Here is a 56,438-nt window from a genome sequence, read left to right as displayed (position 1 = left end):
ATTCCTGGCGGAACACCCCGATGCCAGCATTTATCAATTCGAGAACGCGGGACAGGGCAGCACGGGCTTGCTAGATTCATAACCATAAGACCACGGGCCACTCGGAATCCTCTTTGTGAGCGGCGCTTTCAACGGAACTAAACATTTTTGAATATTTCTCGTTTTTCATGGATCTGGCCATTGGCTGTGCTGCTGGCAACGCTGCTGGCAACTAATGTGCAGGCTCAGGCGCCCAAGTCGACTGAGCTGTTGGTCAACGCCCCAATCAAACCTCCACACATTATCTTCGATACGCAGACACTTGCCTGGCTCAATACGCACCCGGAAGTCTCTGTGGCCATCTGGAGCGGTGCCCTTCCGCCGCTGCACATGGGTTTCGAGCAGAGCAAGTTCGAAGGTGTCGCCGCCGACTACTTGGGTGCACTGCGAGAAACGACCGGGTTAAAGCTGAAAATTTTGCGTTTCGCAACCCGTGCCGAAGCCCGCGATGCACTCGAAAAAGGTCAAGTCGACATGCTGGCGCTGCACGATGTCAGCGAAGGCCAGGACGGCGCGATCACCCAGTCCCGACCTTATCTGCACAACCAAAAGGTTATTGTGCGGCGCATTGGTGAGAGCCTGCCCGCCTCAGCAAACCTGAAAGATCAGCGTTTGGCCTACGTCGGTGACGATGCAGTCGGAGCCCAGTTGCACAAACAGTACCCAGACGCAAAACTAATCCAGCATTCCAACCACTTGATTGCCCTGGCGTCGCTGATGTACGACCAGGCTGATGCCTTTTGGACTGACTCCATCACGGCCGAATTTCTGATCCGCCTGTTGTACAGCAATGACGTCTACATTTCCGGTACTGCTCTCTCAACCTCTGCGGACATCAACTTCGCCGTCAGCGATCGCAAACCACAGTTGCTGGCAGCGATCAACAGCACGCTGGATGCGATTCCGCCCGGTGACATGACACGGATCACCATGCGCTGGGGGCTGAGTGATGATTTTGTGATAGATAAACCACCTTTGGATCTCAACCCGACCGAGACTGCATGGTTGGCGGCTCACCCCAAGATCAGGGTACTGGTGGCCGGGTCTTACGCGCCATTGACTTTTTTTGATGACCGCGACCAGCTGCAGGGGTTGAGTGCAGACTTGTTGAAAATCGTCCAGCAACGCACCCACCTGAAAGTTGAAATTGTCCGCAGCAGCAGTGTGCCAGACATGCTTGAAATGCTTCAGAACCAACAAGCCGATCTGATCGCCGCGCTGAGCATCGGTGACTTCCGACTCAAGGCCAGACAATACACCCGCCCTTATCTCATCAGCCCATTTGTCGTAGTCACCCGGCGCTCGGGTACGCCCATAAACGATCTTGAGGAGCTCAAGGGCGAGCGCCTGGCCATTCCCACCGGAAACCCGCTTTCAAACTGGATACTCCAGCAACACCCCGAGATCATTCAGGTTCCGGTCCCCACGGCTACACGTGGCATTGAACTGCTCTCCGAGGGGGATGTGGTCGCCAGCGTGCATACGCAATACGGTGCCGACTACTTCATCAAACATCATTTCCAGCAGGACCTGAGAATTGCTGCGGTCATTGGCCCTAATCCAGGTCGGATCGCCATGGTCGTCGGCACCGATAACATGATCCTGAAAAGCATCATCAATAAGGTACTGTTAGACATTCCTCCCGAGGAGCTCAAGACGTTGAATGACCGTTGGCGCAACCACGCCGCGCCCGCCGTTGCCAGCTCCTGGAGTACCTACAAGGACAGCATTTATCAAATCATTAGCGTGGCCGTCGCCTTTGTTCTGGCGTTTCTGATCTGGAACTACTATTTGCAAGTTCAAATCAAGAAACGACGCAAAGCCGAGCTCGCCCTGGGCGATCAGTTGGCGTTTAGTAAAACGCTTATCGACGGTTCACCCATTGCGCTTTATGTGCGAGATAGAGACGGCAAGCTGGCGCATTGCAATCGTGCTTATCTGGAATTCCTGCAAACCACTGCGGAGGAAGTCATCGGTAAGACCCTTCCAAACGCCGGCGTCATTCCCTCGGCACTGAGCACTCAGTATCACCAGATTTACAGGGACACCGAGCATCATGGCGAGCCGACCTTCGCCGACCTCGAAGTTGAAATAAAAGGCTTGTCACGCCAGATCTATCACTGGACTCTGCCTTTCCAGAGCAGCACTGGAACGTTCTCCGGGGTCATCGGTGGCTGGCTGGACATCAGTGAACGTGAACAACTGGTCGAGCAACTGCGTCTGGCCAAGGAGGTCGCTGATGAGGCTAACGAATCCAAATCGATTTTCCTCGCCAGCATGAGCCACGAAATACGTACCCCCATCAGCGCCCTGATCGGACTGATCGAAATGCTTCGGCTGCGTGGCGGCAGCGCTGAGGAAATCGAACAGAATCTGGCCGTGGCACATCAGTCAGCACAATCATTGTTGTCCTTGATCGGTGACATACTTGACCTGTCGAAGATAGAAGCAGGGGCCATGGTCAGTTCGCCAAGACCCACCCATCTTGGCGAAGCTCTTCACTCCATTCACAAACTGTTTGAAGTCAATGCAAAAACCAAAGGCTTGACGTTCGACCTGATGATTGAGGCCAGCGACCAACATGTCATCATCGATTCACTGATGGTGAACCAAATCGTCGCCAACCTGACCAGCAATGCCATCAAGTTCACGAACGAAGGCTTTGTCGAGCTGTCGTTGATACAACTGCCTGATGATGCCAAAACAGGCTTCGGATGCTATGCGATCGAAGTTCGCGACTCCGGCATCGGGCTTGATGAGTCCCAGCAAAGAGCCATCTTCGAGCCCTTCGTGCAAGTGTCGCCCGCCGTCAGCAGCCAACGAAGTACCGGACTGGGGCTGAGCATTTGCACACGCCTGGCGACGTTGCTCAACGCCCAATTAAGCGTGCATAGCCAAACCGGGAAAGGTTCCTGCTTCAAGCTGCAATTCATTGCCGAACGCACGCCGGAGGACATCAGCCAAGCCCCGGTTCAAGCCTCCATTCCGGCAAACCATCGCCTGAACATCCTGGTGGTTGAAGACCATGCCCCCAACCGCCTGCTGCTGTGTCAGCAACTCGAATACCTTGGCCACCGTGCGGTGCCATGCGATGACGGTGAGACCGCGCTGGCCGCATGGACGCACGCCGATCCACCGTTTGACCTGACCATTACCGACTGCAATATGCCGCACATGGACGGCTATGAAATGACACGGCAAATGCGCGCTATTGAACGGAGCCGGGCCGCAGCTGCCCACCCGATTTTTGGCCTGACCGCTAACGCCCAATCCCAGATCGTGCAGGAATGCCTGGATGCCGGCATGAACCAGTGCCTGTTCAAACCGATTGGTATCGAAGCATTGACTGAACAGATCAACGCGGTCTCGGCCTTGGTCGAGCGCCGGGCCCACGCCAGTCAAGCCGTCGGCGGTGAGCTGCAGAAATTGCGCCTGCTGTCTCCTGATACCTATGCGCCGCTGGTTAACGCGCTGGTATCCGCCAACCGGGAAGACAGCGCAAGACTTGATGAATTGCTACACGATCACGACTTCGAAAAAATGGCGGCATTGGCCCACAAAATCAAAGGTGGCGCGCAAATGGCCGACGCTCGGGAGCTGATTGATGCCTGCGTGCAGCTGGAGTCAGTGGCGCGTCAAGGCGATATTGCCGGCTGCGAAATGCAGGTCAAAGAGCTGTTAGGTGCCTTGCAGTTGCTTGAGCGCTCTCTACTGGATGACCTGTAGTTCTCACCGCGCTGAACCTTCCAGCCACCCCGTCAATGCACCGGCACCCGCGTACTGGCGAAGGATCGCCTGGTAACCGTCAAAGCGGTTGGTGATTTCGCTCACTCGATTGCCATAATGGTCACTTTCAGCCGACAGAACATCCAGCAACGTGCGCTTACCGAGGTGATACCACTGCTGATAAAACGCATCGCGGATACCGTCAGATTCCACCGTCAGGTTGCGGTAGAGCTCTGCCCGCTCCAGAAAAGTCTTCGCCTCGTGGTTAGCAGTGCGGATGCGGTACTCGAGGTCCAGGCGCTGTTGGCCCACCTCGTGCCGACTGGCTTCAGCGCGTTGCAATGCAGCACGTTCCGAAGCCCGGGCCGAGCCGCCGCGAAAGGCGCCCCATGTCACGGCCAGATGGGTTTCCCAAGGTTGTTCACGGCCCAGGGAATCTTCGGCGGTGGATTTACTGACTACCCAGCTCAACTGCGGTAGCGACGAGGAGCGTGCGACCTTGGCCTGCAACTCAGCGGACTCAGTCTGAGCCTTGGCCTGATGGATCACCGGGTGGTCTTCAGTCTTGGCCAACAAGTGATCAAGATTGACCAGGCGAATGTTCCATTCCTTGGTACGCGGGATCAGGATCGGCCGATCCCCGACCAATTTACGTAAGCTGATCTCGGCATCCCTGGCGCGCGTGTCGGCAGAATCGCGTGCAGCCTGGGCCTGCAGCTGGCGCGCCTTGGCCTGAGTCAGTTCGCTGGAACGTCCCTTGTCCACGGCCACAATGCCGGCGAGCATTTTCACCAGCTCGTTCATCCGGTCCACGTATTGCTGGCTGAGGTCAACAATAATGCGCTGCTTGCCCAGTTCCACCAGCGTAGTGGTCACCTCGAACGCCGAGCTTTCAAGTTCTGCATCAATCGCCGCCGTGGCCGCCGAGGACAAATGACGACGGCTGTCGATGGTGTTGCGAATCCGGCCCCAGTCATACACGGGCGTGACAATGTTGAGGTTGATACCGCCACTGCTTCCATCACTGTCCCCTGACCCCGAACCGAATTTTTTCGAACCGGCTGTGGTGCCCAGGTCCACCTGAGGGTAGCGCTGACCCTTGGCTTCATCGATGTCGGCATCGGCAGCGGCGAGCTCTGCGTGGGCCCGTTGCACCGTAGGGCTGCGCTCGGCAGCGGCCTGGACGGCGCGGTGGAAAATCTCCTTGAGCTCCTGCTCCGAAGGGCCCGCCGAGGCGCCCTGACGGCTGGCCAATTGAGCCGGCAAACCGCTCGTGGCCAGTGCAGAGACGCCGGGCAGCGTGTTCGGGCGAATCGCCGAGGCAGGTGTCGTGGCGGGTTTGAATGTCGCCACCGTGTCTCTTGGCGCCGCCGGATTTGTCGCGGGCCTTGAGCTCGGCCGCGCCGGGGCAAAGGTCACCGTGGCCGGGTCAATCACCTTGGAAAACTGCAGCCCGCTGTCATTCGATCGTGGCACCCGGGCCACGGTGTTCACCGGTCGAGAACAGCTCGCAGCCGATGTCGACGGTTTGACGGCTACAGGCGCAACGGGCCTGGACGCCGTCACCGGTTTGAATTCCACCGGCGTGGCAGGCTTGGTCGTTGCCACCGCTTTGAGCTCCACCGGCGCGCCGGACTTGGCCGGCGCCATCACGGGAGCAGCATTGAACGTCAGCAATTCATCGCCGACGACACTCGACGAGGCGCATGCCGACAGACACAAAAACAACGAACGCAACAGGTAAAAGCGGTTACGCGGCGCAAACAGGTCCCGAGCCCGCAATTCACACTGCGGGATATTTTTAGTCGTCATGATCATCGCTCCCGGAAGGCTTCGCGCGCCTTGAGCACGGGCTTGAGCAAGTAATGAAGAATGGTTTTTTCGCCGGTACGGATCTCAACCGACGCCACCATCCCCGGAATGATCGGCAGTGAATTGCCGCCCGCCGTCAGCTCGCTGCTATCGGTGAGCACCAGGACGCGGTAATAGGTGTCGTCGGGGCGCCCGGCCGCGGCTTTCTGATCATCTTTCAAGGTGTCCGGGCTGATGTGCTCGACCGTGCCTTTCAAGCCGCCATAAATGGCGTAGTCATAGGCGGTGATCTTCACCGTGGCCGGCAGACCAGGGCGCAAAAAAGCCACGTCGGAGGGACGAATCTTGCCCTCTACCAGCAGTTGCTCCTCCAGTGGGACAATCTCCAGGATGTGCTCGCCCGGCTGAATCACCCCGCCGATGGTGCTGACCCGCACATTCTTAACGGTGCCGCGCACCGGGGCAGTGATAGTGGTGCGGTCGCGGATGTCGGCGCGCCCGATCAGGTTTTCGCTGATCTGCGACAGCTCCAGTTCAAACTTCGCCAATTCGGAACTGGCGTCAGCCTGAAACTTGTTATTGCGCTCGACGATCTGCGACTTGATGTCGTTGGCCGAACGCTTGATACGCAACAACTCGACTTCCGACATCAAACCCTTCGCCGCCAAGGGTTCGGCCAGGCGAATCTCCCGGGAAGAGAGCGCGTAACTGCGCTCCAGGGCACTGACGCTGTCATTGAGTGCGCGCTTGCGTGATTCATACGCCCGGGTTTCCTGGGCGACGACTACCGGGTCTTGCTTGACCATGTCTTCGAACTCCAGCGGTTGCTGGTAAGCCTCGGAGCGCAGGCGGGTAATGGCCGCTTTCAGGCCAATGACCTTCGACAGCGCTTCGCGATAGCTGGACTCGGCGCGCGTGGCGTCGATTTTCAACAGCACTTCGCCCTTCTCCACTATCGCGCCTTCGCGCACGTTCATTTCAGAGAGAATCCCGCCTTCCAGGCTCTGGATCACCTGCTCACGGCTCAAGGAAATGATCTTGGCTTCGCCCAGGGTGATTTCTTCGACCCGGGCGTAGTTGGCCCACACCACACCAATGATCAGTACCGCCGCGATCAGATAGATCACCAGCTTTGAGCCCGGCGTGGTTTGTGACAGCAAGGACTCCTGCACGTCGTTCATGAACGCGGCATCGCCAGGTTCCAGAGTGGCTTGGGCGTTACGGCCCCAAAATTTACGGATCACGATGCTACCTCTGCCGGCGCGGCTGCTGTGGCAGGCGTCACGGGTTGCTGGTTGGAGACGTTGGTTTTTTTACCCACCGTGAAAGCCGGCTGGGGTTTTGCTTCGGTTGCTTCGGTTGCAGGCGTCGCCGTTGGGACCTGGGTATTGGCAACGACGGGTTGTCTCTGCCGACGGGTCGGTTGTGGGGCCTGCGCCGCAGCGGGTTTACCGGCTAACTTCGCAAGGATTTCATCCTTGGGCCCATCGGCGACAACCTTGCCGTCATCCACCACCACGATGCGATCCACCAGCGCCAGCAGCGATGGTCGATGAGTCACCACCACCAAGGCCTGGCCTTCGGTGGCGCGCTTGAGGTGCTCGAGAAACTGCGTTTCGGTTTGCGTGTCCATGGCACTGGTGGGTTCGTCCAGCAGCAGCAATTTAGGGCGCGCTAGCAGGCTGCGGGCCAGCGACACCAATTGCCGCTGCCCTCCCGACAAGCCTTCGCCGGACTCACCGATCGGCAAGTTGATGCCCTTGGGGTGCTTGGCCGCGATATGGTCCAGACCGGTCAGGCGCAGTACCCGCAGAAACTCCTCGGCAGTGGATTCGGGGCGGCCGATCATCACGTTCTCGCGCAGCGAGCCATAAAACAGACGGGCGTCCTGGCCCACATAACCCACCGCTTTGCGCCAGTCCGCCGGGTCGATCTGGTTTACATCCAGGCCATCGGTGAACATCTGCCCTTCGGTGGGCGAATACAGCCGCGCCATGACCCGCAGCAGTGTGGATTTACCGCTGCCGATACGCCCCAGAATCGCCACACGTTCGCCGGCGGCCACGGTCAGATTGACCCCTTGCAGGACGACCGGGTTGGGTTGCATTGGCGGTGCGGGGTAGGAAAAACCGACATTTTTGACGGTGATCTGTCCCGACAACGACGGTTTGGGCAGGTACTCGCGGGTCGAATCCCGATCCACCGGCATCGCCATCAAACCGTTCAGCGAACCCAGGGCGGCCTTGGCCTGCTGGAAGCGCACCGCCAGGCCAATCACTTGGCCCAAGGGCCCCGTGGCGCGACCGGCCAGCATCACGGTGGCGATCAAGGCGCCCATGGTCAGGTCGCCGGCGTCGATCAGGTACACGCCGATGATGATCAGCACCACCGTTTGCAGTTGCTGCAAAAACGCCACCACGCCGGTCGCCACGCTGGACAGCGAACGCGACTTCATGGAGGTGGCGGCTGACAGCGCACTGAAGGTTTCCCAACGGCGCTGCATGTAGGGCTCACCACCGACCGCCTTGAGGGTTTCCAGGCCTTCTACGGATTCCACCAGCACGCCTTGTTTAAGTGACGCCTCGCGCATGTTTTCTTTCATGGTGCGTGCCAGCGGCCACTGAATAATGATGCTGATGATCAGAATCAGCGGGATCAGCAACAAAGGCACCCAGCCCAGCGGGCCGCCGATCACGAAGATCACCCCGACAAACATCAGCACGAACGGCAAATCAGAAATCGTCGCCAAAGTGGCCGAGGTGGCGAAGTCACGCACCGATTCGAACTCGCGCAACTGGTTGGCGAACGAGCCGGACGAGGCCGGTTTGTGTTCCATCTGAATCGACAGCGCCTGGCGAAACAGAATTGTGCCGAGCACCAGGTCGGCCTTCTTGCCGGCCAGGTCCAGCAAGTGCGCCCGGACATAACGCGACACCGCTTCGAAGATCATGGCAATTGCTACGCCGATGCCCAGCGACCACAAGGTCACAAACGCCTGGTTCGGCACCACGCGGTCGTACACGTTCATGGTGAAGAAAATACTCGCCAGGCCCAATACGTTGATCAACACCGCGGCAATGGCCGCGCTGCGGTAGTAACTGCGATAACGCCACAGGGTACTGAGCAACCAATGCCCGGCCGGTTGCGGGGTTTCGTCACCGGCGCGGGTGTCGACCTTGGCGCGCGGCTTGACCAGAATGGCGTGGCCGGCGTACATCTCGTCCATGGTGGCCTGGTCCAACTCCACCGGCTCGGCACCGATTTCCGGCAGAATCACCTGATAACGCCAGGCTTTCTTGCCCTCCTCATTGGTGCCGATAAAACGCCCGAGCAAAATGCAACCGCCCTGCTCCTTGCGCAACAACACCATCGGCACCAATTGCTTGGGCAGCGCTTGCACGCGGCGCTCCACCAACCCCGCCGACAAGCCGGCTGCCGACAGCGCCGCCAATGCCAGAGAAGGCGCCAGCAGGCCACCCTTGGGTAAGCCGGCGGTCAAGGCTTCGGGGCTTTTCCCGACACCATAATGGTCACAAATCCAGGACACACTTTGCAGCAGAGTGTCCTGGATCGTCGTTGGGGGGGTGGGTAAAACCGCAGCCTCCGCGCTTGAGCCAGCAGGCACGTCAATCGTCATCAGAATAATCCCTGGGTTCGGACCGCCAGCAGCGATCTCGATGGAAAATGAGCGTTTCCTGGCCTGCTCCGCCTGGGGCGGTGTGGCTTTGGAACCAGTAAGATAATTCTGACTAATCGATCAGTTGGTTTGAATGAGACCTGTCCCAAAACAGCTGGCAGAGGGCGCTGGTGGTCGCAGCTGCAGTGCCTCGCGTGAGGGCGTTGGCCGTTCAGGGCTGCGATTTTTGAAACCTACAAATCCACCGGCTTGCCCAGTTCCACCGTTACCACCACCCGCCGGTTGGGCGCATAACAGGCAATCTGCTGAGCCCGCTTGCCGTAGCAGCTGAACACCACCGGCTCGCGATTCCCCGCACTGGCGGCGCTGATGACCGAATCGGGAATCCCCCCGGCAATCAGAAGATCGCGCAAGGTATTGGCCCGCAGTTGCCCCAGTAGCTGGTTCTTCGCCTCGTCACCAATCGGGTCGGTATGCCCCACCACTTGTATATGGCGGATCTGCGCGTCGTCGCGTTGAAGCTCATCGATCAAGCCGCGAACAGCCTTGCGCCCGGCCGCCGAGATGTCCTCGCTGGCGGATTTGCCAAAAGCAAACAACACATCGCTGGACAGCTCGTAGCGCTTGAAGCGCGACTCATCCACCAGATAACCGTAATGCCGACAGGCCTCGACGGACGCCGCCCGAGGCAATGCATGCGCCTGCAGCCGCGAAGTCACCAATTCGCGCTCGGCGTCTTCACGCTTGATGAGCTGCGGGAAGGTGTTGCCATCCTCTCGCACCCGCAGGTAATAGGTTTTGCCGCCCTGCAACGTCGCCTGATACAGATCGCTGCGCTTGCCTTTGTAGCCCGGCGCGTCGTCCAGGTAGGCACCCAGGGTGTGGGAACCCGGCGCCAGACAAAAGGTGGCATAACCGCCCGGCAACAGCCCGGTTTGAAACTCGCGGTCGACATAAACGTGGGCTGCGCTTTTACGCTGCACGCCTGCCTGAGTGCGGTAGTACACCACCTGTGCCTGGTCTTCTCCGATCGGCGGGACAGGGACGTAGGCGGCATCGAACACTTTGCCCGGCACCGTGCCGGACGGTATAGCCAGTACGGGGCTGGCGAGCAATGCCACGCCTAACAGCGCGGCGGTTTGTTTCCTGCTTGGTAAAAACATGGGCGCGACTCCGCCGTAGGCACCGATAAACCGGCGCTGATCAAATATTTGGCAAAAAAAACCGCAACTGCATGACAGCTGCGGCAAAGGTAGGGAAGCCCGAAAGCTCCCCTGGAGCGGAAGGTTGCCCCGGCGTTACTGGCCGCTGACGTCCACACGTACTACAACCCGACGATTCGGCGCGTTGCACGCCGCTTGCTCGGACTTGCTGCCGTAGCATCCGTCGGTGACCGGCTCGCTGCTGCCGGCGCTGCGAGCGCTGACTACAGTCGGTGGCAAGCCACCGTCGACCAGCAAACGACGCACGGTTTGCGCGCGCTTGAGGCCCAGGGCCTGGTTAGCCGAGTAAGAACCGACCGGGTCGGTGTGGCCGATTACTTGAATGCGCTCAAGCTTGGCGTGTTCACGCTGCAGCTGGGCGATCAGGTCACTGATCGCGATAAGGCCCTTCGAGCTGATGTCCTGATACCCGGACTTGCCAAAAGCGAACAACACGTCACCCGACAAAGCGTAATCCTTGAACGCTTGCACCGGCGCCATTGGCAGGTTGTTGCACATCTGCACCTTGGACGCGCGCGACAGCGGCTGCATCTGGGCGCGACTGCCGACCAGCTCGCGTTCGGCTTCTTCGCGGGTCACGGCTTGCGGCGCGCCGCTGCCGTCTTCACGTACTTTCAGAAAGTAGGTTTTGCCGCCTTCCAGATTGGCCGAGTACAGGTCGAGGTTTTTGCCTTTGTAGCCTGGCGCATCGTTGATGTAAGCACCCAGGGTGCGGCTGCCCGGCACCACGCAGAAGGTGCTGTAACCGCCCGGCAACAGGCCGGTATGAAACTCTCTGTCGACATAGACATGAGCGGCGCCCTTTTGTTGGCCTACCCCTTTGGTGCGGTAGTAGACCACCTTGGCCTGACCATCGGAGACCGGAGCCACGGCGCTGTAGGCGTTGCCGAATACCTGGCCGGCAGCGCTGCCGGCCATGCTGTCCGCCGAGGCGAAAGACGCGGCGCCAAGGGCGGCGGCAAACACCGCGGCACAGAGTAAGTTATTACGTTTGAACATGATCAAAACTCCACCGCAAACACCTTCAGGTGCCCGCAGTTATTCAATTGGATTGAGGCTGGCACGAACCAACCGATTGGCCGCGCGAGCCGTGCACAGGCAAAGCCTGCGCACGGCCTTCGCGTTTACACCAGGTTGGTGGTGACCCCGTCCTGAACCAGCAACTGAGCATCGAGGGACGAGTGTTGGAACACGTTGTACGTCACACCCTCGACCGTGACCTGACCCTGGCCTGCCCAGTCACCCGGGTCGGTGCCGTCGGCCAGCAAGTCGTCCAGGTTGACCACGTCGCCGGCGTCGCCCTTGACGATCATCTGCACGGTCTCGTCTTCGGTGAACAGCGAGCCTTCGCCCTGCTCCAGCACGTCGCCCAGGGACAGGTTCAAGGTGTTGTTGCCAGTGCCGGTGATGTCGATGATCTCGATGGATTCCAGCTTGCCGGCGATGGCGCTCAGGTCGAAAATTTGGTCAGTGCCGGTCAGACGCAAAGTATCAATCCCCTCACCTCCTGAAATTCCTGTGTTTGCGTCGTCAAGTACGTTCACACTTCCCACATTGAACGTATTATCAGCGTGGTCACCATAGTAATTACCAGCACTGCCAACTTCCTGATTATCTGGCGGAGTATAAACGCCTCCGTTACCGCTATAATTAACGTTATCAACGAACCCGCCCTGGCCCTCCTCATTGACCAAAACTACGCGAAAGCCAGCTATATCGACACCGCTAGGAGCGCTATAACTAATTGTCGACCCAATATTGCTGGCAATAGGCGTCGTATCAATAACAACTCCATTACGATCATAATACTCAATAAAGTTTTCCGAACCACCAAATGCAGCCACATTAAAGCTAACCGTTGTTACCGGCTGATCAAATTCGAATTGCATCGCGCCAGATGCTCCAGTTGAACCAGCGCCAAAATAGACACGATTCCCTGTGATAAAACCCGGGGATGGATTCAGCCCTACCCCATTGTGAACGGAGGCTGAAAGCGAACTTAAGTTTGTGACCGTCATGCCGCCTATCTTATGGTCTATATTGCTCCCTAAATCCATCGCTGGGAGGTTGAAATTTTCCACTAACGAAAATACTGGAACCACGATCAAAGAACTATTGCCTACTGTATCAACTAACGACGCCGCGATGATATTTGCCCCACTCCCCGGCACCATTACGCTGATATTGCCGGAAGCAATATCCGCAGCCGTTAATGAAAACTGGAACCTTTCATCGCCCACCGCAATATTAACAAACCCACCGCTTGACATATCTGCGCTATCAAACTCAACAACGATGGTATCACCAGACTGGGTTACTGCGGACGGAGGCTCTGGTGCTGTGTTATCCAATGTTATCGATTGACTTGTCGTGTTGGCATTTCCCGCCGCATCCACTACGCGAGTTTGTATTGCCCAGTCCCCGGTGTGACTGTTCTGATCAAGGAAGTTCCAAGTGTCGTCAGCATTCATCACCGCATCGAGCCAGGTCGCGCCACCGTCGGTGGAAACCTGCACTTTCTCGCCAGCCACCAACGCGGCCGTCAACGAACCCTGAATCAAACGCCCGGCGCTGCCGTCGTTGGTGACAAAATCACCGCTATCGCCGCCGCTGTCCTTGCCCATGCTCTCGACTGTGGCCGAGGTGGTCGGGGCATCGGTATCAATGTTGATGGTCCAAGGCGCAGACGGTGCACTCTGGTTGCCGGCCGGGTCTTGAGCAATAACGTCGAACTCGTTGGTCGAGCCATTGTTCAGCGGCGGGTTCGGCGTGAAGCTCCAGCTGCCGTCCGGTTGAACGGTTTCGCGGCCGATTTCAGTACCGTTGTTGCGAATGATGATGATGTCACCCGCCACGCCGGTACCTGCCAGTGTCGGCGTTGTATCGTCGGTGGTGGCACCGTCAACCAGTGGGTCCTGAATAGCGCCCACATCGTCGCGGATCTCATCGATCGTCGGTGCAGCCGACGCCGTCAGATCGACTTCCAGATTGAAGTCGCCCGTCAGCGGGCTTTCACCACCGGCCGGCGTCACGACGCTGGCGTTGAATACATGGTTGCCTTCGGCCAACGCCGGGGCAAAGGTGTACTCCCACTGCCCAGCGGCATTGACCGGCACGCCGGCCTGGTGCAATACACCATTGAGGTAGATGTTGACCGTCGAGCCTGGAGTGGCCTGGCCGGTCAGGGTCGGCGTGGAGTCGTCGGTAACCCCCCCGCTGGCCAGCGGAGCCTGGTTCGGCCCTACGTCGTCCAGCACTTGCTCGATACTGATGGCCACGGCACTGGTATCGACGGTGAAATCGATCGGCGTGCTTTGCGGGCTGCGGTTACCCGCTGCGTCGACCACTTCGGAGCTGAGGCTGTGGGCACCATCGGCCAACGGCGGTGCCGGTGTGAAGCTCCAGTCACCATTGCCATCCACCGGCACACGACCGATCTCGACACCGTTGTCATAAATGATCAGCGTGGTGTTGGGCTCAGCCGTACCGCTGAAGGTCGGGGTGTTGTCATCGGTGGTGTCACCGCTGGTAATCGGTCCGGTGATCGCGCCGACGTTGTCTTCAAGTTCGCTGGCATCGGCCGCCGCTGGCGGGGTGATGTCGACATTGATCGGATATTCGCCGGTCGGGGCACTTTCGTTGCCGGCCGCGTTGGTGGCGGTGGCGGTCAGGTTGGTCAGGCCCTCAGGCAGCGGCGGGTTCGGAGTAATGCTCCAGGCACCCGAGGCATCCGTGGTGGTGGCGGTACCTACCGCAACACCATTGGCGTAGAGCGTGACGGTTGAAGGATGCGCTGCGGTACCGGTAACTTCAGGTGTGGTGTCGTTGGTGCTGCCACCCGGCATGATGTTGCCGATACCATCAGCTACGTCATCGGTAACACCGGTGATGCTCGGTGCAGGTGGCAAACCACCCGCCGCCAGATCGAAGTCGACGTTGTTCGACGGATCACTGATATTGCCTGCGGAGTCTTCGGCCCTCGCGGTGAGGTCATGCGGACCATTGAGCAGTGGCGGGACAGGCATGTAGTTCCAGCTACCGTCCGGGTTGGCAATTGTGCGGCCGATTTCGATGCCATTGTCGTAGATGATGACGGTGCTACCGGCCTCGGCGGTACCGCTAATGACTGGCTGGGCATCGTCCGTGGTATCGCCAGGATTGATCGGGCCAGTAACTCCGCCCTGGTCATCGATCACGCTGCCGATGGTTGGCGCTACTGGCGCAAGCGTGTCGACAATGATGATGTAAGGGTCGGACGGCTCGCTCGCGTTACCCGCCGGGTCAGTCACGATCACGGTGATCGGGTGCGAGCCCTCGGCCAGAGCCGGATCCGGTGTGAATTCCCAGCTGCCATCGTCCTTGACGATGGTTTCGCCGATGACGACGCCGCCATCGATGATGGTGACTTTGTCACCAGGCACCAGGCCAACGCCGCCGATGGTCGGCGTGCCGTCATCGGTGGTGCCGCCATTGCCGATGTCACCGGTGATAGGGCCCACGTTGTCGATGGCTTCTTCAATACCGCCAGTGCCAGCGCCGGGCTTGGCCGGGGGGGTCTTGTCAACGATCACGATGTACGGGTCGGACGGTTCGCTGACGCGATCCAGCGGGTCGGTAACAATGACGGTAATCGGGTGCGGACCTTCAGACAGCGCCGGGTCCGGAGTGAACTCCCAACGACCGTCGTCGCCCACAACGACTTCGCCGATGACAACACCATTATCAATGATGCTGACCTTGTCGCCCGGGTTCAGGCCGCCGCCACTGAAGGTCGGGGTGTCGTCATCGGTCACGCCGCCGTTGCCGATGTCGCCAATGATGGTCCCGACGTTGTCCACTGCTTCTTCAATACCGCCGGTGCCAATGCCTGGTTTGCCCGGGCCGTCGGTGTCAACGATGATGATGTACGGGTCCGATGGCAGGCCGACATTACCGGCTGCATCCGTGGCGACGGTGGTGAACTCGTAAGTGCCATCGGCCAGGGCCGGCGACGGGGTGTAGGACCAGGTGCCATCAGGGTTGACGGTGGTCTCACCGATTTTTACGCCGTTGGCGTAAATCTCGAGTGTGGAGCCGGCCTCGGCCTTACCGCTGAGGGTCGGGGTGTTGTCATCGGTCAGGCCATTTCGCGCAATCTCACCGTGCTGAGGACCGAAGTCGTCGGTGATCGCGTCAATCGAGGACTGGCCCGGTGCGGTGATGTCGACGATGAAATCGAACTCGTCGGACGGCTTGCTGACGTTGCCGTCCTTGTCCTTCTCGACAACGATGATCGAATGCTCGCCTTCAGGCAGCGGCGTCGTCGGGGTGAAGGTCCACTTGCCATCGTCACCGATGGTGACTTCGCCAATCGGCTTGTCGTTGTCTTTGATAATGATGATGTTGCCGGGGGTACCCGTACCACTGAAGGTCGGGGTGGTGTCATCGGTAGAACCGCCCTTGGAGATCGGACCCTGGTCAGCACCGACGTTATCGGTAGCACCGCCCACGAAAGGCGTGTTGGGAGCGGGAGCAACCACGCCAGGGTTGTTATCTTTGTCATCGTCACGGGTAGCGGCGTAGATACCGCCCAGCAAACCCAGCGCGCCCAGACCCAGCAGCGCCGGCCAGAACCAACCGATGCCACTGCCGGCCACCAGGCCATTGCCGAAGCCGGTCAGCTCCTGGGAGCCCAGTACTTGCGGTGCGTCAACGCCGTCGATCAGGAAGGCAGCAGAGCGATCCTGTTCGGCATCGGAGGAGATGTAGGGGTAGTAAGAGCCGTCTTCGCCGATACCTACCAGCTGGCCGCCGCTGCCTTCGAAGTCTTCGATGATCAGCTGTGGTTGATCCGGATCGCTGCCTTCGAGGGCGACGTGCAGGTCTTTGCCCACACGTTTGATGGTGATGTTTTCCGGCGCAATGCCTTTTTCACCTTCACCCAGAATGTATTGGCCGCCTTGCACCGCTTTGATGCGCACCGGCTGGCCGTTTTTGACAGTGGAAAGTTCCACCGTTTGGGTAATTGTTTTGCCGTCTACTACGGCAACATTGACTGCGTTAGCGTTCACGTGGTCTGCCTTTTCAATTAGTCAGGTTGGTCGTTACACCGGTTTGTCCGGCTTGCTGGTTAATCCACCAAGTCACTCCTGGTGCAGGAACTCTTGGGATGTAGGAATTCTCCTAAAAACCTCTGCGGCGCACTATAAGAACGGTCTCAAAACGCTGCGCTGTGCCATCGTGAATATTTCTTCCATTCAGTTGACCGGATTCAAAAAAAAGCCCGCACAAGGCGGGCGAAGACAGCACTGGAATTAAAGTCGGACTTCCCCTGACGGAGAAAGAGCAGACTTCTTACACTTGAAACACACAGTAGACGCCCCATCCGTGGGGCACATTAATCATGGACTTAAGACTTCGACGAGTCCTTGAGACTTGTCCCAAAAAATGGCCCGTAGCATTTATTTCACGAATATAATCTTGTTCGACTTTGAGAAAGATTCTGCGGCACACCCCTCTCGCACTGTCTATGGCGAGAGCGTTATTCCCCTTCATAGACGCTGGTTATTTCTTACAAGGTTGTAGAAGGCCCATCCAGCTCGTACCGCGACAATCTTCTGAACAGATCGATATCATTTTTCAACCCCAGCTTGCGGTGAGCCGCCAGTTTCTGAGTGCTCACCGTTTTCAAGCTTCGGTGGGACATTTCAGCAATCCGGGTCACGGTCAGACCGGTAATGTACAGGCGCAGCACCTCTCTTTCGCGCTGAGACAACGCGGGATGGGAGAGTAATGCAGGTTCGAAATCGCTTGTATCAACCGCTGTCCCCGGCATCCCGGCGTCTTCAACCATCGTGATGCTGGCAGACAGATAACGCTGTCCAGCCGCCAGCGTACGAATGGCAGATGCACACACCTCAAGCGGTTCACGCTTGCAGACAATACCGTGACCCCCCATGCCGAGCAGCAACGTTGCCGTCGCCGGGCACGGCTCGGCCAGGAAGACCAGTGTGCGAATTTCCGGATAATGGGCTGTCAGGGTTTTGATAACATGCTGGCCATTAATATCTTGAAGCGCATAGCCAACCAATAAAAGATCTATGCCGCCCTGCCCGGCCGCAGACAATGCATCGCTCGCCCGCCTGTAAGTACCCGCCACTGCGATACCTGGCTGACCCGCCAGGTGTAGATGCAGGCCACCAGGCATCATTTCATGTTCATCGAGCACTCCGACTCTGATCAAGCTCGACATTTAACACCTCTTCATCCCGTGGAATTAATTATTCCTTTATGGGCAAGCATAGGCCGCTCAGGCACCCGAAAGAAACGACCTGTAAATTTTCAAGACAAATCCCATACCTTCGCCAACTGCAATAACAACGGGTTGTAACGTTCAGGATTAAATCGATGCCTCGTTGAGAGCTGTCGAGGGTAACCATGCCCACATCGTTAAGCTTTAAGATCCGTCTTAAATGCCTGCACAATAACGACGATTAAATCCCCTACTCATTTTGAGACGGTTCTTACATAAACTGCCCACCGTTCTGGCAAATGCTGGAGAACGTACTTGGCGAAAAATCGTTCCGCCATTGTTCCCCGGTGAAACTTCCTCGGGTCAACGAATGTTCTTCCTTAACCCATCCAATGCTGGAGCTTTTTATGTCGGTCAACCACCGTCTGAACTTATCGTCCCGTTCGCGATTACTCTGCCTGGTCACTACCAGTGCCCTGCCCTTTGCTGTTCACGCTGCCAACCTGACGGGAGACAACGGTGCAGCTGTCGGGGACAATCAGAACTCGCAAACCGCCGGTCCCAACGGCCCGGTGTTGCTACAAGATGTGCACTTGATCCAGAAACTCCAACGCTTCGACCGCGAACGCATCCCGGAGCGCGTAGTGCACGCACGGGGCACGGGTGCCCACGGCGTGTTCACCGCCACTGACACCTTGAGCGACCTGACCAAAGCCAGGCTTTTCACCTCGGGCACGGTCACTCCAGTATTCGTTCGCTTCTCATCGGTGGTCCATGGTAATCACTCGCCAGAGACCCTGCGGGATCCTCGCGGCTTCGCCACCAAGTTTTACACCGCCGACGGCAACTGGGACTTGGTGGGCAATAACTTCCCGACTTTTTTCATCCGCGACGCAATCAAATTCCCGGACATGGTTCACGCATTCAAACCGGACCCGCGCACCAACCTGGACGACGACTCCCGCCGATTTGATTTCTTCTCCCATACGCCCGAGGCCACCCGCACCTTGACCGAGCTGTACTCCAACGCCGGCATTCCAGCCAGCTACCGCGAGATGAATGGCAACGGTGTACATGCCTACAAGTTTGTTAATGCCAAGAACGACGTGCATTACGTCAAGTTTCACTGGAAGAGCCAGCAAGGCATTCGCAACCTGTCACCCAAGGATGTCGCCAGCGTGCAAGGCGCCAATTACAGCCACATGACTCAGGATCTGGTTACAAATATCAATAAAGGCAATTTCCCCAAGTGGGACCTGTATGTGCAAGTGCTGAAGCCTGAGGCACTCACCACTTACCTTTTCGACCCGCTGGACGCCACAAAGGTATGGCCTGACGTGCCCATGCGCAAAGTCGGACAGATGGTGCTCAACCGCAACCCGGCCAACGTCTTCCTGGAAACCGAACAGGTCGCCATGGCCCCTTCCAATCTGATTCCGGGCATCGAACCGTCAGAAGACAAATTGCTGCAAGGGCGACTGTTTTCCTACGCCGATACCCGGATGTACCGCTTAGGCGCCAATGCCCTGCAACTGCCGATCAATGCCTCGAAAGCTGCCGTCAACAACGGTAATCAGGATGGCGCGATGAATTCGGCCAGCACCAGCGCCGGCACCAACTACCAGCCCAGCCGATTACTGCCGCGTGAAGAAACTCCTGGTGCACGCTACAGCTCGCTCTCGCTGTCCGGCAGCACTCAACAGGTAAAAATCCAGCGAGAGCAAAACTTCAAGCAAGCGGGAGACTTGTATCGCTCGTTCAGCAGCAGAGAGCGCCAGGATTTGATCAACAGTTTCGGCGCTTCGCTGGCCAGTGCAGACGATGTGAGTAAACACCGCATCCTGTCATTCCTCTACAAGGCAGACCCGGAATACGGCAGCGGCGTGACCAAGGCAGCCAAGGGCGACCTGCTCCGCGTCCAGGCACTGGCAACTCATCTGGTCGACTGAATGACCTCGTCGCTGCATCCGCAAGGGTGCAGCGGCGCGGCAGGCGGTTAATGAAACCGCTTAGCGGTTAAATAGCTTTTATTCCAATATTTATTTGACAACGAATCAATGCGAATGCTTTTCCCTGTTCTGGGAGAGTGAATAAATTTATCATTCCCAATATAGATGCCGACATGCTTCATGCGACCGCGCCCGTTGTGTTTGAAAAACACCGCGTCGCCGCTTTTAAGATTATGTCGAAGAACAGTTTTGGCATTCGAATTCAACATAGCGGTCGTGGTCCGCGGAATGTTAATCCCCGCTTCACTGCGAAACAGATAGAACAACAGCCCACTGCAATCGAAACCTTTGCTGACAGAGGCGCCGCCCCAGCGGTACGGCGTTCCAATGAGTTCATGAGCACGGCCAATGACTTTATCCACGCGCTTTGTGTTATCTCTGTTGAGACTTGAAACCTGACTCATGTAGGCGATATTTATACCGGCCTCCTGTTCATTCGACGCGAAAAGGTTGCCCGAAAACAGATGAGTGATCAATAAGATCAATGTTAGCTTTGCCATGATGCATACCAGTAAGAGAATCTAAACAACTGGAGCACATGGTATTTATCAAGGCCTATTCACCACATAGGATTTGTCCTAATCAAAATCCACAATAGTGCTGGGCCGACGTACGGAAAATTATGAATTTGAATAGATCCGCCAAGCGTTCATCCAAAGCACCGTAATATGAATAGTTGAGCCGCTTCGATTGAAGATAGCGAGATCTACCAAGTAATCACCGTACTGTTCCTTATTTGCTGAACCGTGGTTGCACAAAAGCCCCCACGCCTTGTTCAAGCGAGGGGGCCAATGGTGGTCAGTGATAGAAGCGCCCTTCCCTTCGGACGCTGCGAAGTTATCCCGTCAAGTTGACTGTTTAGCCTTGGGCGACCCCAAACCTGCCGTGGTGCGTAGACGCCCTTCCAGCCGACGCTTGACGCCTCGCGCGTCCATCACCAAGGTTGAACCGTTGGCCGCATTGGCCCGCCCCCACTCCTGCAGATACTCGAGGCACGAATGGTCGATGTAGCGCAGGTTATTGAGCGGCACATGCACCGTACTACCTGCCGGTACGGACGACAAAATCCGGGTCAGCGCCGGGACTTTCAGGAATGTAGCTGCACCGGTCAAGCGCAATTCCAACTCACCATGCTCGGGGCGATGGACCAGGGTGATCTTCAAACGCGACCCCTTCCAGGCCAAGTTGAGCAAGGTCAGGGCGAAGCCGATCAGCACGCCGGTGAGCAAGTCAGTGAAGATAATCGCCAGGGCCGTGGCGGCATACGTCAGCATCGGTATGCGCCCATAACGGCCAAGGGCACGAAAGGCTTTGATGTCTACCAGTTTGATTCCGGTATAGACCAGCACACCCGCCAGGCTGGCTACCGGGATACTTTGCAATACGCTTGACAGCAGCAGTACAAAGGCCAGGAGCCATAGACCATGAAACATGGCCGAAAGTCGGGTGGTAGCCCCGGCCTGAACGTTGGCCGAGCTGCGCACGATCACACCGGTCATCGGCAAAGCGCCGACCAGACCGCAGAGCATATTGCCAACGCCCTGAGACACCAATTCCTGGTCAAAGTCCGAGCGCTGTCCGTTGTGCATGCGGTCCACGGCAGCTGCAGATAACAGGGTTTCGGCACTGGCAATAAACGCCAGGGCGAATGCCGCGATCAACAGGTTGGGATCGGCAAGATTCAGCAGATCAGAAAAACGCAGCCAGTCGATGGCGTCCGCCAGGTTCTCTGGCACATCTACACGCTTGACCTGCAACGCCAAGGCCAAACTGGCTAACGTCGCCAGACCTACACCCAACAGTGCCCCAGGAACAAAGCGGAGTGATTTCGGGCGCCACTTGTCCCACAGCCACATCACCATGATCGTCGACAAGCCCAACAATCCGGCCTCCCAGCCGATGCCGGCGCCCAGGGTCGGCAGCGCCTGGAACAGCGCGGTCGGGAATCCGGCCAGATTATTTAGCCCCGAGGGCATCGGCACTCCGTCAAGCATCACATGCAGTTGGGACAGCACGATCAGCACGCCGATGCCTGCCAACATTCCGTACACCACCGAAGGGGCTGTCACACGAAACCAGCAGCCCAGCTGAAAGCGTCCCGCCAGCAATTGCAGCAAACCTGCCAGCAGCACAATCGGCCCCAACATGGCCAGGCCATGCTGACGCACGATTTCGAAAACCAATACCACCAAACCCGCTGCCGGACCACTCACCTGCAACGGCGATCCGGCACACCAGCCCACCACCAACCCGCCGATGATACCGGTAATCAAGCCCTTGGCCGGCGGCATGCCCGAAGCGATCGCAATACCCATGCACAAAGGCAAGGCGACCAGAAATACAACCACGGAAGCCAAGAGCTCCCGCGGTAAAAGCGCTTTTAACTGCGCAGCAGGCATCATGAGTGCTCTCCCGATATTTTCTAAAGACATAGCAATGCCGGGCTGTCAGCTCGACAGCCATGGCCTTAACGGTCAGGACTGGTTAGAAGCGCGTTTTAGGCGTCGCCATGGGGACTGAATGAACGCTGTCCAGCGGCAGGAAGCACGCTTGGTCCACGTCGTACGCTCTGATTTCGCTGGTTTGAATGTTATAGACCCAGCCGTGAATGAATAACTGGCCGTTGGCAATGCGTGAAGCCACGCAAGGGTGTGTCTGCAGGTGCTGCAACTGGGCGATCACATTCTCTTCGGTGAGCACGGGCATGCTTTCGCTTTCAGTGGCGCAGCAGCCGTTCTCCTGAAGCATGGTCCTGGCGACCTCGGCATGACGCAACCAGGCTTTGACCGTGGGCATTTTTTCCAGCGACTGTGGGTTAAGCACAGCACGCATGGCACCACAATCGGAATGCCCGCAAATAATGATGTGTTGAACACCCAACACCAGGACTGCATATTCGATGGCCGTGGAAACGCCGCCGTTGATCTGCCCGTAAGCCGGCACCAGATTGCCCACATTACGTGTGACAAACAGGTCGCCGGGGGCGCTCTGGGTGATCAACTCGGGAACAATCCTTGAATCCGCACACGCAATAAACATCACTTTGGGTCGCTGGGCCGTGGCGAGCTTTTTGAACAGTTCTTCCTGTTGCGGAAACACCTCATGATGAAAATGGAGAAATCCTTCCACGACGTTTTGCAGGGCCTGATCGGGTGAAACTGACCCAGGCAGTAGCAGGGCCTTATGGTGAATCATGATTTATTATCCTCGAAACTTATAAAATAATTGCCCAGCCTTATGACCTGAAGAGTGGAACAGCCGCATTAGAAAATAACCCGCAGAGCGCTTGATAAAAAAGTTAAACAGAGAGACATCAACCTCTATACGATTTTTGATCACCACCACTGGGTAGTGCCCGCAACTTACTTTCAATCAGGTTGTTTTAGCATCGGTGTTATTTGGCTTTACGGCCATGGGACTTGTCCTAAAAGCACAATAAACATGTCTTTCACAACGCCAAAGAGCCTCTTCCAATCGCCCCATGGAACAACGGCGAGTGAAATGTGGAAGCAACCCCACCCCAGTCCACCTCCCCATATTTCCCTTTCCTTGAAAAAACAAGACAAGTCTTACATCGGGCAGACACTCCACCGAGAGACTCTAGAAGCACGTGGCCCGGCTAGATACTCGGGAATCCAGTCACGGGGTCGTATTGCTTTATCTATTTGATTCGAGCACACCCGATGACTTTTAAACTAAACCAATGAAGCAGGCGCAACATGGATTTTGATGTTAATCAACTCATAAAACATACCGAGACGTGGCTGCCGGTGGTTCTGGAATATGGCGCTAATCTCACCTTGGCGTTTGCAACACTGGCCATTGGTTGGTGGCTCATCAGCACGATCACGGGAAGAGTCGGCGTGTTGCTGGGAAAACGCAGTGTCGATAAAACCCTGCAAAAGTTTGTGGGCAACCTGGTCAGCACTGCACTGAAGATCATGCTGGTCATCAGTGTGGCCTCGATGATCGGTATTCAGACCACCAGCTTTGTCGCCGCATTGGGCGCCGCAGGCCTGGCTATCGGTTTGGCGCTCCAGGGCAGTTTATCGAACTTTGCTGGCGGCGTTCTGATCCTGCTTTTCCGTCCCTTTAAAGTGGGCGATACAGTGGAAGTCCAGGGAGTTTATGGCACCGTGGAATCCATTCTCATTTTCCACACCGTGATACTTAGCACCGATAACAAACGCATCGTTGTGCCCAATGGCAGTATCTCCAACGGCATCATTACCAACTACTCCAGCGAGGCTTTACGTAAAGTCGTCTTTGATGTCGGCGTGGACTACACCGCCAACCTGGGCATCGCACGCCAGGTGCTGCTGGAATTGAGTAAAGACCCAAGAGTACTGAAAGACCCGGCCCCAGTGGTGGTCGTCAGTACGTTGGGCGATAGCGCGATTACCGTCTCACTGCGCATATGGGCGTTGAATACCGACTACTGGGATTTGATGTTCATGTTTAACGAAAAAGCCCGTGACGCCTTGGGCCAGCAAGGGATCGGCATTCCGTTCCCGCAACGCGTTATTACCGTAATCAACACGCCGCCTCTTCCTTGACGCAGTGATTGGCGATACCCACGAAACGAGAAACATCATGAACAAAACACTCAAAATATTGATTGCGGATACAAACTTCTCCAGCCGACTTCATATCGAAAAAGCACTTAACAGACTGGGCTATTTCTGCATCCTTCCCGTCGATTCGTTTGCGCAGCTGTGCGTTCTAAGCACCGATTCCGCACCGGATTTTGATGTATTGATCGCCGATGAACATTTGATCATAGACTCCGGCATAGAGCTGAAAACATTCTGCAAAAAAATTAAGAACATCGCTTACAAATTGTTTTACGACCATAGGCATATGAGCAGCATTACCAACCCTTTTCAGCCGGGCCAGACTTACATGTCCGGGTCAAACATACCGTCAGAGGGAGAACTCAATGACTTCATTTCCCTTATAACCCAAGACAACGCACGGTTGATGAACAAAAAAGCTTCTGTTGCGCGGTCGCAACCCAGCGAGCGCTAGTCGTCATGAGCCTCAATAAGGGTAAATATCTGGCGACGGCGACCACTGTTTTGTTTTGCATGCTTCTTTCAGGATGTGCGTCGCCGCCGGAGCACCCGCAATTGGTGGAGGCAGACCTTCTATTTGCTGCGCTACAAAGCAAATCGGAGTCAATCACGCTGGTACCTCAAGAAACCCAGGCAGCGTTTGTCCCGCTGGCCCAAGCCTACATTCTATCCAACCGCAACCGTAGCGACCCGAGAATTGAAGAGCTTTCGATACTCGCCAAGAAAAGAATCGCTCTGGCGGAACAGCTCATTTCTGAAAAGTTGGCGTTGGGCTGTAACGGATCGTGTTAACCGGTCTCTAGAGCAGTAAGCAAGCGCAATCGCTTGCTGATCGAACCTCAAAAAAAACCGGAGTAACATCATGACTGCAACGACCCGCACCCTGTCCACTACTGCCCTGGTTCTGGCCCTCGGTTCTGCCCTGAACATAGCCGCGGTCTCCACCGTTCACGCCGCCGCCGACATGGAAAAATGCTTCGGCGTGTCGTTGAAAGGGCAAAACGATTGCGCCGCTGGTGCTGGCACCACTTGCGCCGGTACCGCGAAAACCGACTTCCAGAGCAATGCCTGGAAGCTGGTCCCGAAAGGCACCTGCATGACCACCGAAAGCAAGACCTCCCCGACCGGTTTCGGTCAGATGCAAGCGTTCAAAGCCAAAGCCTGACCCGTCCCCAGCCTGAGTGTCGAGTATGGATCCTGTATCATTCGGACTCCCGCCCCGCGCCGGGCTGGGGCTCAAGACCGAGCATTTCCTTGAAGTGCTCGAGTCAAAACCGGACATCGGTTTCTTCGAAATCCACGCCGAAAACTACATGGTGGACGGCGGCCCGTTTCATTACTACCTGGGTTTGATTCGCGAACGGTACCCGCTGTCGTTGCATGGCGTTGGCTTATCGATCGGGGCTGAAGGTCTGCTGGACGCCGACCACCTCAAACGCCTCGCCGTACTCATTGACCGCTATCAACCTCACTCTTTTTCCGAACACCTGGCCTGGTCCAGCCATGGCCCGGTGTTCCTCAATGATTTGTTGCCTCTGGTTTACGACACCTCTGTACTGGCCCGCATCTGCGAACACATTGACCAGGTACAGAGCCAGCTAAAACTCCCGATGTTGCTGGAGAACCCCGCCACATATCTGGCGTTCCATGGCTCTACCCTCGACGAAGCCGACTTCATCAGTGAAGTCGTTCGCCGCACCGGGTGCGGGTTGCTGCTGGACGTGAATAACGTCTACGTATCGTGCATCAACCATCGCCGTGACCCGCAGGCCTACATTGACGCCCTGCCCTTGCAGGCTGTGGGCGAGATTCATCTGGCGGGGTTTGCCGAAGACACTGACAGTCTCGGTGACCGCTTGTTGATTGACGATCACGGTGCAGCTATCGATCACGCGGTCTGGTCGTTGTATCGGCAAGTGCTGGCACGCACCGGGCCGGTAGCGACGCTGATCGAGCGCGACAATCAGTTGCCGGCGTTCAGCGTGCTGCATGCCGAGGCGCGCCATGCCGATGAGTTGCTGCTAAACGTCAAGGGCCGGCCATGAGCACTCAAGAGGGTTTTTACGCCGCGCTGCTCGATCCGCAACGGAGTTGTCCCGAGGGCTTGTTCAGCAGCAACGGCGCCGATCCCGCCAGCCGGTTCGACGTGTATCGCAACAATGTGCAGAGCTCGCTGATCAATGCCTTGGCGAGCAGTTACCCCGTGGTGGAACAACTGGTCGGTGAAGAATTTTTCCGGGCCATGGCCCGGATCTATGTGCTGGGCAACGCGCCCCACAGTCCGCTGATGAAGGATTACGGCCACGACCTGGCGGACTTCATTGACGGCTTCGGGCCCGCGGCCAGCGTGGCGTACCTGAGTGATGTCGCGCGTCTGGAGCGGTTGCGCACAGTCGCCTATCACTCAGCCGATGCGCTGCCGCTGAGCCATGAACAGATCGGCGCCGTCCTCGCCGATCCACATACCTTGAACCAGTTGAGTGTCGAACTGCACCCTTCGGTGAAGTTGCTGACTTCGGCCTTCCCCGTCGTCGCAATCCGGGCCTCGCACCAGCAAAACGCAACGCTGGCGGGGATCGACTTGAGCCACGGACAGAATGCGCTGGTTCTGCGTGATGGCCTGGAGGTTCACGTGTTAGCCATCGAGCCCGGGGCCTGTGCCTTCATCCACAATCTGCAAAACGGCCAGACCTTGAGCCAGGCATTGGAGTCCGCCCCCGCGTTCGACCTCTGCCACATCTTGTCGCTGTTGATTCGCCACAACGCCATTACTCATTTCCACCACAACAAGGTATTGCCATGAGCACTCTATGTCCCATCAGTCATGCGATCGCGCTTCTGGAAAAAATCCCGCATAACCTGGTCGCTTTACTGGGGCGTTTTTCCATCGCGGCAGTTTTCTGGAAGTCCGGGCAAACCAAGATTGAAGGCGTTGCCATCGACCTGATCGACGGCACGTTCGAACTCGGTTGGCCGCGCTTGGCCGATTCGACTGTTCCCTTGTTCAACAGCGAGTACAACCTGCCGTTGTTGTCACCGGAGATTGCCGCGCACTTGGCGGCCTTCGCGGAGCACTTTTTCCCGATTTTGATTCTTCTCGGTTTTGCAACGCGGTTTTCGGCGCTGGCGTTGCTGGGCATGACCCTGATCATTCAGCTGTTTGTGTATCCGGATGCGTATCCGACCCATGGTACGTGGGCCGTAGTGCTTCTTTACCTGATGGCGACGGGGCCAGGCAAAGTATCGATCGATCACCTGATCGCCCTGCGCCAGGCCCGTAACAAGTCCGCATCCGGGCTTTTTTGAGACCTGTCCTAAGGAGGCGACGCCGGCAACCGCCGTAAGATCCGGCTTTTCGTCCTACTCTACAGGCGGTGTTCTTTGCCCACATGTTTGAAAGAAGCAGATGCCGCTCCAACGGAGCGACAGACCCATGAATGACGACGCAAGATTGGTCAAGCGACTGCTGGCAGGCGAGACACGGGCTTTTGAGGAGGCCGTCAATACATACCAGAGCGCTATGCACGCTGTGGCCTACGCCATCGTTGGTTCGAGGGGAAGTGAAGATGTGGTCCAGGAAGCGTGGCTCTCAGTCGTCCGTAGTCTGTCCGGTTTCCAGTTCCGTTCGAGCCTGAAAACCTGGCTATTGACCATCACGGCCAACCTGGCGAAGAGTCACTACAAACGCAATCGTCGGGAAGTGCTGCTCGATGATGTTCCATCGCCTCATGGCACTTTTGATGATGATCGTTTTTCGCCCGACGATGGTCATTGGCTGTTGGCCCCGTACATGTGGCATGAGGACACGCCTGAAGCGCTGCTGACCGAAAACGAACTACGTCAGTGCCTGGAGCACACGCTGCAACATTTGCCGCAACTGCAAAGTGGCGTGTTATTACTGCGCGATCGCCAAGGGTTGAGTCTGGAAGAGATTTGTATTCTTCTGGACATATCGCTCTCTAACGTTCGTGTGCTGTTACACAGGGCGAGGTTAAAGGTCTTCGCTACCGTGGAACATTTTGAGGAAACCGGCGAATGCTGACGTGCAAGGAACAAGTGGCGAGGTCGAGCGATTATCTCGACGGCCAATTGAGCTTTCGGCAAACCTTGAGGGTGCGACATCATTTGATGTTTTGCGCTAATTGCCGACGGTTTATCAGTCAGCTGCGCCTGATCCAGGCAACCCTGCGCACCATGAAGTCTGACACCGCTGCCGCCGACCCTTCGTTCGCCGAGCGTCTCGCCACAAGACGCCGTCGAGAACTGTAGAGGTGCGGCGAGCAGGAGGCGGATTAACTCCACCGTCACCTCAACTCACCCAAGGTGCATTTCCGAATCCAGCCAACCAGTTTGCGTCATGCACCTGCGGCTATTTAAAACGTGCGGACATGGTGCCGGACGCTGGTTATAGGATCATTTATCAAGTGGCCGGATGCTCAGGGGCGACGCCATCGGCGGCATCCACATCCGTCATATCTTCTTCAAGGTCTGCATCATCACCAGCAGGGGGCTGTTTATCGAGGTCATGAGTGTTGGAATCATGGCCCGTTTCGTTGTCAGTACCGACGGTTACGTGCTGCTGCGACACATTGCCTGGGGCCTTCTCATCAATGTCCATGTTGACTCTCCGATCTGATGCGCGGGACTTCCTTGCTTACACATGAGAGAGAACGGTGTATGGCAAGTGCCCGGGAATGGACGAACGGTGTACGGGAGCTTTTTATCAGCAAGATCCCGGAGGAATGCCACCTTTGTTGAAGTCCTTCAAACGCTCGCGCTCTTGCTCGGTGGCATGCGCCGGAGTGTCGGCATCTTTGGGTTGTTCTTTCTTCTTTTCATCAGTCATGGCAATAACCTCGTGTTTATGGCTCATGCAATCAAGCGACTTTGAGCGTCTCGGTGCGCGCGCGACCATCTGCCATTTTGTGCAAATATTCTCGCCACTTGCGGAACGCCTGGTGTTGCCGACAAGCGGCCGCCTGCCACGCTTCGCTGCCAATCAATTCGACCGGTATGGACATCATCTGCTCAGTCGCGCGGTCAAGCTCGTCAACGAGCTCACGGCCATTGGGCATATCAATAACTAGGGATCGCATAGGAACCTTCTATTTGGGCTACTAGATCGACTCTCCAAGTGACTGATGGTGCACGGATTCCGACGAACGGCAGTGATCAATTGCGCCTCTTCACATTTGCCGTCCGGTCGGTCCATCGGCCGGCCACTGCAGCGGAAGCTTCAGCCTTCCCTGTCGTTGTCCTTGTCCGCTTCACCGCCTTCTCGTCCACCGGGATAACCGGGCAAACCGCGGGTGTCGGCGGGTGTCATCTGGCTATCGTTGTCCGGGTGATCCCAGTCGGTTGTGGCGTTCGGGTCTTCATCACGACCGGCAGTGCCGATAACACAGCCGTCATCATTCGGGTCGAGATCGGTCTCAAGCGGTTTATCAGCGCTGGATGGATGGGTCATGGCTGCCTCCAAATGAGTTAATCGAAATTTTTTCGGGCGATTCGTCAATCATGAACATTGCTCCTCTGAGCAAGCGCTCTGTCCCGGTGTTGCCCGGCGACGCACGGTCAATCCAGCGGGCCAATGTTGATCGTGCGATCAGAACCCAGCCCCTCGACCTTGGCCAGGATTTCGGTCGGCGTGCGTTCGGAAAAATGCACCACGTAGCCCATACCACTGCCGTCCTCCTCGACCGAACTGACCCACATCTCAACCTCGTCGGCCGCAAGCCCGACGGCTTTGCCGATCTGGTGGTGGCGGCGGCGCGGGTCATCATCATCCACTGGATAGAATTCCATCAGCAAACCTCCTCGTGCCCTCTAACATGACTGGGTGCAGGAACCGACCCTGGCTGCGCGAGCAGTATCACAGGTCGGTTGACGCTCATCTTTCTCCCCGAGTACTGCCATTGCTGTGCTGCCCACCGACCCGCGCTTTCTCGGCGCGATCAGTTGTCACGTTGGCCTCAGATTGACTTTTGCGCCCCGCTTCTTTGACCTTTTGAGGATCATCGGCAAACCCGTGATGCGGTTCTTGTCGTTTGGTCATGATTCATCTCCTTCTTACAAGAAATAGTCACCTTGGTTCGACGCGGTACTACAGCCATCGTCCCGTTGAATCGACCAACGGGTTTGATTTCAATCGTTAAGTAATCCCGGGCGCTCCTCGACAACGAGGCCATTCGCGCCCCTGCGTTGGTTCGGCTATCGATGCGGCCGTACAGCGCGTCGCCCTCTTCCTTGTTATTGAAATAGCGCAAATCGGATTTCAGAGCGTAACCGCCGCCCAGGTCTGCCAGGTAGGTTGCACCCAGATAATGCTGGCGATAAATGTCTTCCAACTGACCAAAGAAGTAGGTCCCGGTCAGCTTCGGCGTGAACGCGTAGCTGGCACCGCCGAAGTTCAGACCGTCGCTGCGGCGCTGCACGTCAGGCCCGTTGAACAAGTACATTTTTTCGCTGTTGGATGATTCGCGACCGCTGATTTCGGTGAAGCGCCCGCCCGTCAGCGTCAGCTTGTCCACCTCTTTGGACTCGATCAGGGTGCCGTGATACGTGGTGACCAGTTGCCGTGAATCGTCGGTGTACGCCACCGGCAGCGTTGGCCGATGCTCACCGTATTTCAACTCGGTTTTGGAATAGCGCACCTTCGCGGTGTAGCCGCCACGGCCGTAGTCGGTCGCTTGCTCTTGCTTGCTGACGCTATAGGGAATGATGCTGTCAGGCCCCCTGCCACCACCGCCGTCGAGCCGGTAGGCGTATTGCATCGAAGCATCCAGACCAAACTGCAGCGGCCCCTCGGTGTAGCCCGAGATGAAGCGCAGGTCGAAGCCCTGGGTCCAGCTGCCGACGCGGGAGTTCTTCGGGTTTTCGCCCTTGAAGTCGCGATCGATATAAAAGTTGCGCAAGCCCAGCGCCAAATGGCTGTCCTCAACGAAATCCGCCTGAGCCATCATGGGTGTAATCATTCCGGCCAGACTGGCCGTCTGCACACAACGGGTGAACCAACTCGCTTGAAACATAACTTATCCCCTTTTATTCAATGTGCGAACACATCAAGTAGTGGCGCGATCAAGGTGATCGCTCCAATAGTTGGCAGTTGTTTCTTTATTAAAATAGTGAGCATGAGTCGTTATGGTTGATGTCGGTCCGGCTAGACAGCCAGCACGCATCGGGAATGATTAGGCAGCATTGTCGCCAGAGTCTCTATCCTGTTATTTCGAAACTCATATCCGTTTACTTAAAGTTATTAACGTCCCCGCAACCGCCGCGCCGGTCCTGGCCAGGCATGTCTGAGCCAAGGACCGCCGGCCAATTTTATGGACTGTGTTTGCCGACAAAGCGGATAGACCCCGACGCGGGCAACTTATTTAATGCAGACACGAGCAACTTGTTGAATGCACGAATTAGCCCGATGCAACGAGGTAACGATTAATGAGCAGTGCAAAAAGCGTAGAACAATGGAAAAGCTTCATTGAGGGTTGCCTGGACTTCCGTCCGGCAGAAGGTATTTTCCGAATTGCCCGGGTTATGTTTACCGAGCCGGATTTGTTTGATCTGGAAATGGCACTGATCTTCGAGAAAAACTGGATCTACGCCTGCCATGAAAGCGAAATCGCCAATAAGCATGATTTCATGACTATGCGCGCCGGCCGCCAGCCGATGATCATCACCCGCGACGGCGACGGCCAGCTCAATGCACTGATCAACGCCTGCCAACACCGTGGCACCACCCTGACGCGTGTCGGCAAGGGCAACCAGTCGACCTTCACCTGCCCGTTCCACGCATGGTGCTACAAAAGCGATGGTCGCCTGGTCAAGGTCAAGGCGCCCGGTGAATACCCGGAAGGTTTCGACAAGGCCACCCGTGGTCTGAAAAAAGCCCGCATCGAAAGCTACAAGGGTTTCGTCTTCATCAGTCTCGACGTCGATGGCAGCGACAGCCTTGAGGACTTCCTCGGCGACGCCAAGGTGTTCTTCGACATGATGGTCGCGCAGTCGCCCACCGGACAACTCGAAGTGCTGCCGGGCAAGTCCGCCTACACCTACGACGGCAACTGGAAACTGCAGAATGAAAACGGGCTGGACGGTTATCACGTCAGCACCGTGCACTACAACTACGTGGCCACCGTGCAACACCGCCAGCAGGTCAACAGCGAAAAAGGCCTGGCCGGCGCCGACACGCTGGACTACAGCAAGCTCGGCGCGGGCGACAAGGAAACCGACGACGGCTGGTTTGCTTTCCACAACGGTCACAGTCTGTTGTTCAGCGACATGCCCAACCCGGCGGTGCGTCCCGGTTACGCGACGATCATGCCGCGCCTGCTCGAAGAGCACGGCCAGGGCAAGGCCGAGTGGATGATGCACCGGCTGCGCAACCTGAACATCTACCCAAGCATGTTTTTCCTCGACCAGATCAGTTCGCAGTTGCGCATTATCCGCCCGATCGCCTGGAACAAAACCGAGATCAACAGCTTCTGCCTCGGCGTGGTGGGCGAATCGGATGCCGATCGGGAAAACCGCATTCGCCAGTTTGAAGACTTCTTCAACGTCTCCGGCATGGGCACCCCCGATGACCTGGTGGAATTTCGCGAAGCTCAGCGCGGTTTCCAGGCACGCCTGGAGCGCTGGAGCGACATTTCCCGCGGCACTGGCAAATGGGTCGAGGGCGCAACGCCTAACAGCGAAACCATCGGCATCTCACCGGCGTTGACCGGCACCGAGTTCACCCATGAGGGCCTCTACGTCAACCAGCATGGCAACTGGCAGCGCTTCATGCTCGAAGGCCTGGCGCGCATGGCCGCCGAAGAGCAACCGTTGAAACTGCGTGAGGTGTGATCATGAATTCGCAACTGCAATACCGCATCGAGCAATTTCTCTACCGCAACGCTGAAGCCTGCGACGCCCAGGATTGGGATACGTACGTGTCGATGTTCAGCGACGACAGCGAATTTCATTTGCCGCAATGGGACTCGGAGCACGTCTACACCACCGACCCGAAAAAAAGCATGTCGCTGATCTACTACCCCAACCGTGGCGGCCTCGAAGACCGGGTGTTCCGCATCCGCACCGGCAAGGCCGCATCGACCATCCCGATGCCGCGCACCCTGCACCTGATCAGCAATGTGCGCATCGCGCCGCTGGACAACGACCAGCTGGAGGTGCGGGTCAACTGGCACACCCTCTACTACCGCCTGCAAACCGCCGAATCATTTTTCGGGCGGGCCACCTACCGCCTACGGCCCGACGGCGACAGCTGGAAGATCACCCGCAAACATGCGCTGCTGCTCAACGACACCATCAATTCGGTGCTCGATTTCTATCATCTCTGACGGCGGAAATCTGGATCATGAGTCACAAGGTCGCGTTCAGTTTCGCCGACGGGAAAACCCTGTTTTTCCCGATTCAGAACAATGAAATCCTGCTCGATGCGGCGCTGCGCAACGGCATCAATATTCCGCTCGATTGCCGTGAAGGCGTGTGCGGCACTTGCCAGGGTCGCTGCGAGTCGGGCCAGTACAGCCAGGACTACGTCGACGATGAAGCACTGTCGGCCGATGACATGCGCCAACGCAAAATGCTCACCTGCCAGACCCGGGTGCAGTCCGACGCGGCGTTCTACTTCGACTTCGCCTCGACCCTGTGCAATGCCGCCGGGCCGGAGCGGCTCAAGGGCATTGTGCGGGCAGTCGAGCAGGTGTCGCCGAACACCGCGATCCTGCACCTGGATGCCGGTGCCGATGGCCAGCAGCTGGACTTTCTGCCCGGCCAGTACGCCAGGTTGCAAGTGCCGGGCACTGACGGCAAGCGCTCCTATTCGTTCGCCAACCGCCCCAATAGCAGCAACCAGTTGCAGTTCCTGATCCGTCTGCTGCCTGACGGGCTGATGAGCAATTACATTCGCGAGCGCAGCCTGATCGGCGACGAGATCATGCTCGAAGCGCCCCTCGGCGCCTTTTATCTGCGCCACGTCGACAAGCCGCTGGTGTTTGTGGCTGGCGGCACCGGGCTCTCGGCGTTCCTGGGCATGCTCGATGAGCTCGCGGAACGTGGCGGATGCGGGCATGCGGTGCAGCTGTACTACGGCGTGCGCAACGCTGCGGACCTTTGCGAAACCACGCGCATCGCCGCCTACGCCGAGCGCATTCCCGGTTTTCGCTTCATCCCGGTCATCAGCGATCCGGCCCCGGACTGGAGCGGCAAGTGCGGTTACATCACCGAGCACTTCAACCCTGCCGATTTTCGCCAACAGGACATGGACATGTACCTGTGCGGGCCGCCGCCGATGGTTGAGTCGATCAAGCAATGGCTGGCTGACCAGAGCCTGGACCAGACGCGCCTGTACTACGAGAAATTTACCGAGAGCAACACCTGACACTGGAACCCACAGCCAAACAATTTCCAGGCACCCGGCTCTTTTTTACTGCCCTCCACTAACAACTACGTCTCGCGCGATGCGGACTTCACTAAAGGCGGCATTATGAAAAAACTACTCGTGGGTACATTGCTGGCGGCCAGCTGCGTGGCCAGTCTGCTGGCTCAAGCCCAGGACCCGGTGCGCATCGGTTTTATCACCACCCTCTCGACGCCCGCCGGTTATCTGGGCGAAGACTCACGCGATGGCTTCCAGCTGGCCATCGATCAGGAGGACGGCAAGCTCGGCGGTGTGCCCGTCAGCCTGCTGGTCGAGGACGATGGGCTGCAACCGGCCCGCGCCAAGCAGATCATCGACCGCATGAGCCTGGACGGTATTTCGCTGTACACCGGGGTGATCTTTTCCAATGTGCTGGCGGCGGTGGTCAACACTGCGACCAAGGACGGCTTCTACATCAGCAACAACACCGGCCCGTCGAGCCTGGCCGGCAAACAGTGCAAACCCAACTACTTCGTCGCCTCGTACCAGAACGACACGATCCATGAAATGGCCGGTGTCGCGGCCAACGACCTGGGCTACAAAAAGATGGTCATCCTCGCCCCCAACTACCAGGGCGGACGCGATGCGCTGGAAGGCTTCAAGCGCACGTACAAAGGTGAGGTCACCGAGATCTACACCAAGCTCAACCAGCTGGATTTCTCGGTCGAACTGGCCCGGGTACGTTCGCTGGCGCCGGATGCGATTTTCGAGTTCCATCCCGGCGGAGCAGGCATCAACTTCGCCAAGCAATACGGCAGCTCGGGCTTGAGCAAAACCATTCCGATGGTGGTGCCTGTGTTCTCCATGGACGAACGCATGCTCGCCGCCACCGGCGATGTCGCCAAAGGCATGAACATCGTGACCTTGTGGAACCCTGGATCGAACAACCCGGCCAACCAGGCGTTCGTCAAAGCCTTCAGCGAAAAATACAACCGCGTGCCAACGGTGTATGCCGCTCAGACCTATGACACGGCGCGTCTGATTGGTGCAGCACTGAAGAGTGTGGGCGGCAACATGAAAGATCCTGAAGCCTTTCGAAACGCTATGCGTAACGTCAAGTTCGACTCGATCCGTGCCGATTACCATAAAAGTGGCAAGACTGACTACCTAGCCTAAGCCAAAGCTGTCTTCGCCCCGGCGTGGAACTCGTCCAGAGCCTCGATCGAATTGGTCACGTGTGGATGTTCCACCCACCGATAAATTGCGTTACCCAGAAGGCCTGCCTTAGCACGATTCAGAATCGCGTCGGTGTCAACGCCTGCCTTTAGCGCCTCAGCCATGAAAGCGATGCATGCCTGCCTGTAAGCAATTTCTTCATTTGTCATTTTGAGCTCCTTGATCCGGCTCCATGCCGGTGACTCGTAATACCCCAACCCAAACCAAATTGCCACCACCGCTCACGAATGGCGGGCCTGATTCACGATCAAAACCAACCAAGGCAGTTACGCCTGGATAGCTCGATCAACGAAGCCTGGAGCTTTTCAGCCTTTGTGCGCGCCTCCCTTACGTATTCATGCGCATCATGCGTCGATGAGTCTTCAATAAGAGAGAAGAGTTTTTTTTGCAATCCTGTCCAGCGCTTCGAGGTTTCGTCGAACTCTTCTTCAGTAAAAAGCATTTCCAACATAATGATGTCTGTCGCGAGCTTGTACCTGGCCATGGGCCAGTTGGCATCCAGCTCTTGCTTTTCATGCTTAGTAAGGCCGTGAATTTGGTGCTCACCATTAACTTCACTATCTAGAAAACGGTGGATTAGATCTGTTTTTTCAAGAGCCGAGCCGATCCTCTCATAGCGCTCAGTCCATAGTTTCTCTCGTTTTGTTCTTACGATTGCAAAGTAAGCGCCGACTGCTGCGCCAGCGATCGCCAATATAAGCGGCACCCAAAAAGTAACCATTCAGCATACGTCCTCGAAAATATTATTCGACGAACAAATACCCCACTTCAACGAATCACGCCAGCCGGCGAGGATCCCGTCATGCCTACAGAAAAAGCATCACGCCCGCGCGACGAGCGCTTGGTCACCGTTCCGATGTGGATCATCGAAGCCGTGCGCGCAGAGGTCCGGCTTGAGATTCACGTCTGGTCGGAGATGGCGCGACACGTTGAAGAATCGCTGGCCCGCGGCGAGCAGGTGCTTCCCTGTGACGTGAAGCTGCCGCCGGCCACGGTTTTCCTCAAAGGCACCAAGGTCAGCACGCTGATGCTTGGCATCCAGCAGCGACTCGACTTCCCGGCGCACGCTCGAACATTCGAAAACCTCTGACCCACTCCACCGCCCGGGCATGACCCGGCATAGGACGCCCCATGCCCACAGAAAAACGAATCCTGAAGAAAACAAAGGCCCAGCTGTTCGTCGACGCCATGATCCGGTGCCGCGGCATCGAGTTCGCCAAGCTGGGCATGATGGTTGAGGTGGATGGAGACCTCGGGACGATTGTCGGGATGAACGGCTCCGCCAATCTCGACGTTCAGTTTGCCAACCAGTTGCAGTACGGGAAGCACACGCACAACTGCCATCCAACCTGGAACGTGAAGTACTTCGATGCCGCTGGCAAAATCATCGCTCAGTTTGATGATTGCAAATGCGTGTTCAGGCCAGCTGCGGAGGCCGCATGAAGCGCATCTACCTCAGCGGGCCAATGACCGGCCTGCCCGGCCTTAACTTCCCAGCTTTCGCCGCAATGACCGCCAACCTGCGCGCAGACGGCCACACCGTCACCAACCCCGCCGAGCTGAACCCGGACGGCGGTTCGTGGAACGACTGCATGCGCCGCGATATTGCCGCCCTGATGAACTGCGACACCGTGGCCACGCTCCCGGGCTGGGAGCATTCAAAGGGCGCCCGCCTCGAAGTGCTGATCGCTGAACGCCTCGGCATGACAGTTGTGAATGCCCATGATCTGGTATCGATGGAGATTGCATGATGAACAATCAGTGGAAGCTGGTGCCGGTCGAGCCAACCGAAACCATGGTGATCAACGGTTTTGAATCGGAGCCGGATGCGTGCTTTACCGATGAGGAAGTGTGGGAACAGTACCAAGAGATGAGCGGCTGCCAGCAAGCGGCGTTCCGCGCGAAACTCTGCTGGGCTGCAATGATCGGCGCGGCGCCTGCAGCGCCGGAAGAGCATACGCAGCCTGTGATGAAGCTGGAAGCTGAAAAGCTTTGGGGTGGGCAGGGCGAGTACGCACTGTCCTTCGTCCGCGCCGGATGGCTGGATGAATGTCGGGCGAGCGGCGGCGAATTCTTGCTCTACACCCATCCTGATGCGGGCAAGGTTGCGAGACTCACCGCCGAGCGTGATGCCCTGCAGCTGCGCCTGAACGCAGCGGATCAGCGGATTGATGAGCTGTCGCAAGACAAGGCCCGTCTCGATGCCCTCGAATCTAATTGCTGGGATGTTCGCTTCGACAGCAGCCCCAACGGAGATGCCGGCGACAGCAACATCAACATCGAGATAGTCGGCCACTGGATGGATAAGCCGACTGAGCGTGTGATCGGTGAGGACTACAGGGAGAACCTTCGCGCCGCCATTGACCAGGCGATGACAGCTCCGGCTTACCCACCGGCCCGACCAGGGTACCCGGAGCTGGATGAAATGCTTGAGCGCGAACATCAGATCCAGTAGGAGCACATCTGTACTCTTCCACAGAAAATCTTCACTCCCCCCAGATAATCCTGATTCCCGCCCCTCCCCCTCACTTTTCATTAACTCAAAGTTAGCCGCTATAGCGGCAAAGGATTCCCATGTCTGAAGAAATGCACAGGCCATGGTTTGGCGATGGGCTTCCGCCTCCTGGAACCATTTGCGAAATAGCTGCCAGCACCCAGTATCTGATTAACCGTTACCCAGAAGGCGCCAAAGTGAAGGTCTACTCGAACTTCACGGATGACCGCGGTATTGAGCTGGCCGCATTTATTGATGCTGCTGGCCAAGTGGGTGGCGTGGCAATCGCCAAATGCTTTCGGCCCACGAAGGAGCAGATCGCCGAGGCAGAACGCGACCGGGCAATCAGTGAATTGAAGAAGGTATTCGATTCACGCTCGCATGAACTAATGCCAACGTCCAACAAATACCTCGACACCTTGTTCGGCGCGATACATGACGCCGGCTACCGCAAGCAGGTGACGCCATGATGCTCAAAGCCGCAGCCATGAGCGCCTGCCTCTGGGGCGCTCTCTTCCTCTCTGTTGCAGCGGTGTACTCATGAGCGACCATTTATTGCTGAAGCAGATGGCTGAGTTAGCGACACCAGGGCCGTGGGAAGTCGCGAACAAACGCTACGGTGGCGTCATCCGTGGCGGGCCCTTGCAGGACTTTATCAACGGCAGCGCGCAGAGCCAGATCGTGATGTGCTGTGGCGCGGAATGGATGGAGCCTGGCCAGCTCGAGAGGAATGCCGAATTTATCGCCGCCGCGAATCCTGCGGTTGTCCTCGATTTGATTGCCGAAAACGAGGCGCTGCGCAGCCTGGCCGTGATGGTCGCGAAGAAACTTCGGAGCGCCGAAATCTGCAACCCTCGCGCAGTGGAATTCCTTTTGAATGAAGCCCGCGAAGCCGTTGCTCACTATCTGCCAAAGGGCTGGCCCCTGGAGCTGAACCCATGAACCTCGTCGACTGCTACGTCACCGCCGTACTCAGCAAGCCCTATCGCAAGTTCGGCAATTGGTGGGTCGACGTCTCGTACGAAAGCTGGGGCGCTCCCGGCAAGACTCAGCTGATGTTCTCCACCGAAGCCGGCGCCGCGCTGGTTTCTGTCGGCTACCAGTTCCAAGCCTAACCCCTCTTCCACCACCAGCCTGCCGGTGAACGGCGGGCGGAGCTATGCCATGAACAAAACTGACGCAAAGCGCATCGCAGAAACCATAACCACTGATCAGCTGGAGACCATGTTCGAGGGTGCAAAAGCCGGGATCACCAACTGGGAGCAAGTCAGTGCCGTAAATCCCGGGATGACCAAAGGTACGGCGTGGAACATTTTGAGCTCCGGGCTCAAGTCAGTCGGCGGTCCTCGCGCAAGAGCACTCGCCATAACCAACATGATTTGGGAGTTTGGTGACTTCCTCGACGACTCATTAAAGCCAGCCAAGAAGAAACTCCAGCCATCCCCGCCGCCATACCACCAGCAGCCGAATTTCTAACAACCACCTTCTGCCGCCACGCGCGGCATGGAGTACCCCATGTCAAATCGAAGCGCGGCCCAGGTCGCGCCCATCCTCCCGCGCTTCATTCGCGCCGGCGAAGCCTATGGCTACCTCGGCATGTGCCGGGATGAATTCAACAAGACAGTCAGACCAAATGTTCGGGAATTCCCGATCGGGAAACAGGGCATCGGCTTCGACCGGATCGAGCTGGACCAGTGGGCAGACGCCTATGTCGAGTCCATGGCAATTGAAAAAGCGGCCAATCAGGACAACAATCAGCCCCGCAGTGGGCGCCAAGGAGTCAATAAATGGCGCGAAAAACAATCTCCGGCCTCTACGAGAGGAACGGGATTTGGCACATCGACAAAGTCGTCCGAGGTCAGCGACTTCAAGAAAGCACTGGATCAAGCGAGAGGGAAGAAGCCGAGCAGTACTTGATCCACCGTCTGGAAAAGCTCAGGCAGGAGAAAGTCTACGGAGTGCGCCAGGTTCGCACCTGGCGCGAGGCAGCGACTCGGTTCTTGGTGGAATTCAAGGATCAGGCATCTATCAGCTTGTCCGCATCGCACATTGAACAGCTGGACCCGTATATCGGTGATCTGCCGATAACTCATATAGACGACGGGACCTTGGCTGCATTTAAGCGAGACCGGCAGCAACCTACAACGACAAAGAGCGGGAAGGTGAAGCCAGGCGTATCGAACCGGACGGTAAACATCGCCTTGCAGCGTGTCGTTCGGATCTTGAACCTGTGCCACAGGAAGTGGCGAGATGCAGAGAAGCGGCCGTGGCTGGATAGCGTGCCGATGATCTCGATGCTGGAGGAAAGGAAGTCGAGCAGAAAGCCCTACCCAATGTCGTGGGCAGAGCAGTCGACGCTGTTCTCTGAGATCCCTGATCACCTTTTGAGGATGTCGCTTTACAAGGTGAATACAGGTTCGCGGGAACAGGAAGTTTGCAAGCTGCAATGGGATTGGGAGATCCGGGTTCCGGAGCTGGAAGCGAGTGTGTTCCTGATTCCCGCTGACTTCGGCGGGAGGAATGAAAAGTCCGGCGTGAAGAATGGTGACGAGAGGCTGGTGGTGCTGAACAAGGTGGCGATGTCGGTCATCGACGGACAGCGCGGTCTGCATCCGACCTACGTCTTCCCGTACGGGCAGACGGACGAGCGCGGACCAACCGCGATGCACCGGATGAATGACACAGCGTGGAAGAAGGCCAGGGTGAGAGCGGCGGCGAAATGGGAAGCGGAACACAAATCACCGGCTCACCCCGGATTCAGATCGATCAGAGTTCACGACCTTAAGCACACCTTTGGCAGAAGGCTTCGTGCGGCGGGCGTGACACTGGAAGATCGGAAGGCGCTCTTGGGGCACAAGAATGGTAGCGTTACGAGCCACTATTCTACAGCAGAGCTCGAGCAGCTGATTACAGAGGCGAACAAAGTGTCAGCAACCGATTCTCGCGGACCGGCACTGACCATCCTGAGGAGGAAAACTGCATGAACCCCCGCAAAAGTCCCTACGCATGAAAAAGGCCAATGCGCGAACATTGGCCTAAGTCATTGAAAAATATGGTCGGGACGGAGTGATTCGAACACTCGACCCCTAGCACCCCATTCAGTTATGCATTATGCATCCCTGGTTCGCGCTGCGCCCCTATAGAATCCTCAAACCCAGTAAAACAAGGCCTTTGAGCGCTTCACTCTTCCAACGACCTCTATCCTGATCTACCCTTAGCTGACGAATTAGTGGGAGTAAATGTGGGAGTAAACTTATCAGGAGGTTGATTATGGCCAAGCTCACTGCCAAGGAATTGGAAGCACTGACCGAGCAGGATGTCGGCATCATCATACGCGACGAAGGCAGCCTCGCGGGCAGGGTTTCACTCCGCAAAAAAGGTATCGCCATCCCCTTTTACTTCCAGTTTCGCTGGGAAAGGATTTACACCCGCTTCTCGTGTGGTACCTGGCCAAACAAGTCGTTGACCGAAATCCGCAAGGAGCGCAACGAAGCACGAGACCTTTTAGCAAAAGGGATCAATCCTAATGAGAACAAGCGCGCAGGGAAGGTCAGACTGAAAGCGGAGCTGGCTGCACAACTCGCAGAAGCCGATCAGCAAAAATCTATGGAGCTAACGCTGCTAGACCTAGCGGGAGAATGGCTTCGCGATGGTGTGGCACGAAAGGATGGTAATGCCGAGCTACGGAGAAAATTCGCGAAAGATCTTTACCCCGCCGTTGGCTCAAAAGTCATCAGTACAGTCAGTGAGCATGACCTGCGGGGTCTGGTGCGTTCCGTCATGGCTCGCGGCGCTACTCGCCAAGCCATTAGTCTTTTTTCGGATATCGTTCAGATGTTTGGATGGGCCCAGAAACGACAGCCATGGCGAACACTGCTGATCGACGGAAATCCAGCAGACTTGGTCGAAATCGATAAGCTTGTACCCAGTGACTACCAAGAGGAACGTACTCGGACCCTCTCCTCCACCGAACTTCAAGAATTACACCAACGCTTTCAGAAAATGACTACCGACTATGCAGCGCTACCTGCCGGCGAGAAGTACGGTGGAATTCGCCCCCTGAAACCAGAGTCCCAACTTGCGCTTTGGATCTGTTTGGGAACGTTATGCCGGATCGGTGAACTGCTTCAGGCCGAATGGAAGAATGTCGATCTGGAGAACCATACCTGGTTCATCCCGAGCGGGAACGTCAAAGGCAGCCGGCGCAAAAAACAAGACCATTATGTTTTCCTCTCACCCTTTGCCCTGCACTTCTTTCAGGAACTCAAGACCATGACGGGCGATACTCAATGGTGCTTTCCGAACAAGCAGGATGATGGGCATGTGGACGTGAAAGTGGTGAGTAAGCAGGTGGGTGACCGCCAGGCCCGATTCAAAAACCGCAAAGCCCTCTCCAGACGTCGCCATGACGATACACTGGTGCTTGCCGACGGCCAGAATGGCGACTGGACACCGCATGACCTACGCCGCACAGGCGCGACCATGATGCAGGCCTTGGGGGTCAGCCTGGACGTCATTGATCGATGTCAGAACCATGTGCTTGCCGGCTCCCGGGTGAGGCGACACTATCTGCATCACGATTATGCCGAAGAGAAGAAACGCGCCTGGAATCTGTTGGGTGATCGACTCGGTGCCGTGTTGTCCTCAACCTACGAACACCCACCGACCGAGTCGATGATGTCTTTTCCAGCGTACGCGGCTACAGAGACATGGTCACCTTCATAGGTCTACCGTTAATCAGCGATTCCACTGGTAACCACGGTGAATTTCCGGCTGAACTCGAAGACCTCGCAGACCCCCGTGTGCCCAGCCGGAATCGATACGGCATCCCCCGCAACCATTTCGAACCTCTCACCAGTGTCCATAGTGATTGCGATACGACCTTCGATCAGCACAAAAGCCTCATCGTTTTCGAAGCGCCAATGAAACTTCGCAGGACGAGAGGTGAAGAACGCCACGGACTTGTGCGGGGTTTTCACGCCAACGGTTCGCAAGAGCTTCATCCGAGTGTCCGGATTGCCCTCGATCACATCATTGCCCAGCGGGTACTCAAGCCATCCATCGGGAGTGTCCAACGATGCCAGAACTACAGAATCGATCGGATTGGGGAGCTTAGGACGAGCAGTCATCTTTTCGGTGCCTCGTAGCGGAATAGGTGGATGTACGACTATGACAAGTGGCATAGTCGAGCCTGAGGCTACACCATAATATGACAGATGGCATAATTTATTAAGATGACTACTTCCACTCGTGACCGAATGATCGTCGGCGCTGCGGATCTACTGCGCCGCAAGGGGATGACTGCAACCAGCATGCGCGAGGTCGTGCGCCACTCGAACACGCCACGCGGCTCCATCACCCACCACTTCCCTGGCGGTAAGCGCCAACTGCTCGAAGCAGCCGTGGAGCACGCCGGCCGGGAAGTCAGCGAGCCGCTGGCACAGCTGCTGAGCAAACATGGCCCTGTGAAAGGCATGGAGCTCTTCGTTGCCTTGTGGCGAAAAACGCTTGAAGAGACAGCCTTCCAAGCCGGCTGTGCAGTGCTGGCCGTGGCGGTTGAGCAGTACTCTTCCGACCAGCGCGGCGAGCCTGAACCGGAGCTCGAAGCTCAGATCCAGCTGCAGTTACTGGATCAAGCCAACGCTATCTTTGGTGAGTGGCAGGAGATTGTCGGCCGGTCGCTGCAGGAGGCCGGAGTGACCGACGTTCGCTCACGCAGCCTGGCGCTGCTGGCCATTGCCTCTATCGAGGGCTCTGTTGCCCTGTGCCGAGCCGCGCGCAGCGCGGCACCGCTCGACCTTATCTGGCAGGAAGTGAAACGGAGTTTTGCACGGGAACTGGCCTAGCCACCAGCACCCGCGGGCTCCAGCTGCCGCAGTCCACGCTCAGTGACCGCATCTATGTATCTCGGATCGCCATAGATACGAGCCAGCAGAATAGCCCCTTCGAAATCAGCCACCAGCTGTCGCGCCAGATTCTGCGCGTCCTCCTGGCTGTGCCCGACGCTGTAGAGCTTGAAGAATGCGGCGGCCCAGTCATCCATGAAGTGCCGAATCGGCTTCATGAGATCGACCTTCCCATAAGCGGCATCGACTGCCACAACACCCATCAAGCATCCAATCGAGTCGTCCTGGAAGAGTTTCTTTGCCTTGCGCCCCATGCTTGTGAGTCGCTCCTGAGGAGTCAGGCTTTCATCGAAAGCGATGGAGAACAGCGATTGCTTCAAGCGCCCATGGGTCCACTCCAGCACATCCCTCAGAAGCGACTCCTTGTTGGGATAGTGATGGTAGAAGGACGCCTTGGTCAGCCCGCAAGCAACCGACAAGGCATCCATGGTGGTGCCGTGGTAGCCGAGACGCTTAAAAGTGTTGGCGCAGCGCTGCAGCAGTTCATCGCGGGATACTTTCAATGGGCGCACGGGGTAAACCTGCTCTCGATAATCCTCGCTGATTCTACGTCATAAGCCTTGCTGCAACAATTTGACGGTTACCGAATGTTTGTTTAGTTTCAGCTAACCGAACATTCGGTAAGTATCTTCAGCTTGGAAAAAACCAGGCAGCCCCTCATAAAGTCAGGAGAAGCTCTCATGAGCGAAGCAAACAGCGGTCCGGGTCGCGTCACTCGAGAGCAGCGTGGTCATCTGTTCCTTATCGGCCTCGACCGGGCCGGCAAACGCAATGCTTTCGACAGCGCCATGCTCAATGACTTGGCCCTGGCCATGGGTGAATTCGAGCGCAACGATGAAATGCGCTGCGCCGTCGTGTTCGCCCACGGCGACCATTTCACGGCAGGCCTTGATCTAATGGAGCTGACGCCGAAGCTGGCTTCGGGCGGCTTCAAGTACCCGGACGAGGGTATCGACCCGTGGGGTGTCTCGAAGCCGCGCCGCACCAAACCAGTGGTCCTCGCCGTGCAAGGCACCTGCTGGACCGCGGGCATCGAGCTGGTGCTCAACGCCGACATCGCAATCGCCGCCAGCAACACCCGCTTCGCTCACCTGGAAGTACTGCGCGGCATTCCGCCATCTGGCGGTTCCACCGTGCGCTTTACCCAAGCTGCCGGCTGGACCGATGCCATGCGCTACATGCTGACCGGTGAAGAGTTCGGTGCTGACGATGCTCTGCGTATGCGTCTGCTGACAGAGGTCGTTGAGTCCGGCCAAGAGCTGGTGCGCGCCATCGAGTACGCCGAGCGCATCGCCAAAGCCGCACCGCTGGCCATCAAGGCCACCCTGCAGTCTGCCTTCCAGGCGCGCGACGAGGGTGACGATGCTGCGCTCTCCAAGCTCAACGAACTGCTGTTCACGCTGATCAAGAGCGAAGACGTGCGTGAAGGCGTCATGGCGATGATGCAGAAGCGCGAACCGGTGTTCAAAGGTCGTTAACCAATAAGGCAGGGGCAAGAGATGCTGCAGTACCAAGCACCACTGGAGGAGTTCAACTTCCTCGCTCACAAGGTTCTTCGACTTTCAGAGCTGTTGCCTCTGCTGCCAGAGCACCACCATATCGACGCCGACCTGTTCAGGGCCACTCTGGAGGTCGGTGCCGAGCTCACCCAAGAGCAACTGCTGCCCTTGAACGGCAGCGGCGATGCCGAGGGTTGCAGGCTTGAACAGGGTGGGGTCAAAACCCCACAGGGCTTCAAGTCAGCTTACCGCCTGTTTCAGGAGAACGGCTGGCCTGCTCTGACGGTCCCACTGTCCATTGGGGGGCAAGGTTTCCCAGGAACGGCAGGTGTCTTTTTTGACGAGATGCTCGCCTCCACCAACCTGTCTTTCAGCATTTTCGCCAACGTGCGCGAAGGTGTTCTCCGTTGTGTCGACCGATTCGGCGATGAGCGGGTTCGATCCCTGTTTTCCGACAAGCTAGCCAGTGGCGAATGGCTTGGCACCATGTGCCTTACCGAGCCTCAGGCTGGCAGCGATCTTGGTTTGATTCGCACGACTGCAGTCACACAGTCGGACGGCTCCTACCTCCTGAGTGGAACCAAGATATTCATCTCGAACGGCGATCACGACCTGACCGAGAACATCGTTCACCTGGTGCTCGCCAGAACGGAAGGGGCCCCGGCAGGTACTGGCGGCCTCAGCCTATTCGTCGTGCCGAAATACCAATTGGAGGTTCCTGCCTCAGCCAACGGGGTGTCGGTCATCGCGCTTGAGCACAAGCATGGCATTCGTGCCAACGCCACATGCGCCCTGGCATTCGAGAATGCCAGGGGCTACCGCGTCGGCGAATTGAACCGTGGCCTTGCCTGCATGTTCCTGCTGATGAACAGCGCACGGCTCGCCGTCGGTGTCCAAACCGTAGGTTTGACCGAGGTCGCTTACCAGAACGCGCTGCGCTACACCCAGGAGCGCTTGCAAGGCCGCGCGCTGAATGGTGCCACGCACCCCGATCAACCCGCTGACCCTCTGTTAAGTCATATTGGCGTCAAGTCGAGCCTTGTTCAGCAGCGGCTGTTTATTGAGCCAGCACGCTTGCTCTGCGCCTGGGTCGGCACCCTGCTTGATGAAGCGCGTTGCCACCCGGATGACGCGCGACGTAAGCAGGCCTCACAGCTGGCAGAGTTGTTGACCCCCATCGTCAAGGGCTACCTGTCTCAGCACGCGGGTACACATATCTCGTCCGCTCTCCAGCTGTTCGGTGGGCACGGTTACATCGTCGAAACCGGCATGGAGCAGCTGCTGCGCGATGCGGCCATCTGTCCGATCTATGAAGGCACAAACTACATCCAGTCTCTGGACTTGCTGGGGCGCAAGACCCTGAGCGATCAGGGACAGCGCTTGGGGATCTTCCTCAGCCACATCCCCGCGCTAGCCGAGCGTCTGCGCCAGCGTCCAGGACTGGAAGGGGTCGTCACGACCTTGGCGTCATGGGGGGCCGAGTTCGAACCATTGGTTCAGCAACTATCGGTCGATACGGTTTTCAACCGGGACGTTGTGGGTTTGGTTGCGCCGGACTTCCTTGAACTGCTGGGTACCGTTGTTTTTGGCTATTTGTGGGCATGGATCGCGGATGCCGCCGCGCCGTCAACTTCTGATGAAAAATTCCTCAGAAGCAAACCTGCCCTGGCCCGTCTGTATTTTTCCGAAGCCGAAGTACGTGTTCCTTCACTTATCGAAAAGCTGAAGCGCAATGCATCGCGTCTTGGGCTGCTCGAACAGATCCAACTCTGCTAGGGCGGACCACAGATGAATCGTTCAAATAAAAAAGATAATGAGAAACTGAAGTTAGTCAGTACCCGGCAGAGTGGCAGCGAGCTTGCTGACCTTGGGGTTTGCACCATAGAAGAGCTGCTGCAGCGTAGCGCTATGAAAACGCCTAAAGCCCCGGCCGTGTCGGCAATGGGTGCCAACATAAGCTACGAGCGATTACAGAATCTGAGTGCTGCGGTAGCGACCTGGTTGATCAACCAGGGGCTGCAACCGGGAGCTCGGGTTGCAGTCGCTTTGCCGAACATGCTCGCCCATCCGGTGGCGTGCCTGGGAATAATCCGGGCGGGTTTGATCGCCGTCTGTGTGAACCCTTTGTATACGCCGCAGGAGCTGGCGCAGGTTTTCAAGGACAGTGAAGTCAAAGCTGTATTTCTCTTCGAACCCATGGGCCAGGGTGTCCAGCAGGCCATGCTCAAGGCCGGTGTAAGTATTGCTGTGCAAGTCGCCCCAGGTGATCAACTAGGCTGGCGACGGACATTGGTTAATTGGGTAGCTCATCGACGCTTGGGTAGTAAGTTCACCCGCATAGAAGGAGCCGTCGACTGGCGCAAGGTCGTAGCGACTCGTGCGACCAAACTAAGTCAACGCGCGCCCATTACAGCCGAGCAGACGGCCTTCATAATCTATAGCGGTGGCACTACAGGGCAGCCCAAAGGAGTGCCCATCAGTCATCGGGCTTTGCTGTTCAACGTTGGCCAACAGCATTCGGCTCTGCGTCCGCATCTTTTAGGCAGGGCCGAGCCGGATTACGTGTTGCTGCTCGCGGTGCCGCTCTACCACATTCTCGGCCTGGGCAATCTGCTCTTCACCCTGACCAAAGGCGGTAAAGCGGTATTGGTGATGAATCCACGCGATACCACGGCGTTTGTCAAAGAGTGGTCCCGGCACCGCATAAGCAGTTTCCCCGGCGTCAACACCCTCTACAACTCGCTCCTGGAGAACGAAGAATTTCACTCGCAGGACTTCACGGACCTCGCTCTCTGCCTCGGTGCGGGCATGCCGGTCAGCGAGTCCACGGCCAAGTTCTGGCACCGGATCACTGGCTGCCATATCACCGAAGCCTACGGTATGACTGAAACCGGACTGATTTCCTGCAACCCGGCCGGACGCTCCCGCCCCGGCTCGGTAGGTTTGCCAGTAGCGGGAATTGAAATTTCCCTACGAAGCGAGAATGACGACGAGGTCACCGTCGGTGCCGGCGAGATATGTGTGCGCAGCCCCGCCATCATGGCCGGTTACTGGCGACGGCCCGAAGAAAACGCGTCTGCATTCACCAGCGATGGCTTCTTCCGCACGGGGGACATCGGTCTCTTCGACCCGGACGGCTATCTGCGCCTGGTCGACCGCAAAAAGGAAATGATCATTTCCTCGGGATTCAAAGTCTTCCCTTCGGAGATCGAGCGAGTTCTGAATGCTCACCCCGGGGTGATGGAGTCGGCGGTCGTGCCGGCTCCTGACGAGAAGGCCGGAGAAATACCCATCGCCTACGTCGTTCGTCGCCAACCCTATCTGGATGAGGCCCACGTGATCGCACACTGCGAAAAGTATCTAGTCAGCTACAAGCGTCCCCGCCGCATCATCTTCCGAGACGACTTGCCCAAGAGCAATGTGGGCAAGATTCTCCGAAAAGAACTGGTTGGCGCAGAACAGCAGGAGTGCTCTGAATGACTCTGCCTAATTCAGCCGCCACCTTCTCGGTGATTGATCAACTGACGCTAGTGGCCGACGACGGCTACCGCCTCGCCGCCACCCGCTATTCAGCACAGGGCAATCTGAAGGGCAACCTGATCATGGCCGGTGCGACCGGTGTGCAACAGCGTTTCTACCGCCGCTTCGCCGAGCATGCCAGTAAACAAGGCTTCAACGTCCTGACTGTCGATTACCGAGGTATCGGAGAGTCCAGGCCCACATCCCTGAAAGGTTTCGAGATGTCCTACCTGGACTGGGGCTTTCGCGATCTGGCAGCAGCCGTTGAGCACATGGACGATGGCAGGACTCCGCTGTTCTGGGTCGGCCACTCCTTTGGTGGGCATGCTCTGGGCTTGCTGCCCAATCATCACAAGATCACTTCTGCCTATTGCTTCGGTACTGGCGCCGGATGGGCCGGGTGGATGCCCAGGCTTGAAGCCTTCAAGGTTCGCCTGCTGTGGTCTTGTGTTCTGCCGCTGATCGTCGCGTACAAGGGCTACATGGCCTGGAGCATGCTGGGGATGGGCGATGACCTGCCGCTGGGTGTCTACAAAGACTGGCGGCGCTGGTGTGCCCACCCCCATTACTTCTTCGACGATCCCTCAATGGCTCCGGTCGCCAGCCTTTATGCAGAAGTCCGCATGCCCTGCGTCTTCGCCAATGCGGTGGATGACCCATGGGCGCCTCCTGCCTCGCGAGACGCCTTCCTCAAGGGTTATCGCAATGCTCCGTTGCTGACGCGTGATCTCCATCCCGAGACGAAAAAGCACCCCATCGGTCACATGGGGTATTTCCGGGCTTCAGCTACGGATGCCTGGGACGAGGTGCTCAACTGGTTTGCGGCGCAGAGCAACAGTACAACGACGCAAAGTCGCGCTGGCACGGGATGCCGCTGATGAGCACCACCGCGCCACGCACAGAGTTTTCTGCATCCGCCAAGGTATTCCGCTCACTGGTCGAAAGTCGGCGCGCAGTGCGACGTTTCACGGCCGAAGCGGTGCCCAAGGCGGTTATCCAGGAGTGCCTGGAGCTGGCAATGCTGGCACCTAGCTCATGCAATCTGCAGCCTTGGTCTTTTCATGTCGTACGCAATCCCGATCTCCTGCAACAACTGCAGCCTGTGTGTTTGGGCCAGAGCGCTGCGAAAGCACCGCTGATCATTGCCGTGTTCGCACATTCGAACACCTGGGAACAGGCATGTGCCGATGTACTCAGGCTTTGGCCAGAACCCGCTGTGCCCAAGGCGATTGAGCATTTCTACAAGAACAGCGCCCCATTCCAGTACAACCAGGGCTGGTTGGGTTGGCGCGGTTTGCTCAAACGACAGATGGTCAGGCTGATGGGCTTCAGGCGCCCCGTCATGCGCACGCCCAATAGCCTGGAACAGATGCGACTCTGGGCCGTGAAGTCGACAGCGCTGGCGGCGCAGAACCTGATGCTGGCGTTCCAGAGCCACGGCTACAGCACCTGCCCCATGGAGGGCTTCGATGAGAAGCGTCTGAAGCAGGTGCTGCCCGTTCCGAAAGGCGCAATCCCAGTCATGCTGCTGGCGGTCGGGATGCCGGGAGAACGCGCGGTCTACAACCCACGGTTGCGCTTCCCGCTCAATCAGCGCGTGGCGTGGCATTGATCATCCGCACAGAACAATAACAAGAGGGCTAGCTGCTATGGCTTTTACCCAAATCGACTACGAGACACACGGCCCTATCAGGGTCATCCGTTTCAATCGCCCAGACAAGCGCAACTGCATTGGGCCAACCACCCACTTGGAGCTGGTGGAGGCCTGGACACGTTTCCGGGATGACCAGAGTGCTCTGGTTGCGATCATCACTGGTGCCGGCGACAAAGCTTTCTGTACCGGTGGAGACCTTGAGGCAGGATTTGACCTGGTGCCTTCCACCGCGGACGAGATTGCTGCGCACGACCGCGGCGAGCGCCCGGGTATTCTCGGACCCAGCCGTTGGACGGACATCTACAAGCCCGTGATCGCTGCTGTGAATGGCGCTGCCTACGCCGGCGGCCTGGAATGGGCCTGCTTCGCAGACATGCGCATCGCCGAGGAGCACGCCTCCTTCGGTGTGACCTGTCGCCGCTGGAACATTGGCCTGGCCGATGGCGGCAGCCAACGCCTGCCGCGCATCGTGGGGTTGGGCAGGGCAATGGAGCTGATCCTGACAGGCAAGGTCATCTCGGCCTCTGAAGCCCTCACCATCGGCTTGGCCAATGAAGTGGTCCCCAAAGGGCGCTCACTGGAGCGTGCGATGGAACTGGCCAAATTCCTCTGTGCCCTCCCTCAACCCGCCATGTGCGCGGACAAGGAGGCCGCGATCCGCGGCTATGGTCAACCCCTGGCTGAGGGCTTGCGCATCGAGGCGGAGTGCTTCAACCGTTCCATCCATCAACCCGAGACCCGCGAGGGGCTGCGTCGCTTTCTTGAGCGCGATCATCCCGACAGACGCTCCGATGCACCAACTAAGACGCCAGGTTTGATCAGGGACTGAGGAGAACACCATGCGATTTAACCTTTTGCTTCAACTACATCTTTTCGCCGTGGCCTTCTGGCTGGGCGTCGTAGCGGTCGAGTACCTGCTTGAACGCACCCGAGCACAGAGTCGGAGTCAGGGCTTCACAGTCGCCAGGCTGCACAGCCAGATCGATCTGTTCTTCGAGATGCCCGCCTTCAGCGTGGTGCTGGTGACCGGATTGCTGCTCATCGAGCCTGCGCGCTTCGACGGCATTTATGCCCTAAAAGTTGTGGCAGGAGGCATCGCTGTTCTCGGCAATGCACTGTGCCTTGTGCCCGTACTGAAGCGACGTGCATCCGCAGAGACAGACGACCTCGCCGATGTCATTTATCAGTCCAAGCTGATCGACCGGATCTCCTTGCTGGCCATCCCGGCTGGGCTAATGGCACTCGCCTGCGGTGTCTATTTGATGGTACTTCGCTGACCCTTTGATAGGTCACGTGGGCTGCGGAGGGTTGGTCACCGACCTCTGATAGACGAGTGACATCTGCACCAGCAGAGCCATGATGGGCTATTCGCGCGTCGGTTCCCAATTGCTATTACGTACTTTACGCACCTGGTCATTCGAGGGTTTTGCCGACGCCGGTTCGACCGGTTTACTATTGTTCGGGTTGCTTCGCAATCGCGGTATGAGGGTGCTTCTTTCGGGATGAATGGGTCAGGCAGTTGCCCGATCCGGTTGATTATCAGTGCCGTTGCGTAGCATCGCCTACCAGCTTCACCGCGACGTTACCTGAGCCATTCCGGCCGGAGTCAAACGGCTACATGTTGTCAATCCGGCATCACCTCCCTTGCAATCAATGCCCCCGGATACTGAATCACCCGCCCGGCCAGCCTATGGCCTTCGGCAGCTGCATGTTGTGGAGTGCCGCCGTCCAGCCTGCTGGCGAGATAACCCGCGTTGAACGAATCGCCAGCGGCCGTGGTATCAACCAAGCTCAGTCACACGAGCAGAGAACCCCTGCTGGTCCTTGTTAAGCAATACTGCCTTGAAACTCATGAGCAATCCCCACGGATAATGATTTGATGCCTCACCACGCCGGCTTATGCTGACATGACGAAGTCAGGTAGAACGAACTGACCGAGTTCCTCAATGACCTCACCTGCGGGGCGTTGGCCGTATTTCAAATTGATGATCACATGGTTAACGCCGATCTCCTGCAAGCTGTGCAGCAGCGGGATCAGGTGATGTCGCCCCAGTTGATAGCCCAGGTGGATCGGCCGAGGTGGTGTCTGCGGGTTATCTGTCAGGTCGATGTATAGCGACTGGGTGAAGGGTTTGAACAGTTCACCACATTCGGCACGAACCGCCTTGCGCCAGTCCTCGACAATCAGCTGCTGAGTCTTCGGTGCACGCGGATAGCTGATCCAGCCATGACTGCAGCGGGCGATCCACTCCAGCGTCTGGCGGCTATGGCCGGTGACGAAGAAAGGAATTTCCGCCGTCGTCGGCTTGGGAATCAGATCGGCCCCCTCAAGCGTGCCGCCGGACCAGGTCAAAGGCACGAAACTGCTGCGCTGAACCTCGCGAAATACCTTGAGGTATTCGCGGAACAGGCTGTCGCGTTGCTCCGGGTCGACACCGAATGCCGGAAACTCTACTGGACGGTCACCGGAAGCCACGCCGAGTAACAGGCGGCCACCGCTGAGCTGATCGACACTAGTTGCGGCCTTGGCGGTGTGTAGGGGATTGCGGATTGGCAGGATGACCGACGCGGTGCCCAGCGCAATCGAGCGAGTGTGTGCCGCCATAAAACCCAGGTAGACCCAGGGATCGAAGACCTGGCCCGAATCACCGAAGCTGGGGTCGCGTAACGGCACGTCGCGAAACCAGAGGGCAGAGAAACCCAGCTTCTCGGCGCGTTGGGCCAGGTTCACTTGGTCGAGCATACTCGGCGTATCGCCGGTAAAGGCTTCGAGGGGGAAGAAAAGACCTAGGCTCAGGCGGCCTTGGCGGTAGGTGTGCTGAAAGCCAGGTTGTTGCTGATAGGGAATGGAATTCGGAGTTAACATCTTCTCTCCTACATATTTCAAAATATAGATTTTGAAGGGCTGAAAAAACGCCTGCGAGCAGGCATCAAATCAGCGCTTTCAAGGCCACCTGGAACGCCGCGATGTTCTGCTCATGGCGTTTGTAATAAGTCCAGGGACCGATGCGTTGTGAGGTCACCAGTTGCGCCCGCTGCAAGGCAGCGAGATACAGCGAGACGGTCGACTGCGACAGGCCTACCCGATCCTGGATGATGCTCACGCAGACACCGACCTGCTCAGGATCCACCTCCTGCTCGGGGAAATGATGACGCGGATCCTTCAGCCAACTGAGGATGTTCAGGCGTGTTGGGTTGTCTAGCGCCTTCAGCGCTTCGCTTACGTCGATACTCATAGGTCACGCACGATAACTATTTTTTGCTATATTACGATATGCCCGCTCAACCGACAATGCGCCGGCCCCCGAACCGTATCGCTCGGGGGCCGGCACCTCGAGCGGACTATCCGCCATAGGTCGGATAGTCGGTGTAGCCGACAGCGGTTCCGCCGTACATGCTGGCCGGATCGACCGGGTTCAGCGGCCAGCCATTGGCAATCCGCTTGGGCAGGTCCGGGTTGGCGATGAACGGACGGCCGAAGGCGACCAGATCGCCCCAGCCCGCCTCGAGCACACGCTTGCCTCGCTCGGCGGTGTATTTGCCGGCATAGAGGATGCGCCCGCTGAAGACCTCGCGCACCGCGCTGCGGAAGCTTTCCGGCAGCTCCGGTGCGTTTTCCCAATCCGCCTCGGCCAGCGACAGGTAAGCGATGCCGACTTCTTCCAGCACCTTGACCGCTTCGACATAGGTCTCGTGTGGGTTTTCTTCGACCAGGCCGAGATATACGCGGGCCTCGTCGGTGCTGGCGAACAACGGGGCGAAACGCACGCCGAGCCGGTCTTTACCGACCACCGCGGCCACCGCCTGGGTCACCTCACGGAGGAAGCGCAGGCGATTTTGCAACGAGCTGCCGTACTCGTCGTCGCGCTGATTGCTGTGCGCGGAAATGAACTGGTTGATCAGATAACCGTTGGCGGAGTGGATTTCCACGCCGTCGAAACCGGCGTCGAGGGCGTTGCGAGCGGCCTGTGCATAGAGCTGTACCAGCTCCTTGACCTCGGCGGTGGTCAGTGCACGTGGCATCGAAGGCGGCGCCAGGGCGCCGGTGCCGGGACCTGTCTCGATGAATACGCTGACGCCCTCGGCCGGGATCGCCGATGGCGCCACCGGGGCTTCGCCATTGGGTTGCAACGAGGTGTGCGAGACCCGGCCGACATGCCAGAGCTGAGCGAAGATGGTGCCGCCCTCGGCGTGTACCGCATCGGTCACTTTGCGCCAGCCGAGGATCTGTTCGGCACTGTGGATGCCCGGGGTCCAGGCGTAGCCCTGGCCGCGCGGCTCGATCTGGGTGCCCTCGGTGACCATGAAGCCGGCACCGGTACGCTGGCGGTAGTAGGTCGCCATCAGGTCATTGGGAATGTTGCCTGGCTGCGAGCTACGCGAACGGGTCAGCGGCGGCAGGACGATGCGGTTTTTCAGGCTGTAGGGGCCCAGCGTGGTGCTTTCGAAAAGAATGGAATCTTTCATGTGTAACTACCTATATATTTGCGTTTGTAGATAAATAGATGCTAGTGCCTGGACAGGCACCTCTCGAGCGCTCCGTTTAGAACAGGCCGGTGGACGTCCAAGCCCAGTCGCGTCCCTGCCGCCGCAAAGCGGCAGGGACGCGACTGGAGCGCCTTGTTGGGTTTGCTTAGCCGGGTAGCTTGGCCGCCAGGACGTCAACCTTCTCGATTGACGGCGGTTTGGCAAACAGCTCGGCAGCCTTTGCCATAAGCGCCGCTGCGACCTTGCCCGAAAGATGAGCCTGCCGACCTGCTTCATCCGGGAAGGCGTCAAAGATGCCAAAGGTGGACGGCCCCAAGCGGATTCCGAACCACGCCGTAGTGGCTGGCTCTTCCTCCACTATTGGAAGGCCATTCAAGAGAAAGTTCTCTACCTCTTTCTCTTTCCCAGGCTTTGCTTCCAGACGAACGAACAACGCTACTTTGACCATGACGTACCTCCTGTTGTTACGACGACATCACCATGCGTGACGTATTCCAGTAAGCCCAACGCGATATTCGCCGATTTGCCGCCCAGCTCCAGCGTGGCGGGGATGAAGGGGCAGCGTCGAGTCATTTCCGCAGTCGCGGGAAAGGCGACTCTGCCCTCTCCTGGTCTTTCACGAACTGCCTCTACCGAGATACCGTGACGACGATCTTGCCGAACTGCTGGTTCGATTCCATGTAACGGTGCGCTTCGACGATCTGCTCGAAGGGGAAGGTCTTGGCAATGATCGGCTTCAGCTGTCCGGCCTCGAGGCCGCGCGTGATAAAGGCTTGCGCAGGCGCCAAGCGTTGCGGATCACCGGTCAGTTCGAACAGCGTGTAGCCGCGCACGCTCAGGGCCTTGTTCATCGCTACCAAGGCCGGGAACGGCGTCTCCTGACCGCTGAGATTGCCATAGATGAAAAGCAGGCCCTGCTGACTCATCGCTTGCGCCAGTGTTTCGACTTGCGGCCCCGCGACCGGGTCGAAGGCGATGCGCGCGCCGCGGCCGTCGGTGATCCGCATTACCTCCGCGACCAGGTCCTGCTC

58 protein-coding genes and 2 pseudogenes are annotated in these 56,438 nt (G+C 57.6%); 34 read left to right on the top strand and 26 right to left on the bottom strand.

The features are described 5' to 3' along the window. The first annotated feature begins 147 nt into the window (after window positions 1-147). Complete coding sequence (locus F8N12_RS00295; protein ID WP_150578596.1) at window positions 148-3,765, top strand: transporter substrate-binding domain-containing protein; 3,618 nt, start codon at window positions 148-150, stop codon at window positions 3,763-3,765. 3 nt (window positions 3,766-3,768) lie between these two features. On the opposite strand, the gene F8N12_RS00290 is transcribed toward F8N12_RS00295, so the two are convergent. The 7 genes from F8N12_RS00290 to F8N12_RS00260 all read right to left on the bottom strand — a co-directional run bounded on the left by F8N12_RS00290 (window position 3,769) and on the right by F8N12_RS00260 (window position 17,668). Then, window positions 3,769-5,577 (bottom strand): TolC family protein, encoded by a 1,809-nt coding sequence (locus F8N12_RS00290; RefSeq protein ID WP_224787641.1) that lies wholly within the window; start codon window positions 5,575-5,577, stop codon window positions 3,769-3,771. A 2-nt stretch (window positions 5,578-5,579) separates the two neighbouring features. Beyond that, window positions 5,580-6,821, bottom strand: a complete 1,242-nt coding sequence (locus tag F8N12_RS00285) for an HlyD family type I secretion periplasmic adaptor subunit (protein WP_150578595.1) — start codon at window positions 6,819-6,821, stop codon at window positions 5,580-5,582. Further along, a complete protein-coding gene (locus F8N12_RS00280) occupies window positions 6,818-9,214 on the bottom strand; it encodes a type I secretion system permease/ATPase (protein ID WP_150578594.1) in 2,397 nt (798 codons plus the stop codon). The genes F8N12_RS00285 and F8N12_RS00280 overlap by 4 nt, the downstream gene beginning before the upstream one ends. A 233-nt stretch (window positions 9,215-9,447) precedes the next feature. Beyond that, a complete protein-coding gene (locus F8N12_RS00275) occupies window positions 9,448-10,377 on the bottom strand; it encodes an OmpA family protein (RefSeq protein ID WP_150578593.1) in 930 nt (309 codons plus the stop codon). 135 nt (window positions 10,378-10,512) lie between these two features. Next, complete coding sequence (locus tag F8N12_RS00270) at window positions 10,513-11,436, bottom strand: OmpA family protein (RefSeq protein WP_150578592.1); 924 nt, start codon at window positions 11,434-11,436, stop codon at window positions 10,513-10,515. A gap of 125 nt (window positions 11,437-11,561) precedes the next feature. Continuing rightward, window positions 11,562-16,487 carry an Ig-like domain-containing protein gene (locus tag F8N12_RS00265; RefSeq protein WP_150578591.1) on the bottom strand — a complete coding sequence of 1,642 codons (4,926 nt, stop codon included), beginning with the start codon at window positions 16,485-16,487 and terminating at the stop codon, window positions 11,562-11,564. A gap of 500 nt (window positions 16,488-16,987) precedes the next feature. Next, on the bottom strand, window positions 16,988-17,668 hold the full coding sequence (locus F8N12_RS00260; protein ID WP_150578590.1) for a response regulator transcription factor: 681 nt from the start codon (window positions 17,666-17,668) through the stop codon (window positions 16,988-16,990). Between the two features lie 407 nt (window positions 17,669-18,075). On the opposite strand from F8N12_RS00260, the gene F8N12_RS00255 reads away from it, so the two are divergent. After that, on the top strand, window positions 18,076-19,617 hold the full coding sequence (locus tag F8N12_RS00255; RefSeq protein ID WP_150578589.1) for a catalase: 1,542 nt from the start codon (window positions 18,076-18,078) through the stop codon (window positions 19,615-19,617). Window positions 19,618-19,664: 47 nt separating this feature from the next. On the opposite strand, the gene F8N12_RS00250 is transcribed toward F8N12_RS00255, so the two are convergent. The 3 genes from F8N12_RS00250 to F8N12_RS00240 form a co-directional block, all read right to left on the bottom strand. Further along, window positions 19,665-20,081, bottom strand: a complete 417-nt coding sequence (locus F8N12_RS00250; RefSeq protein WP_224787650.1) for a C40 family peptidase — start codon at window positions 20,079-20,081, stop codon at window positions 19,665-19,667. 441 nt (window positions 20,082-20,522) lie between these two features. Continuing rightward, the gene (locus tag F8N12_RS00245; RefSeq protein ID WP_150578789.1) at window positions 20,523-22,076 is read right to left on the bottom strand and encodes a SulP family inorganic anion transporter; all 1,554 of its coding nucleotides are present in this window, start codon (window positions 22,074-22,076) and stop codon (window positions 20,523-20,525) included. An 85-nt stretch (window positions 22,077-22,161) separates the two neighbouring features. After that, window positions 22,162-22,872 (bottom strand): carbonic anhydrase, encoded by a 711-nt coding sequence (locus F8N12_RS00240; RefSeq protein WP_150578587.1) that lies wholly within the window; start codon window positions 22,870-22,872, stop codon window positions 22,162-22,164. A 524-nt stretch (window positions 22,873-23,396) separates the two neighbouring features. Here F8N12_RS00240 and F8N12_RS00235 point away from each other — a divergent pair. The 9 genes from F8N12_RS00235 (at window position 23,397) to F8N12_RS00195 (ending at window position 28,520) form a co-directional block, all read left to right on the top strand. Next, window positions 23,397-24,233, top strand: coding sequence for a mechanosensitive ion channel family protein (locus tag F8N12_RS00235; protein ID WP_150578586.1), 837 nt, complete (start codon window positions 23,397-23,399; stop codon window positions 24,231-24,233). 37 nt (window positions 24,234-24,270) lie between these two features. After that, window positions 24,271-24,705, top strand: coding sequence for a response regulator (locus tag F8N12_RS00230; protein WP_150578585.1), 435 nt, complete (start codon window positions 24,271-24,273; stop codon window positions 24,703-24,705). 5 nt (window positions 24,706-24,710) lie between these two features. Then, the gene (locus tag F8N12_RS00225) at window positions 24,711-25,043 is read left to right on the top strand and encodes a hypothetical protein (protein WP_150578584.1); all 333 of its coding nucleotides are present in this window, start codon (window positions 24,711-24,713) and stop codon (window positions 25,041-25,043) included. A gap of 70 nt (window positions 25,044-25,113) precedes the next feature. Next, window positions 25,114-25,416, top strand: a complete 303-nt coding sequence (locus F8N12_RS00220; RefSeq protein ID WP_150578583.1) for a DUF2282 domain-containing protein — start codon at window positions 25,114-25,116, stop codon at window positions 25,414-25,416. Window positions 25,417-25,441: 25 nt separating this feature from the next. After that, the gene (locus F8N12_RS00215) at window positions 25,442-26,296 is read left to right on the top strand and encodes a DUF692 domain-containing protein (protein ID WP_150578582.1); all 855 of its coding nucleotides are present in this window, start codon (window positions 25,442-25,444) and stop codon (window positions 26,294-26,296) included. Next, on the top strand, window positions 26,293-27,054 hold the full coding sequence (locus F8N12_RS00210; RefSeq protein ID WP_150578581.1) for a DUF2063 domain-containing protein: 762 nt from the start codon (window positions 26,293-26,295) through the stop codon (window positions 27,052-27,054). Before F8N12_RS00215 ends, F8N12_RS00210 begins: the two co-directional genes overlap by 4 nt. After that, on the top strand, window positions 27,051-27,557 hold the full coding sequence (locus F8N12_RS00205; RefSeq protein WP_150578580.1) for a DoxX family protein: 507 nt from the start codon (window positions 27,051-27,053) through the stop codon (window positions 27,555-27,557). The genes F8N12_RS00210 and F8N12_RS00205 overlap by 4 nt, the downstream gene beginning before the upstream one ends. A 127-nt stretch (window positions 27,558-27,684) precedes the next feature. Beyond that, window positions 27,685-28,293: an RNA polymerase sigma factor gene (locus tag F8N12_RS00200; RefSeq protein ID WP_150578579.1), complete on the top strand. Its 609-nt coding sequence runs from the start codon at window positions 27,685-27,687 to the stop codon at window positions 28,291-28,293. Beyond that, window positions 28,287-28,520: an anti-sigma factor family protein gene (locus tag F8N12_RS00195; RefSeq protein WP_150578578.1), complete on the top strand. Its 234-nt coding sequence runs from the start codon at window positions 28,287-28,289 to the stop codon at window positions 28,518-28,520. The genes F8N12_RS00200 and F8N12_RS00195 overlap by 7 nt, the downstream gene beginning before the upstream one ends. A 151-nt stretch (window positions 28,521-28,671) precedes the next feature. On the opposite strand, the gene F8N12_RS00190 is transcribed toward F8N12_RS00195, so the two are convergent. The 6 genes and pseudogenes from F8N12_RS00190 to F8N12_RS00165 all read right to left on the bottom strand — a co-directional run. Continuing rightward, on the bottom strand, window positions 28,672-28,869 hold the full coding sequence (locus F8N12_RS00190) for a hypothetical protein (RefSeq protein WP_150578577.1): 198 nt from the start codon (window positions 28,867-28,869) through the stop codon (window positions 28,672-28,674). A 105-nt stretch (window positions 28,870-28,974) separates the two neighbouring features. Continuing rightward, entirely contained in the window at window positions 28,975-29,097 is a 123-nt protein-coding gene (locus F8N12_RS28020; protein WP_263596514.1) for a hypothetical protein, read from the bottom strand. Between the two features lie 31 nt (window positions 29,098-29,128). After that, entirely contained in the window at window positions 29,129-29,347 is a 219-nt protein-coding gene (locus tag F8N12_RS00185) for a hypothetical protein (RefSeq protein WP_150578576.1), read from the bottom strand. A gap of 140 nt (window positions 29,348-29,487) precedes the next feature. After that, complete coding sequence (locus tag F8N12_RS00180; RefSeq protein ID WP_150578575.1) at window positions 29,488-29,718, bottom strand: hypothetical protein; 231 nt, start codon at window positions 29,716-29,718, stop codon at window positions 29,488-29,490. Window positions 29,719-29,825: 107 nt separating this feature from the next. Beyond that, entirely contained in the window at window positions 29,826-30,056 is a 231-nt protein-coding gene (locus F8N12_RS00175; RefSeq protein WP_150578574.1) for a hypothetical protein, read from the bottom strand. A 398-nt stretch (window positions 30,057-30,454) separates the two neighbouring features. After that, a pseudogene (locus F8N12_RS00165) lies at window positions 30,455-31,279 on the bottom strand (OprD family outer membrane porin); the annotation flags it as partial. A gap of 412 nt (window positions 31,280-31,691) precedes the next feature. On the opposite strand from F8N12_RS00165, the gene antA reads away from it, so the two are divergent. The 4 genes from antA to F8N12_RS00145 all read left to right on the top strand — a co-directional run bounded on the left by antA (window position 31,692) and on the right by F8N12_RS00145 (window position 35,787). Beyond that, window positions 31,692-33,095, top strand: coding sequence for an anthranilate 1,2-dioxygenase large subunit (antA, locus tag F8N12_RS00160; RefSeq protein ID WP_150578572.1), 1,404 nt, complete (start codon window positions 31,692-31,694; stop codon window positions 33,093-33,095). A 2-nt stretch (window positions 33,096-33,097) separates the two neighbouring features. Beyond that, a complete protein-coding gene (gene antB, locus F8N12_RS00155; protein WP_150578571.1) occupies window positions 33,098-33,589 on the top strand; it encodes an anthranilate 1,2-dioxygenase small subunit in 492 nt (163 codons plus the stop codon). A 17-nt stretch (window positions 33,590-33,606) separates the two neighbouring features. Next, on the top strand, window positions 33,607-34,632 hold the full coding sequence (gene antC / locus F8N12_RS00150) for an anthranilate 1,2-dioxygenase electron transfer component AntC (protein WP_150578570.1): 1,026 nt from the start codon (window positions 33,607-33,609) through the stop codon (window positions 34,630-34,632). 105 nt (window positions 34,633-34,737) lie between these two features. Further along, complete coding sequence (locus F8N12_RS00145; protein WP_224787640.1) at window positions 34,738-35,787, top strand: ABC transporter substrate-binding protein; 1,050 nt, start codon at window positions 34,738-34,740, stop codon at window positions 35,785-35,787. Here the strand turns inward: F8N12_RS00145 and F8N12_RS00140 are convergent. Continuing rightward, the gene (locus tag F8N12_RS00140) at window positions 35,784-35,996 is read right to left on the bottom strand and encodes a hypothetical protein (RefSeq protein ID WP_150578569.1); all 213 of its coding nucleotides are present in this window, start codon (window positions 35,994-35,996) and stop codon (window positions 35,784-35,786) included. The genes F8N12_RS00145 and F8N12_RS00140 overlap by 4 nt on opposite strands. Window positions 35,997-36,094: 98 nt before the next feature. Continuing rightward, a complete protein-coding gene (locus F8N12_RS00135; protein WP_150578568.1) occupies window positions 36,095-36,568 on the bottom strand; it encodes a hypothetical protein in 474 nt (157 codons plus the stop codon). Window positions 36,569-36,649: 81 nt separating this feature from the next. On the opposite strand from F8N12_RS00135, the gene F8N12_RS00130 reads away from it, so the two are divergent. From F8N12_RS00130 to F8N12_RS00085, 11 genes are all read left to right on the top strand, one after another. Then, on the top strand, window positions 36,650-36,937 hold the full coding sequence (locus F8N12_RS00130; protein WP_150578567.1) for a hypothetical protein: 288 nt from the start codon (window positions 36,650-36,652) through the stop codon (window positions 36,935-36,937). 41 nt (window positions 36,938-36,978) lie between these two features. Beyond that, window positions 36,979-37,290, top strand: a complete 312-nt coding sequence (locus tag F8N12_RS00125) for a hypothetical protein (protein WP_150578566.1) — start codon at window positions 36,979-36,981, stop codon at window positions 37,288-37,290. Continuing rightward, window positions 37,287-37,598: a DUF4406 domain-containing protein gene (locus F8N12_RS00120; RefSeq protein ID WP_150578565.1), complete on the top strand. Its 312-nt coding sequence runs from the start codon at window positions 37,287-37,289 to the stop codon at window positions 37,596-37,598. Before F8N12_RS00125 ends, F8N12_RS00120 begins: the two co-directional genes overlap by 4 nt. Next, the gene (locus F8N12_RS27725; protein ID WP_224787639.1) at window positions 37,595-38,302 is read left to right on the top strand and encodes a hypothetical protein; all 708 of its coding nucleotides are present in this window, start codon (window positions 37,595-37,597) and stop codon (window positions 38,300-38,302) included. Before F8N12_RS00120 ends, F8N12_RS27725 begins: the two co-directional genes overlap by 4 nt. A gap of 119 nt (window positions 38,303-38,421) precedes the next feature. Next, a complete protein-coding gene (locus F8N12_RS00110; protein ID WP_150578564.1) occupies window positions 38,422-38,811 on the top strand; it encodes a hypothetical protein in 390 nt (129 codons plus the stop codon). 85 nt (window positions 38,812-38,896) lie between these two features. After that, window positions 38,897-39,283 carry an ead/Ea22-like family protein gene (locus tag F8N12_RS00105; protein ID WP_150578563.1) on the top strand — a complete coding sequence of 129 codons (387 nt, stop codon included), beginning with the start codon at window positions 38,897-38,899 and terminating at the stop codon, window positions 39,281-39,283. Next, window positions 39,280-39,456: a hypothetical protein gene (locus F8N12_RS27555; RefSeq protein ID WP_191623080.1), complete on the top strand. Its 177-nt coding sequence runs from the start codon at window positions 39,280-39,282 to the stop codon at window positions 39,454-39,456. The genes F8N12_RS00105 and F8N12_RS27555 overlap by 4 nt, the downstream gene beginning before the upstream one ends. A 49-nt stretch (window positions 39,457-39,505) precedes the next feature. Continuing rightward, window positions 39,506-39,817: a hypothetical protein gene (locus F8N12_RS27720; RefSeq protein ID WP_224787638.1), complete on the top strand. Its 312-nt coding sequence runs from the start codon at window positions 39,506-39,508 to the stop codon at window positions 39,815-39,817. Between the two features lie 39 nt (window positions 39,818-39,856). Continuing rightward, a complete protein-coding gene (locus F8N12_RS27715) occupies window positions 39,857-40,258 on the top strand; it encodes a hypothetical protein (protein WP_224787637.1) in 402 nt (133 codons plus the stop codon). After that, entirely contained in the window at window positions 40,144-41,325 is a 1,182-nt protein-coding gene (locus F8N12_RS00090) for a tyrosine-type recombinase/integrase (protein ID WP_224787649.1), read from the top strand. The genes F8N12_RS27715 and F8N12_RS00090 overlap by 115 nt, the downstream gene beginning before the upstream one ends. Before the next feature lie 286 nt (window positions 41,326-41,611). Continuing rightward, window positions 41,612-43,066 (top strand): tyrosine-type recombinase/integrase, encoded by a 1,455-nt coding sequence (locus F8N12_RS00085; protein ID WP_150578560.1) that lies wholly within the window; start codon window positions 41,612-41,614, stop codon window positions 43,064-43,066. An 8-nt stretch (window positions 43,067-43,074) separates the two neighbouring features. Here F8N12_RS00085 and F8N12_RS00080 read toward each other — a convergent pair whose 3' ends face one another. Further along, window positions 43,075-43,470: a cupin domain-containing protein gene (locus F8N12_RS00080; RefSeq protein ID WP_050587208.1), complete on the bottom strand. Its 396-nt coding sequence runs from the start codon at window positions 43,468-43,470 to the stop codon at window positions 43,075-43,077. A gap of 129 nt (window positions 43,471-43,599) precedes the next feature. Between F8N12_RS00080 and F8N12_RS00075 the strand changes: the two genes are divergently transcribed. Next, window positions 43,600-44,187, top strand: coding sequence for a TetR/AcrR family transcriptional regulator (locus F8N12_RS00075; RefSeq protein ID WP_077748055.1), 588 nt, complete (start codon window positions 43,600-43,602; stop codon window positions 44,185-44,187). Here F8N12_RS00075 and F8N12_RS00070 read toward each other — a convergent pair. Beyond that, the gene (locus F8N12_RS00070; RefSeq protein WP_032902049.1) at window positions 44,184-44,759 is read right to left on the bottom strand and encodes a TetR/AcrR family transcriptional regulator; all 576 of its coding nucleotides are present in this window, start codon (window positions 44,757-44,759) and stop codon (window positions 44,184-44,186) included. The genes F8N12_RS00075 and F8N12_RS00070 overlap by 4 nt on opposite strands. A 168-nt stretch (window positions 44,760-44,927) precedes the next feature. On the opposite strand from F8N12_RS00070, the gene F8N12_RS00065 reads away from it, so the two are divergent. The 7 genes from F8N12_RS00065 to F8N12_RS00035 are packed head-to-tail and all read left to right on the top strand — an operon-like array spanning window position 44,928 to window position 52,196. Then, window positions 44,928-45,725, top strand: a complete 798-nt coding sequence (locus F8N12_RS00065; RefSeq protein WP_032902051.1) for a crotonase/enoyl-CoA hydratase family protein — start codon at window positions 44,928-44,930, stop codon at window positions 45,723-45,725. Window positions 45,726-45,746: 21 nt separating this feature from the next. Then, entirely contained in the window at window positions 45,747-47,522 is a 1,776-nt protein-coding gene (locus F8N12_RS00060) for an acyl-CoA dehydrogenase family protein (RefSeq protein ID WP_050587209.1), read from the top strand. Between the two features lie 12 nt (window positions 47,523-47,534). Beyond that, window positions 47,535-49,226 (top strand): AMP-binding protein, encoded by a 1,692-nt coding sequence (locus F8N12_RS00055; RefSeq protein WP_032902052.1) that lies wholly within the window; start codon window positions 47,535-47,537, stop codon window positions 49,224-49,226. Beyond that, window positions 49,223-50,143, top strand: a complete 921-nt coding sequence (locus tag F8N12_RS00050) for an alpha/beta fold hydrolase (RefSeq protein WP_032902053.1) — start codon at window positions 49,223-49,225, stop codon at window positions 50,141-50,143. Before F8N12_RS00055 ends, F8N12_RS00050 begins: the two co-directional genes overlap by 4 nt. Then, window positions 50,143-50,877, top strand: coding sequence for a nitroreductase family protein (locus tag F8N12_RS00045; protein ID WP_032902085.1), 735 nt, complete (start codon window positions 50,143-50,145; stop codon window positions 50,875-50,877). The genes F8N12_RS00050 and F8N12_RS00045 overlap by 1 nt, the downstream gene beginning before the upstream one ends. 37 nt (window positions 50,878-50,914) lie before the next feature. After that, entirely contained in the window at window positions 50,915-51,748 is an 834-nt protein-coding gene (locus F8N12_RS00040) for an enoyl-CoA hydratase/isomerase family protein (protein WP_150578559.1), read from the top strand. A 10-nt stretch (window positions 51,749-51,758) separates the two neighbouring features. Further along, complete coding sequence (locus tag F8N12_RS00035; protein WP_032902057.1) at window positions 51,759-52,196, top strand: hypothetical protein; 438 nt, start codon at window positions 51,759-51,761, stop codon at window positions 52,194-52,196. Window positions 52,197-52,543: 347 nt separating this feature from the next. On the opposite strand, the pseudogene F8N12_RS00030 reads toward F8N12_RS00035, so the two are convergent. The 6 genes and pseudogenes from F8N12_RS00030 to F8N12_RS00005 all read right to left on the bottom strand — a co-directional run. Continuing rightward, window positions 52,544-52,708, bottom strand: a pseudogene (locus F8N12_RS00030) (PfkB family carbohydrate kinase); the annotation flags it as partial. A gap of 108 nt (window positions 52,709-52,816) precedes the next feature. Further along, entirely contained in the window at window positions 52,817-53,785 is a 969-nt protein-coding gene (locus F8N12_RS00025; protein ID WP_044275553.1) for an LLM class oxidoreductase, read from the bottom strand. Window positions 53,786-53,849: 64 nt separating this feature from the next. Beyond that, the gene (locus F8N12_RS00020) at window positions 53,850-54,155 is read right to left on the bottom strand and encodes an ArsR/SmtB family transcription factor (protein ID WP_017735055.1); all 306 of its coding nucleotides are present in this window, start codon (window positions 54,153-54,155) and stop codon (window positions 53,850-53,852) included. Window positions 54,156-54,261: 106 nt separating this feature from the next. Beyond that, window positions 54,262-55,386: an alkene reductase gene (locus tag F8N12_RS00015; protein WP_032902060.1), complete on the bottom strand. Its 1,125-nt coding sequence runs from the start codon at window positions 55,384-55,386 to the stop codon at window positions 54,262-54,264. A gap of 166 nt (window positions 55,387-55,552) precedes the next feature. Beyond that, window positions 55,553-55,855, bottom strand: coding sequence for a putative quinol monooxygenase (locus F8N12_RS00010; protein WP_150578558.1), 303 nt, complete (start codon window positions 55,853-55,855; stop codon window positions 55,553-55,555). Window positions 55,856-56,036: 181 nt separating this feature from the next. Further along, the coding region (locus F8N12_RS00005; RefSeq protein ID WP_150578557.1) for a zinc-binding dehydrogenase at window positions 56,037-56,438 on the bottom strand (402 nt) is incomplete at its 5' end.

This window comes from Pseudomonas fluorescens (assembly GCF_902497625.1).
Classification (GTDB): Bacteria; Pseudomonadota; Gammaproteobacteria; order Pseudomonadales; family Pseudomonadaceae; genus Aquipseudomonas; species Aquipseudomonas fluorescens_BQ.
The sequence above is the reverse complement of the archived record's forward strand: the minus strand, read 5'-3'. Positions and strand labels throughout refer to the sequence as shown.

Excerpts from the sequence above, each read along its gene's own strand:
- F8N12_RS28020 (WP_263596514.1), bottom strand. The coding sequence starts at position 29,097 with ATGACTGATGAAAAGAAGAAAGAACAACCCAAAGATGCCGACACTCCG.
- F8N12_RS00230 (WP_150578585.1), top strand. The coding sequence starts at position 24,271 with ATGAACAAAACACTCAAAATATTGATTGCGGATACAAACTTCTCCAGC.
- F8N12_RS00055 (WP_032902052.1), top strand. The coding sequence starts at position 47,535 with ATGAATCGTTCAAATAAAAAAGATAATGAGAAACTGAAGTTAGTCAGT.
- F8N12_RS27725 (WP_224787639.1), top strand. The coding sequence starts at position 37,595 with ATGATGAACAATCAGTGGAAGCTGGTGCCGGTCGAGCCAACCGAAACC.
- F8N12_RS00015 (WP_032902060.1), bottom strand. The coding sequence starts at position 55,386 with ATGAAAGATTCCATTCTTTTCGAAAGCACCACGCTGGGCCCCTACAGC.
- F8N12_RS00200 (WP_150578579.1), top strand. The coding sequence starts at position 27,685 with ATGAATGACGACGCAAGATTGGTCAAGCGACTGCTGGCAGGCGAGACA.
- F8N12_RS00235 (WP_150578586.1), top strand. The coding sequence starts at position 23,397 with ATGGATTTTGATGTTAATCAACTCATAAAACATACCGAGACGTGGCTG.
- antC (WP_150578570.1), top strand. The coding sequence starts at position 33,607 with ATGAGTCACAAGGTCGCGTTCAGTTTCGCCGACGGGAAAACCCTGTTT.
- F8N12_RS00195 (WP_150578578.1), top strand. The coding sequence starts at position 28,287 with ATGCTGACGTGCAAGGAACAAGTGGCGAGGTCGAGCGATTATCTCGAC.
- F8N12_RS00025 (WP_044275553.1), bottom strand. The coding sequence starts at position 53,785 with ATGTTAACTCCGAATTCCATTCCCTATCAGCAACAACCTGGCTTTCAG.
- F8N12_RS00275 (WP_150578593.1), bottom strand. The coding sequence starts at position 10,377 with ATGTTTTTACCAAGCAGGAAACAAACCGCCGCGCTGTTAGGCGTGGCA.
- F8N12_RS00145 (WP_224787640.1), top strand. The coding sequence starts at position 34,738 with ATGAAAAAACTACTCGTGGGTACATTGCTGGCGGCCAGCTGCGTGGCC.
- antA (WP_150578572.1), top strand. The coding sequence starts at position 31,692 with ATGAGCAGTGCAAAAAGCGTAGAACAATGGAAAAGCTTCATTGAGGGT.
- F8N12_RS00020 (WP_017735055.1), bottom strand. The coding sequence starts at position 54,155 with ATGAGTATCGACGTAAGCGAAGCGCTGAAGGCGCTAGACAACCCAACA.
- F8N12_RS00175 (WP_150578574.1), bottom strand. The coding sequence starts at position 30,056 with ATGGAATTCTATCCAGTGGATGATGATGACCCGCGCCGCCGCCACCAC.
- F8N12_RS00215 (WP_150578582.1), top strand. The coding sequence starts at position 25,442 with ATGGATCCTGTATCATTCGGACTCCCGCCCCGCGCCGGGCTGGGGCTC.
- F8N12_RS00120 (WP_150578565.1), top strand. The coding sequence starts at position 37,287 with ATGAAGCGCATCTACCTCAGCGGGCCAATGACCGGCCTGCCCGGCCTT.
- F8N12_RS00080 (WP_050587208.1), bottom strand. The coding sequence starts at position 43,470 with ATGACTGCTCGTCCTAAGCTCCCCAATCCGATCGATTCTGTAGTTCTG.
- F8N12_RS27555 (WP_191623080.1), top strand. The coding sequence starts at position 39,280 with ATGAACCTCGTCGACTGCTACGTCACCGCCGTACTCAGCAAGCCCTAT.
- F8N12_RS00220 (WP_150578583.1), top strand. The coding sequence starts at position 25,114 with ATGACTGCAACGACCCGCACCCTGTCCACTACTGCCCTGGTTCTGGCC.
- F8N12_RS00040 (WP_150578559.1), top strand. The coding sequence starts at position 50,915 with ATGGCTTTTACCCAAATCGACTACGAGACACACGGCCCTATCAGGGTC.
- F8N12_RS00210 (WP_150578581.1), top strand. The coding sequence starts at position 26,293 with ATGAGCACTCAAGAGGGTTTTTACGCCGCGCTGCTCGATCCGCAACGG.
- F8N12_RS00010 (WP_150578558.1), bottom strand. The coding sequence starts at position 55,855 with ATGGTCAAAGTAGCGTTGTTCGTTCGTCTGGAAGCAAAGCCTGGGAAA.
- F8N12_RS00125 (WP_150578566.1), top strand. The coding sequence starts at position 36,979 with ATGCCCACAGAAAAACGAATCCTGAAGAAAACAAAGGCCCAGCTGTTC.
- F8N12_RS00045 (WP_032902085.1), top strand. The coding sequence starts at position 50,143 with ATGAGCACCACCGCGCCACGCACAGAGTTTTCTGCATCCGCCAAGGTA.
- F8N12_RS00180 (WP_150578575.1), bottom strand. The coding sequence starts at position 29,718 with ATGACCCATCCATCCAGCGCTGATAAACCGCTTGAGACCGATCTCGAC.
- F8N12_RS00130 (WP_150578567.1), top strand. The coding sequence starts at position 36,650 with ATGCCTACAGAAAAAGCATCACGCCCGCGCGACGAGCGCTTGGTCACC.
- F8N12_RS00050 (WP_032902053.1), top strand. The coding sequence starts at position 49,223 with ATGACTCTGCCTAATTCAGCCGCCACCTTCTCGGTGATTGATCAACTG.
- F8N12_RS00250 (WP_224787650.1), bottom strand. The coding sequence starts at position 20,081 with ATGAGTCAGGTTTCAAGTCTCAACAGAGATAACACAAAGCGCGTGGAT.
- F8N12_RS00060 (WP_050587209.1), top strand. The coding sequence starts at position 45,747 with ATGCTGCAGTACCAAGCACCACTGGAGGAGTTCAACTTCCTCGCTCAC.
- F8N12_RS00240 (WP_150578587.1), bottom strand. The coding sequence starts at position 22,872 with ATGATTCACCATAAGGCCCTGCTACTGCCTGGGTCAGTTTCACCCGAT.
- F8N12_RS00185 (WP_150578576.1), bottom strand. The coding sequence starts at position 29,347 with ATGCGATCCCTAGTTATTGATATGCCCAATGGCCGTGAGCTCGTTGAC.
- F8N12_RS00290 (WP_224787641.1), bottom strand. The coding sequence starts at position 5,577 with ATGACGACTAAAAATATCCCGCAGTGTGAATTGCGGGCTCGGGACCTG.
- F8N12_RS00075 (WP_077748055.1), top strand. The coding sequence starts at position 43,600 with ATGATCGTCGGCGCTGCGGATCTACTGCGCCGCAAGGGGATGACTGCA.
- F8N12_RS00245 (WP_150578789.1), bottom strand. The coding sequence starts at position 22,076 with ATGCCTGCTGCGCAGTTAAAAGCGCTTTTACCGCGGGAGCTCTTGGCT.
- F8N12_RS00260 (WP_150578590.1), bottom strand. The coding sequence starts at position 17,668 with ATGTCGAGCTTGATCAGAGTCGGAGTGCTCGATGAACATGAAATGATG.
- F8N12_RS00035 (WP_032902057.1), top strand. The coding sequence starts at position 51,759 with ATGCGATTTAACCTTTTGCTTCAACTACATCTTTTCGCCGTGGCCTTC.
- F8N12_RS27715 (WP_224787637.1), top strand. The coding sequence starts at position 39,857 with ATGTCAAATCGAAGCGCGGCCCAGGTCGCGCCCATCCTCCCGCGCTTC.
- F8N12_RS00270 (WP_150578592.1), bottom strand. The coding sequence starts at position 11,436 with ATGTTCAAACGTAATAACTTACTCTGTGCCGCGGTGTTTGCCGCCGCC.
- F8N12_RS00205 (WP_150578580.1), top strand. The coding sequence starts at position 27,051 with ATGAGCACTCTATGTCCCATCAGTCATGCGATCGCGCTTCTGGAAAAA.
- F8N12_RS00190 (WP_150578577.1), bottom strand. The coding sequence starts at position 28,869 with ATGGACATTGATGAGAAGGCCCCAGGCAATGTGTCGCAGCAGCACGTA.
- F8N12_RS00225 (WP_150578584.1), top strand. The coding sequence starts at position 24,711 with ATGAGCCTCAATAAGGGTAAATATCTGGCGACGGCGACCACTGTTTTG.
- F8N12_RS00280 (WP_150578594.1), bottom strand. The coding sequence starts at position 9,214 with ATGACGATTGACGTGCCTGCTGGCTCAAGCGCGGAGGCTGCGGTTTTA.
- F8N12_RS00065 (WP_032902051.1), top strand. The coding sequence starts at position 44,928 with ATGAGCGAAGCAAACAGCGGTCCGGGTCGCGTCACTCGAGAGCAGCGT.
- antB (WP_150578571.1), top strand. The coding sequence starts at position 33,098 with ATGAATTCGCAACTGCAATACCGCATCGAGCAATTTCTCTACCGCAAC.
- F8N12_RS00135 (WP_150578568.1), bottom strand. The coding sequence starts at position 36,568 with ATGGTTACTTTTTGGGTGCCGCTTATATTGGCGATCGCTGGCGCAGCA.
- F8N12_RS00085 (WP_150578560.1), top strand. The coding sequence starts at position 41,612 with ATGGCCAAGCTCACTGCCAAGGAATTGGAAGCACTGACCGAGCAGGAT.
- F8N12_RS00110 (WP_150578564.1), top strand. The coding sequence starts at position 38,422 with ATGTCTGAAGAAATGCACAGGCCATGGTTTGGCGATGGGCTTCCGCCT.
- F8N12_RS27720 (WP_224787638.1), top strand. The coding sequence starts at position 39,506 with ATGAACAAAACTGACGCAAAGCGCATCGCAGAAACCATAACCACTGAT.
- F8N12_RS00140 (WP_150578569.1), bottom strand. The coding sequence starts at position 35,996 with ATGACAAATGAAGAAATTGCTTACAGGCAGGCATGCATCGCTTTCATG.
- F8N12_RS00255 (WP_150578589.1), top strand. The coding sequence starts at position 18,076 with ATGTCGGTCAACCACCGTCTGAACTTATCGTCCCGTTCGCGATTACTC.